Origin of the sequence: Stutzerimonas nitrititolerans (assembly GCF_003696285.1) — a bacterium.
GTDB classification, from domain to species: domain Bacteria; phylum Pseudomonadota; class Gammaproteobacteria; order Pseudomonadales; family Pseudomonadaceae; genus Stutzerimonas; species Stutzerimonas nitrititolerans.
Map to the genome: position 1 here is coordinate 344,995 of NZ_RFFL01000002.1, position 55,912 is coordinate 400,906.

Below are 55,912 nucleotides of genomic sequence, written 5' to 3' on the forward strand. Positions count from 1 at the left end.
TGTCGGAAAGAGGGCCCGCATTCTAGCCCGAAGCCGACAGCTGACCAAGGCGACAGCCGCCGCCATTCATCCTGTACCGGCGCGGGATCGCTTCAGCGACGAAACCCCCAGGCTGCCAAGCCCAGGCACAGCCAGCCGGCGAGAAAGGCCGTGCCGCCCAATGGCGTGATGATGCCGAGCTTGCCGATGCCGCTCAGGGTCAGCAGGTACAGGCTGCCGGAAAACAGCAGGATCCCGAGGGTGAACAGGCCGCCCGCCACTTTCAACAGCTTGCTCGGCAGGTGCAATGCGAGCAGCGCGACACCGAACAGAGCCAGGGCATGGATCAGTTGGTAGTGCACGCCGGTCTGGAACACCGCGAGATACTCGGCACTGAGGCTGCCACGCAGGCCGTGGGCGGCGAAGGCACCCAGCGCCACGCCGGTCAGCCCGAAGAACGCGGCCAGCAAAAGAAACGAACGGATCATCAGGGGGTTACCGATCAGCGCTGTACGAGGCCGCTATAATGCCCGCTCTCCTCGGCCTCGACCAAGCGACATGTTCCGATCCCTGCTGCGCCGTCTTTTCAAGTTGCTGCTCTGGCTCGTTGCGCTGTCGGCGCTGCTGGTGTTGTTGCTGCGCTGGGTTGCGCCGCCGTTCACCGCGCTGATGATCGAGCGCAAGGTACAATCCTGGTCCAGCGGCGAAAGCATCGACGTGCAGCGCAGCTGGCGCCCCTGGAGCGAGCTGCCGGACGACCTGAAGATGGCGGTGATCGCCGCTGAGGATCAGAAGTTCGCCGAACACTGGGGCTTCGACGTCGCCGCGATCCGTGCGGCCCTGGCGCACAACGAACAGGGCGGCTCGTTGCGTGGCGCCAGCACGCTGAGCCAGCAGGTGGCCAAGAACCTGTTCCTCTGGTCCGGCCGCAGCTGGCTGCGCAAGGGCGTCGAGGCCTGGTTCACGGCACTGATCGAACTGCTCTGGCCTAAGCAACGAATCCTCGAGGTGTACCTCAACAGCGTCGAATGGGGCGTCGGCATCTTTGGCGCCGAAGCGGCGGCGCAGCACCATTTCGGGGTTGGCGCGCCTTATCTGTCGGCCCGGCAGGCCAGCCTGCTCGCCGCCGTGTTGCCCAACCCGCGCGAGTGGAGCGCCGGCCGGCCCAGCGCCCGGATAAACAGTCGCGCCGCCTGGATTCGCCAGCAGGTACGCCAGCTCGGCGGCAGTCATTATCTGCGCCAGCTACGACCGGAGTATCCCGCCTGGTGGCCTGCGCGACTCTAGGGTCTGCTGACGTTTCGTCCGCGACCGCCTGACACCACTCATCGCGCGCCTCGGCATTTCCCACATAATCCACATGGCCAAATATGATAGCGTTGCGCCGCCATACCAGTAGCGCAGCATGCCCTCCTGTCCTTGCTCCTCGTTGTTGCTCTTCATGCATTACCTGACGGATTTGAAGAAATGAACCCGCCACTCCTGCGATTGTGTCTGTGCTACGCCGTACTCTCGCTGCTTTGGGTGCTGCTCGGCGAATCGCTGCTGCACAGGCTGATCGCTGACCCGAAACATTCGATTCTCTGGCAGCTCGCCAAGGGCGCCTTCTTCGTCATTCTGACCAGCGTCCTGATGTACAGGCTCGGCCAGCATTACCAGAACCGCCTGGCCGCCCAGCAGCTGGCGCGCCGCGCCGACGAAAGCAGCCTGCGGCAGGCCGCTGCCGTATTCGACAGCACCCAGGAAGGCGTTCTGGTCACCGACCCGCAGCAGCACATCGTGCATGTGAACCCGGCGTTCAGCCGCATCACCGGCTACGCTGCCGAGGAGGTGCTCGGGCAGACGCCGAAGCTCTTCGCCTCCGGCAAGCACGACGCGGCCTTCTACCAGACCATGTGGCACGACCTGCACAAGCATGGCATCTGGAGTGGCGAGATCTGGAACCGTCGCCGCAGTGGCGAGGTGTACCCGCAATGGCAGAACCTGCGCAGCATCCGGGACGAACAGGGCCAGGTCAGCCATTACGTCGCGGTGTTCTCCGATCTCTCGGCGCTCAAGCGCTCGCGCGATGAACTCGACCGCCTGGCGCACTACGACCCGCTCGTCGGCCTGCCCAACCGCCTGCTGTTCAGCGAGCGGGCCAAACAGGACCTTGACCGAGCCCGCAACGCCAAACGGACTGGCGCACTGCTGCTGATCGACCTCGATCATTTCAAGGACATCAACGAAAGCCTCGGACACAGCGTTGGCGACGCCCTGCTGCAGGCCGTGGCCACGCGGCTGGTCACCCACCTGCAGGATGGCATGACGCTGGCGCGGATCGGTGGCGACGAGTTCGCCATGCTCTGCGAGAACTACAGCGCCGACCAGGCCGCCGCGCTTGCCGTGCGGATTCTCGAGCATCTCAGCCAGCCCTATCACCTGAACGATAACGACCTGTTCTGCAGTGCCAGCATCGGCATCGTGCCCTACCCCGATCAAGTGCAGAACGTCGAGCAACTGATGCGGAATGCCGACTCGGCGCTGTTCAAGGCCAAGGGCAAGGGCCGTTCCACCTACGCCTTCTACAGCCATGAACTGACCAGCCAGGCGCAACAACGTGTCGAGCTCGGCGTAGCACTGCGACAGGCGCTGGAGCAGCAGGAACTGCGCGTGCACTACCAGTCGATCTACGACCTCGAGAGTGGCCGCATCGTCGGTTTCGAAGCGCTGGTGCGCTGGCAACACCCCGAGCAGGGACTGATTCCCCCCGGCACCTTCATTCCGGTCGCCGAGGAAAGCGGCCTGATCAGCGCCATCGATCACTGGGTGCTGGAGCAGAGCTGCCGGCAGATGCGCAAGTGGCTGAGCAGTGGTTTGTCATTGAGCTTCGTCGCTGTGAACATTTCCAGCCGCCTGTTCAGCAACGCGGCGCTGGACCGGGAAATCGCGCGAATCCTGTTCAATACCGGGCTGGAGGCGAAGTACCTGGAGCTAGAAATCACCGAAAGCGCGGTGATGCAGGATCCCGATGCCGCCGTCGAGCTCCTGCAGCGCCTGCGCGCGCTCGGCGTACAGCTGGCCATCGACGATTTCGGCACCGGCTATTCGTCGTTGCTGCGCCTCAAGCGCATGAACGTGCACAAACTGAAGATAGACCAGGGCTTCGTCAGCGGCCTTCCCGACGATCGCGACGATGCCGCCATCACCCGTTCGGTCATCGGCCTGGCGCATAACCTGGGCTTGCAGGTCGTCGCCGAGGGGGTCGAATCCTCCCGGCAGGCGGCGTTCCTTCTGGAACACGGTTGCGACTATGGCCAGGGCTACGGCTTCGCCCGGCCGCAACCCGTGGCCGACATCGACTGGCAGGCCACCGGGATGGACTATGGGCAGCATGCCCTGCGATTATCGCCCATGCATAGTTAGCGTCTGGAGCCGCCTTCAGGTCTTCGACGCTTGCCAGGAGATCTGCAGCCGTGCCCTTGGAACGCCGCCCCGGTCTCGATAGCCTTGATTTCCGATCTTGCCGAAGGGCGCTGTGAGTAGGATGAGCGAACCGTCCACCATCAAATCTGCCCGCGTAGACCTGCCGCAGTTGTTCAACTGGCGCAACGGCATCGCCTGGCTGGTGCTGGCGTTCACCCTGCTGGGCCAGTTGCTCATTCTTCAGCAGTTGCGCGCCAACAGCGATCGGGCGGCCGAGCAACAGTTCGAACTGCTGGTCGGCAAGGTCACCAACGCCATCGAGCAACGCCTGATCGATCATGAGCAGATTCTGTTCGGTGCCGCCGGCCTGTTCGCCGCGAGCGGAGAGGTATCGCGGGCGCAATGGCGCGCTTATGTCGAGCGCCAGCAACTGGCCGATCGTTACCCCGGCATCCAGGGCGTCGGGTTCAGCAAGGTGGTAAGGGCCTCCGAGCGGGACGCCCATGAGCAGAGTATCCGCGCCGAGGGCTTCACCGATTACCGCATCCAACCTGAAGGCGAGCGCCCGGTGTACATGCCGATCGTCTACCTCGAGCCGTTCAACGATCGCAACCGGGCCGCCTTCGGGTACGACATGTACGCCGAACCGGTTCGCCATCAGGCCATGCGCCAGGCGGCCTCGACCGGAAAGTCGCGCATCTCGGGCAAGGTGGTCCTGCGCCAGGAAACCCACGGCAAGGTGCAGGCGGGCGTGCTGATCTACGTGCCCCTGTATCACCCCGCGATGCCGCTCGAAACAGCTGAACAGCGGATGGACGCCTTGCTCGGCTTCGCCTACAGCCCCTATCGCATGGACGATCTGATGGAGGGAATCCTGGGCGCTGCCGATCTGAATCTCAGCCTGCGCATCTACTCCGGACCGACGCAGCAGGCCGAGCAACTGCTGTTCGCCAGCAAGGAACATGCGCCGGGCGACGCCGCCCACAGCCAGGACGTGCAACTGAGCATCTACGGCGGCACCTGGACGCTGCACATGGAAAGCCTTCCCGCGTTCGAGTCCGGCTTCAGCGCCAACGAGGGGCTGGTGGCCATTCTGGGCGCCGGCATCAGCCTGCTGTTGTTCTTCCTGATTTCGTCGCTGGCCTTCCGGCAGCGCCGTGCCGAAATCCTCGCCGGACAGATGACCGAACGCATCCGCGAGAACAAGCGGGCCCTGCAGCTCAGTGAAGAACGCCTGAGCCTGGCGCTCAAGGGCAGCAACGACGGCCTGTGGGACCTCAATCTGGCGGCCGATACCTTCTACGCATCGCCACGCACCTGGCACATGCTCGGCTACCAACCCGGCGAACTGCAGCTGAGCACCCGGCTGTGGGAACAGGTGCTGGTCGCCGAAGACCTGCCTCGAACCCGCGCGCAACTGGCGCAGACCATGCTGTCCCGGCTTGATCAGTTCACCAGCGAGCTGCGCTTCCGGCACAAGGACGGTCGCACGGTACCGGTGCTGGTGCGTGGCTACATACAGCGCGACGCCCAAGGCCAGCCGCTGCGCATCAGCGGCACCAGCATGGACCTCACCGAGCACAAGCGCATCGAGCAGATGAAGAACGAGTTCGTCTCCACCGTCAGCCACGAACTGCGCACACCCCTGACCTCCATCAGCGGCGCCCTCGGCCTGATCAACGGCGGCGCACTGGGTGAAGTGCCGCCCGCCATGCAGCAGATGCTGGAAATTGCCTACCGCAACAGCCAGCGCCTGGGCCATCTGATCAACGACCTGCTGGACATGGAGAAGATCGCCGCTGGCAAGATGTCGTTCGACATGCACGAGCATTCCCTGCGCCAGTTGCTGGAAGAGGCGCTGGCCAGCAACCAGGCCTTCGCCGCCCAGCTCGGCGTCAACTGCGTGCTGCGCGAAGCGGTGGACGTCCAGGTCTGGGTAGACGCCTCGCGCCTGCAGCAGGTCCTCGGCAATTTCCTTTCCAACGCCATCAAGTACACTCCCGAAGGCGGCGAAGTCAGCCTGCATTGCAGCGTGCCCGACGCCACGCACGTGCGCATCAGCGTCACGGATCAGGGGCCGGGCATCGCTGCGGAATTCCGGGCACGCGTCTTCGAGAAGTTTGCCCAGGCGGACGCCTCCGACAGCCGGCAGAAGGGCGGCACGGGTCTCGGATTAGCGATCACCAAGGAATTCATCGAGCGGATGGGCGGCAAGGTCGGCTTCGACACGGCCGAAGGACAGGGCACGACGTTCTGGTGCGAACTGCCGATACTCGAGACCTGCGCCTCGACGCCGGAGCCTGGCCGGGGGCACCTGCTGGTGGTCGAAGACGAACCCGATACTGGCCGCCTGCTGTATCTGATGCTGCATGACGCGGGCTATTCGGTGGAACGCGTGCAGAGCCTGCATGCGGCTCGGGAAAAGCTCGCCGACCATCGCTACGACGCCATCACGCTGGACCTGCACCTGCCCGACGGCAGCGGCGCGCAGCTGATCGAGGAAATCAGGCGCAACCCTCTGACGCGGCACCTGCCGATCGTCGTCATCTCCGCGGCGAGCCATTTCGATGAAAAAACGCGCGACCCGCGCGTCGTGTGGCTGCACAAGCCGATCAGCACCGCGCAACTGCTGGTCGCACTCGGCAAGGCGCTGAACGACTGAAGCGTTCATGAAACCGAGGCTGGACGAGCCCAGGATCATGAGCGCAGGACTTCACTGACGAATCGTTCGCCGGCCCGATTGCCGGCGAGAACCCGGCGAGCCGCCACGCACACAAAAAAGGCGCTGCAGGCAGAACCTGTAGCGCCTCCTGAGCCTGCAGAAAAAATCAGGCCTGGATGGAACCCTTGAGCTTGTTCATGGCGTTCTTTTCCAGCTGGCGAATACGCTCGGCAGAGACGCTGTACTTGGCCGCCAGGTCATGCAGGGTGGCCTTCTCTTCGCTCAGCCAGCGCTGTTGCAGAATGTCGCGGCTGCGCTCGTCCAGCGTTTCCAGCGCCTCGTGCAGACTGGAATTGGAACTGTCGCTCCAGTCGGCATCTTCCAGTTGGCGAGCCGGGTCGTAGCGGTGATCCTCAAGATAATGCGCCGGCGACTGGTAGGCGCTGTCGTCGTCGGCATCGGCTGCCGGATCGAACGCCATGTCGTGGCCGGTCAGCCGGCTTTCCATCTCGCGCACTTCGCGCGCCTCGACGCCGAGGCTGTCGGCCACGCGCTCGACTTCGTCGTTGTTCAGCCAGGCCAGACGCTTTTTCTGGCTGCGCAGATTGAAGAACAGCTTGCGCTGCGCCTTGGTGGTGGCGACCTTGACGATGCGCCAGTTGCGCAGGATGAATTCGTGAATCTCGGCCTTGATCCAGTGCACCGCGAAGGACACCAGGCGCACACCCATTTCCGGGTTGAAGCGTTTGACCGCCTTCATCAGGCCGACGTTGCCTTCCTGGATCAGGTCGGCCTGGGCCAGACCGTAGCCGGAATAGCTGCGGGCGATGTGGACGACGAATCGCAGGTGGGCAAGAACCATCTGACGAGCGGCTTCGAGGTCCTGATGGTAGAACAGGCGCTCGGCCAGATCGCGTTCCTGCTCGACCGTTAGCAGCGGAATGCTGTTGACCGTCTGCACATAGGCTTCGAGGTTGCCCCCGGGAACCAGTGCGTGAACAGGTTGCAGAGTAGATGTCATGCAGATCCTCCGATAGTGAAGCTGCAGCAGTTTAGCATTGCCCGATCAGACTGCAAACCTGTGGAAAAGTTCCACGACAACCTGGCAAAAGCCTTTTGTAACAATGACTTATCAACGCGGCGCCAGTTCGCTCAGATGCCGTGCGACGGCCAGCCAGGCTCCGATGTAACCCAGCAGCAGCGCCCCCAGCACCAGCGAGAAGCCATCTTCGGTGGGCACGCCGGCCAGGCCGAAATCGCTGCCGTAGAGCCCCGCCAGGTCGATCACCGCCTCGTTCAGCCAGCCCAGTCCGTAGGCCAGCAGCAGCCAGGCGATCAGTCCCGCGCCCAGGCCATAGAGCGCGCCCATGTAGAGGAAGGGTCGGCGCACGTAGCCATCGGTGCCACCGACCAGCTTGACCACCTCGATCTCGGTGCGCCGATTCTCGATGTGCAGGCGGATGGTGTTGCCGATCACCAGCAGCAGGGTGGCGATCAGCAGCAGCGTCAGGCCGAAGACGAAGCGGTCGCCCAGCTTGAGAATCGCCGCCAGTCGCTCGACCCAGAGCAGATCCAGCTGGGCCTGCTCGACGCCGGGCAGTTCAGCCAGGCGCTGGCGCAGCGCTTCCAGCTTGGCCTTGTCGACCTCATTGGGCGTGACCACGACTACACCGGGCAGCGGATTGTCCGGCAGTTCGCGCAACGCCTCGCCCAGGCCCGACAGCTGCTGGAATTCCTCCAGCGCCTGCTCGCGACTGATCCATTCGGCGTCAGCGACATCCGGCATTTCCAGAATCTGTTCGCGCAGCGCCTGGCCGGCGGCGGCATCGGTTTCCAGTTGCAGGTACAACGAGATCTGCGCCGCCCGCTGCCAGGAGCCGCCCAGGCGCTCGACATTGTCCAGCAGCAGCGCCAGGCCCATGGGCAGGCTCAGCGCGACGGCCATCACCAGGCAGGTGAAGAAGCTGCCGATCGGCTGCTTGACCAATCGCCCGACACTGTCGACCAGGCTCGCGCGATGGCTTTCCAGCCAGGCATGGAACAGGGTCTTGAAGTCCGGTTCGTCGGGGTTGTGTTGCGGCGCTTTCTTCACCGTGCCGCCCACGCGCTCGGCGGTACTCGGGTTGGATTTGCGTTCGGCGCTCATCGGGCGGCCTCCCCGTCGCCGATCAGGCGGCCACGCTGCAGGGTGAGCATGCGATGGCGCATGCGGGCGATCAGCGCCAGGTCGTGACTGGCGATCAGCACCGTGGTGCCGAGGCGGTTGATGTCCTCGAACACGCCCATGATCTCCGCCGCCAGGCGCGGGTCGAGGTTGCCGGTGGGTTCGTCGGCCAGCAGCAGCGCCGGACGGTGCACCACGGCGCGGGCGATGCCGACACGCTGTTGCTGCCCGGTGGACAGGTCCGAGGGATATTGCAGCGCCTTGTCCTTGAGGCTGACGCGCTCCAGCGCGGTCATCACCCGCTGGCCGATCTCGCGCTTGTTCAGACCGAGGATCTGCAGCGGCAGCGCGGCGTTGTCGAATACCGTGCGGTCGAACAGCAGCTGGTGATTCTGGAACACCACGCCGATCTGCCGACGCAGGAAGGGAATCTGCGCATTGCTGATGCGCGACAGGTCCTGCCCGGCCAGCAGCAACTTGCCGCTGGTGGGTCGTTCCATCGCCAGCAGCAGACGCAGCAGCGTGCTCTTGCCGGCGCCGGAATGGCCGGTGACGAAGAGGAACTCGCCGCGCTGCACCTGGAAGGACAGTTCATGCAATCCGACATGACCGTTGGGATAGCGCTTGCCGACCTGGTCGAAACGGATCATGACGGGGGGTTACCTGCGCTCGTGCCTTTTTCGGCGAACAACGCGCTGACGAAGGCATCCGCCTCGAAGGCGCGCAGATCGTCGATGCCCTCGCCCACGCCGATGTAGCGGATCGGCGTGCCGAACTGCTTGGCCAGGGCGAAGATCACCCCGCCCTTGGCGGTGCCGTCAAGCTTGGTCAGCACCAGTCCGGTGAGCTCTACCGCCTGGTTGAACTGCCTGGTCTGGTTGATGGCGTTCTGGCCGGTGCCGGCGTCGAGCACCAGCAGCACTTCGTGCGGCGCTGTCTCGTCCAGCTTGCCCATGACCCGGCGGACCTTCTTCAGCTCCTCCATCAAATTGTCCTTGGTGTGCAGGCGACCGGCGGTGTCGGCGATCAGCACGTCGACGCCACGCGCCTTGGCGGCCTGCACCGCATCGAAGATCACCGAGGCGGAATCGGCGCCGGTGTGCTGGGCGATCACCGCGATGTTGTTGCGCTCACCCCATACCTGCAGTTGCTCCACGGCGGCGGCCCGGAAGGTGTCGCCGGCGGCGAGCATGACCTTCTTGCCTTCGAGCTGCAGCTTCTTGGCCAGCTTGCCGATGGTGGTGGTCTTGCCAACGCCATTGACGCCAACCACCAGGATCACGAAGGGCTGCTTGCCGGCATCGATCCGCAGTGGTTGCTCCACCGGCTTGAGCAGGCCGGCCAGCTCTTCCTGCAGCGCCTTGTACAGCGCACCGCTGTCGGCAAGTTCCTTGCGCGAGACGCGACGGGAAAGGTTCTGCATGATCGCCGTGGTGGCCTCGACGCCGACGTCGGCGGTCAGCAGGCGGGTTTCCAGCTCGTCCAGCAGGTCGTCGTCGATGGCCTTCTTGCCGAGGAACAGGCTGGCCATGCCTTCGCCGATGCTGGCACTGGTCTTGGACAGGCCCTGCTTGAGGCGGGCAAAGAAGCCCAGCTTGGCAGGCTGCTCCTCTGCCACGGGAACCGGTGCCGGTTCGACCGCGATTTCCGCGAGCGCCGGAGCTTCCGGCACATTCATGGATTCGTCGATTTGTGCGACCGGCTCAGGCTCGGTTTCAGGCTCAGGCTGAGATGCGACTTCCGGCTCAACCTGCACTTCGGCGATGGGCTCGGGCTGCTCGGCCTCGACCTCGGCCAACTGCTCTCGGGCTTGCTCGTCGGGTTCGTCGGCGAACGGCTGGCTGTCTTCCAGCGGCTCGGATGGTGGCGGCTCGGCGGCCGGGGTCTGCGGCTTCTTGCGCAGCCAGCCGAACAGGCCTTTCTTCTCGCCGGCCTCGGCCGGCGCCTTCTTATCGTCGTTGGAACCAAACATGGAGAAGATTTTCTCAAGAGGGCGAAACGCCGGCGGCCATGCCACCGGCCAGACGGGGGCTATCCTAGCACCGTGCAACCGACTGCGCTAAACACCACTGTAGGGCCGAACTTGTTCGGCCAGGGACGCAGAGGCCGAGTAAATTCGGCCCTACGGTCGTCATGGGAGATTACGCTCCCGTCATATACCGATGCAGATCGATTCACGCGCCACTTTGCCCCGATCACGACGCGCCAGTACCATGCCCCCGCGTGTTTCCGCCGGCCAGCACCATACGGCGGGATTCATTTCTGAACGAGTCTTTCACTATGCCCCCGATGCTACGACGCGCCGCCGCCCTGTTGTTCGCCGCTCTATACCTGCCACTGGTGACCGCAGCCGACATTCAACCCACCCACGAATTCTTCCTGGACAACGGCCTCAAGGTGATCGTGCGCGAGGACCACCGCGCCCCCGTGGTGGTGTCCCAGCTCTGGTACAAGGTCGGCTCCAGCTACGAAACGCCCGGGCAGACCGGCCTTTCCCACGCGCTGGAACACATGATGTTCAAGGGCAGCCGCAAGCTCGGCGCCGGCGAGGCTTCGCGCATCCTGCGCGAGCTCGGCGCCGAGGAGAACGCCTTCACCAGCGACGACTACACCGCCTATTACCAGGTGCTGGCGCGCGATCGCCTGGCAGTGGCCTTCGAGCTGGAAGCCGACCGCCTGGCGAGCCTCAAGCTGCCGGCCGACGAATTCGCCCGCGAGATCGAAGTGATCAAGGAAGAGCGCCGGCTGCGCACCGACGACAAGCCCAGCTCGCTCGCCTACGAGCGCTTCAAGGCCATGGCCTACCCGGCCAGCGGCTACCACACGCCGACGATCGGCTGGATGGACGACCTCGATCGCATGACCATCGAGGAGCTGCGCGCCTGGTACCAGGCCTGGTACGCGCCCAACAACGCCACCCTGGTGGTGGTTGGCGACGTGACGGCCGAGGAAGTGCGCAGCCTGGCCGAACATTATTTCGGCCCGATCGAAAAGCGCGCGGTTCCCAGCGCCAAGCGTCCGCTGGAACTGGACGAACCCGGCGAGCGCCGCCTGACCCTGCACCTCAACACCCAGGTACCGAGCCTGATGATGGCGTTCAACACGGCCAGCCTGGCGACCGAGACGGACAACCCGCGGCAGATCCATGCACTGCGCCTGATCGCGGCACTGCTCGACGGCGGCTACAGCGCGCGCCTGCCGCAGCAGCTGGAACGCGGCGAGGAATTGGTGACCAGCGCCGCCGCCTGGTACAACGCCTATGCCCGCGGCGACAGCCTGTTCGTGCTCAGCGCGGCGCCCAATATGCAGAAGGGTCGTACCCTCGAAGAGGTGGAAGCCGGCCTCTGGAGTCAGCTCGAACAGCTCAAGCAGACCGCCCCCACCGCGGAAGAACTCGAGCGGGTTCGCGCCCAGGTCATCGCCGGGCTGGTCTACGAGCGCGACTCCATCACCCAGCAGGCCACCACCATCGGCATGCTGGAAACCGTGGGCCTGTCCTGGCGCCTGATGGACGAGGAGCTCGCCGCCCTCGAGGCCGTGACGCCGGAGGACATCCAGCAGGCCGCCCGCACCTATTTCACCCGCTCGCGCCTGAGCGTTGCCCATGTTCTGCCCGAGGAGTCCGGCGATGAGTGATCGCAACCTGCTGCGTCGCGGCCTGTACGGCCTGGCCCTGCTCTGCGCTTTCGGCCTGGCCGCCTGCGACAGCGAGACCGGCGAGACGGTCGCCTCCATCCCGCCCGCGAAGAATGTCGCCACACCGGCCGAATCCGGCCAGGCCATTGCCAAGGCGCAGGACGAAACCCGCCTGGAGTCGCTCGACGAGCTGGACGACCAGCCCCTGCCGCGGCGCAAGCTGGACATCCAGAGCTGGCAGACCGAAGGTGGCGCCAAGGTGCTCTTCGTCGAAGCCCATGAATTGCCGATGTTCGACTTGCGCCTGACCTTCGCCGCCGGCAGCAGCCAGGATGGCGGCACGCCCGGCCTGGCCATGCTGACTAACGCCATGCTCAACGAAGGCATCGAGGGCAAGGACGTCACCGCCATCGCCGAAGGCTTCGAAGGCCTGGGCGCCGATTTCGGCAACGGCTCCTACCGCGACATGGCCATCGCCAGCCTGCGCAGCCTGAGCGCGGCGGACAAGCGCGAACCGGCGCTGCAGCTGTTCAGCCAGGTGGTCGGCCAGCCGAGCTTTCCCGAAGATTCGCTGCAACGCATCAGGAACCAGGTGCTGACCGGCTTCGAGTTCCAGAAGCAGAACCCCGGCAAGCTGGCCAGCCTGGAGCTGTTCGAGCAGCTGTACCAGAACCACCCCTACGCCCACCCCAGCGAAGGCACGTCCGAATCCATTCCCGGCATCGGCATCGCCCAGCTGCGCGACTTCCATGCCAGGGCCTACACCGCCGGCAACGTGGTGATCGCGCTGGTCGGCGACCTCAGCCGCGAAGAGGCCGAGGCGATCGCTGCGCAGGTTTCCGCCGCACTGCCGCAAGGCGCGGCGCTACCGCCACCGCCCGTGCCACAAGCGCCCGCCGCGACGCACGAGCACATCGACTTTCCGTCCAACCAGACCCATCTGCTGCTGGCGCAGCTCGGCATTCCCCGAGGCCACCCGGACTATGCCGCGCTCTACCTGGGCAACCAGATTCTCGGCGGCGGCGGTTTCGGCACCCGGTTGATGGAAGAGGTGCGTGAAAAACGCGGGCTGACCTATGGCGTCTACTCCGGCTTCAGCCCCATGCAGACCAACGGCCCCTTCATGATCAACCTGCAGACCCGCGCCAACATGAGCGACGCCACCCTGCAACTGGTGCAGCAACTGGTGGGTGAGTTCCTCGAAAAAGGCCCGACCGAGGCCGAGCTGGAGCGCAGCAAGCGGCAGATCGCCGGCAGCTTCCCGCTGTCCACCGCCAGCAACGCCGATATCGTCGGCCAGCTGGGCAGCATCGGCTTCTACGACCTGCCGCTGACCTACCTGGAAGATTTCATGCAACAGGTCCAGGCGCTGTCGGTCGAAGACGTCAAGGTGGCGATGAACGAGCACCTGCGCGCGGACGGCTTCGTGATCGTCACCGCCGGCCCCGAGGTCGAGCAGAAGCCATTGCCGCCACCGAGCGAAAAGCCCCTCGAGCAACCCAGCAGCGTTCCGGAGCATTGATGGCCAACCCACCCATTCGCCCTTCCGCCCACGGCGGCCAGGGCCAGCTGCGCATCATCGGTGGCGAGTGGCGCAGCCGGCGCTTCGCCTTTCCCGACGCCGAAGGCCTGCGCCCGACGCCGGATCGCGTGCGCGAAACGCTGTTCAATTGGCTCGCACCCTATATGTCCGGGGCGCGGGTGCTGGATGCCTTCACCGGCAGCGGCGCGCTCTATCTGGAAGCGCTGTCGCGCGGCGCCAGCATGGCGCTGGCGCTGGACCTGAACGCCAACGCCATCGCCAGCCTGCGCAAGCACCTGGATACGCTCAAGTGTGGCCAGGGCCAGCTGTTGCAGAGCGACGCCCTGCGCTACTTGGACACCCAGACACCGACGCCTTTCGACCTGGTGTTCCTCGACCCGCCATTCAACAAGAACCTGCTGCAACCGGCCTGCGAACTGCTGGAAAGCAAGGGCTGGCTGGCCGACCACGCCTGGGTCTACACCGAAAGCGAGGCCGTGCCATCGAGCCTCGACCTGCCCGGCAACTGGCGACTGCACCGGGAAAAGAAGGCCGGCAACGTCCATTACGCGCTATGGGAGCGCAACGCCTGATCAGACTGACCGTCACTATTACCTGCTGCGCCCGCGCATGACCGCCACGCATCCCCCTACTCGTCCCGGTACCGCCGCCGACGGAGCTTTCGCACCGGCCTGGTGGCTGCCGGGCGGTCATCTGCAGACGCTGTGGAATCCCTTCTGCCGGCGGACCACTCCGCTGGCGCGCCGGCGTGAACGCCTGTGGCTGGCCGATGGCGACTTCATCGACCTCGACTGGCATGGCCCGCACGACCCGACGGCGCCGCTGGTGCTGATCCTGCACGGCCTGACCGGTTCCTCCCACTCGCATTACGTACTCGGCCTGCAGGCGCAGCTGGCCGCGCGCGCGCAGGCCAGCGTCGCGATCAACTGGCGCGGCTGCTCCGGCGAGCCGAACCTGCTACCGCGCGCCTATCACTCCGGCGCCAGCGACGACCTGGCCGAAGTCATCGCCCATCTGCAGGCCACACGACCAATGGCTCCGCTGCAGGCGGTGGGTTATTCGCTGGGCGGCAACGTGCTGCTCAAGTACCTGGGCGAAGCCGGCGGCACGACGCCGCTGCACAAGGCCGTGGCGGTCTCCGTGCCGTTCCGCCTGGACCAGTGCGCCGACCGCATCGGCATCGGCTTCTCGCGCGTCTATCAGGCGCACTTCATGCGCGAGATGGTGGCCTATGTGAAGGACAAGCAGCAGTCGTTCACCCGCCAAGGCGCCACCGAACACCTCTCGGCGCTGCAGCGCCTGGGGCCATTGACGGGCCTGCGCACCTTCTGGGATTTCGACGGTCGCTTCACCGCACCGCTGCATGGCTACAGCGATGCCAGCGACTATTATCGGCGCGCCTCCAGCCGCTACTTCCTGCCGGACATCCGCATCCCGACCCTGCTGATCCAGGCCGAGGACGATCCCTTCGTGTTCCGCCACAGCGTGCCCGAAACGGCCGAGCTCTCGGCGACCACGACGCTGGAGCTGCACCGCAGCGGCGGCCATGTCGGATTCGTCGAAGGCTCCCCGACCCGCCCGCGCTACTACCTGGAGCGGCGCATACCGCAGTGGCTGTCGCAGGGCAGCTGACGAAACTACCCCAGCGCCAGCGGCACGTGCAGCCGCTCGAGCAGGCGCTGCACTTCTGGTCGCGCGGCCGGCGCAACGAAACCCTGCTCCAGCGCCAGCACCTGGAAGATGCCGCGCCGCAGCAGGTCCTGGCTGAGCGGTGCCGGGGCAGCGCCGCCCACGGTGCCGAGAAACTGCACCCAGGACGTCAGGATGATCCAGGCATTGATGGCCAGCGCCTCGATCTGCGCGGGGCTCATCCGTAGCACGCCCGCCTCGACGAAGCCCCGGTAGATCGTCTGGGCGCTGTCCAGGCTGCGACGGGCGAACTGCCCATAGCGCTCGGCCAGCTGTGCGTCGGCCGCCAGCAGATGTTCCAGGTCCCGATGCAGGAAACGGAACTGCCACATGGCCGCCAGCAACGCCTCGAGATAGAGGGCCTTGTCCTCGACGGTCAGCGGGCGCGCCGGCGGCAGACGCAGGAAGTCATCCACCTGTGCCTCGTACGTGGCGAACAGCTCGGCGATGATCATCTGCTTGTTGCGGAAGTGGTAGTAGAGGTTGCCCGGCGAGATGCCCAGGTGCGCGGCGATGTGGTTGGTGGTCACGCTGCGCTCGCCCTGGCTGTTGAACAGCTCCAGGCTGGCCTGAAGGATGCGTTCGCGGGTCTTGGGTTTCGCAGTCATCGGGAATCCGTGATGGTGGATCTCAAGCGCAAAGATACCCCTGGCGGCCTCTCGATTGACAGACTAGAGCAAAGACTCTAAAACCATCCAACCACTCGCCCTCACCGGAACATCGCCATGCAAGCCACCGCCGCCCAACTGGACCCGATGAACTCCGAGATCGAACGCCTGCAGCCGCTGCTAGAGCGCCAGCGCCGCGCCTTCCAGGCCGCTCCCTATCCGGATGCCGCAGCACGCCTGCAATGGCTCGACGCCCTGCAGCGTCTGCTCGCTAGTAATCAACAGGCGATCATCGAGGCCATCAGCTCGGATTTCGGCAATCGCTCGGCGGACGAGACCCGGCTGGCGGAAATCATGCCCAGCCTGCACGGCATCCACTACGCCAGGCGCCGCCTGCGCAAATGGATGAAGCCATCGCGGCGCAGTGTCGGGCTGGCCTTCCAGCCGGCCAGTGCGAAGGTGGTGTACCAGCCGCTGGGCGTGGTCGGCATCATCGTGCCCTGGAACTACCCGCTCTATCTCTCCATCGGCCCGCTGATCGGTGCGTTGGCAGCGGGCAACCGGGTGATGCTGAAGATGAGCGAATCCACACCTGCCACCGGGCAGTTGCTGAAGGATCTGCTGGCACAGGTATTCACCGAGGATCAGGTCGCCGTCGTGCTGGGCGAAGCGGACGTGGGTATCGCCTTCTCGCGGCTGCCCTTCGATCACCTGTTATTCACCGGCAGCACCAGCATCGGCCGCCAGGTGATGCGCGCCGCAGCGGACAACCTGACGCCGGTGACCCTGGAGTTGGGCGGCAAGTCGCCGGCCATCGTCTCGGCCGGCGTGCCTCTGGAGGATGCCGCCGAGCGCATCGCCTTCGGCAAGACGCTCAATGCCGGCCAGACCTGCGTCGCGCCCGACTACGTGCTGGTGCCCAAGGATCGCCTGGAAGGCTTCGTCGAGGCCTACCGCCAGGTCATCCAGCGCTTCTATCCGCAGCTGGCCGACAATCCGGACTACACCTCGATCATCAACCCGCGCCAGTACGCCCGTCTGCAGGACTATCTGGGCGATGCCCAGGCCCGAGGCGCGCGTCTGCTGCCGCTGTTCGAGAAGGGCCAGGCACGGCGCATGCCGCACCACCTGCTGCTGAACGTGACCGACGAGATGCGGGTGATGCAGGACGAGATCTTCGGCCCGCTGCTGCCCGTCGTGCCCTATGACGACCTGCAGCAGGCCCTGGCCTACGTCAACGCCCGCCCGCGACCGCTGGCGCTCTACTATTTCGGCTACGACAAGGCCGAGCAGCAGGCCGTACTGGAAAACACCCATTCCGGCGGCGTCTGCCTCAACGACACTCTGCTGCACGTCGCCCAGGATGACCTGCCCTTCGGCGGCGTCGGTCCCTCCGGCATGGGGCATTACCACGGCCACGAGGGTTTCCTGACCTTCAGCAAGGCCAAGGGCGTGTTCGTCAAGCAACGCTTCAATGCCGCGCGGATGATCTACCCGCCCTACGGCAAAGCGCTGCAGAAGCTGGTCTACAGGCTGTTCGTGCGCTGAGATGAACGCCTTCTCCCGCCGCGACCTGCTCAGGGTCGGCCTGTTCGGCAGCGCCACCCTGGCCACCGCGGGCCTGCTCGGCAGCCTCTCCGGGTGCAGCGCCGAAGGGCCGGCCAACGGCTTCACCATGCTGCGCGACAGCGACCTGCCGCTGCTGCGCCGCGTGACGCAGGTGGTGCTGCAAGGCGCCGTGCCCGAGGCGAAGATGCCCGCCGCCGTGCAAGACACCCTGCACAATCTCGATCAGGGCCTGACCCACGTCTCGCCGGCGCTGTACCGCCAGGTGTCGCAGCTGTTCCACCTGCTCGCCCTGCCCGTCACGCGCGGTCCGCTGACAGGCATCTGGGGCAGTTGGGAACAAGCCGACGACGAAGCCGTCGAGGCCTTCCTGCGGCGCTGGGAGAACAGCGCTCTCGCGCTGCTGCGCCAAGGCCATGCAGCACTGTTGCAGATGATCCAGATGGCCTGGTACGGCTGCCCCGAAGCCTGGGGCCACTGTGGTTACCCCGGCCCGCCGCCCATCTAGCAAGCCGTTAAAAACCACCTGCCAGGAAGAATCCGATGCCTGTAATCGACCCCATTGCCGAAGGCCTGGCGCGCTGGACGACCTATGACGGCTCGCGGCTCGACCGGGACATCTCCCTGGAAGCCGATATCGCCATCGTCGGCAGCGGTGCCGGAGGCGCCACCAGCGCGGAAATCCTCAGCGCGGCAGGCTTCAAGGTGCTGCTGATCGAGGAAGGTCCGCTGCGCAGCAGCCGCGACTTCGACATGCAGGAATCGCGCGCCTACGCCTCGCTCTATCAGGAAGGCATCGGCCGCACCAGCAAGGACGGCGCCATCACCATCCTCCAGGGCCGTGCGGTGGGCGGCTCGCCCCTGGTGAACTGGACATCCAGCTTCCGCACGCCCGTACCGACGCTGGAACACTGGGCGCGGGAACATGCAGTGGCTGGCCACGACGAAGCGGACCTGGCGCCCTGGTTCGAACGCATCGAGCAACGCCTGGGCATCGAGCCTTGGGCCATGGCGCCCAACGCCAACAATCAGGTGATCCGCGACGGCTGCGCAAGGCTCGGTTACAGCTGGGCGGTGATTCCGCGCAACGTGCGCGGCTGCTGGAACCTCGGCTACTGCGGCATGGGCTGCCCGACCAACGCCAAGCAGTCGATGCTGGTGACCAGCATTCCCGCCACACTGGAAAATGGCGGCGAACTGCTCTACCTGGCCCGTGCCGAGCGCCTGGAAATCGCCAACGGCCGAGTGACCGAACTGCAGTGCCTGGGGATGGATTCGCGCTGCGTCGCGCCCAACGGGCGGAAAATTCGCGTGCGTGCCCGCCACTACATCCTCGCGGGTGGCGGCATCAATACGCCGGCGATCCTGCTGCGCTCGGAGGCGCCGGACCCGCACCAGCGCCTGGGCAAGCGCACCTTCCTGCACCTGGTGAACTTCTCCGCCGCGCAGTTCGACGAGGTGATCAACCCTTTCTACGGCGCGCCGCAGTCGATCTATTCCGACCAGTTCCAGTGGAACGACGGCATTTGCGGGCGCATGTCCTACAAGCTGGAGGTGCCGCCCATCCACCCGGCACTGGCGGCCACCCTGCTGGGCGGTTTCGGCGCCGAGAGCGCGCTGCGCATGGAGCAATTGCCCCATACCAACGCCATGCTGGCGCTGATGCGCGACGGCTTCCACCCCGACAGTGCCGAGGGCCGGGTGCAGTTGCGCGGCGACGGCACACCGGTGCTGGACTACCGCATGACCGCCTACACCTGGGACGGCATCCGCCGCGCCTACCACAGCATGGCCGAGATCCAGTTCGCCGCCGGCGCCAGGGCCGTGCTGCCGCTGCACAGCGATGCCGACTACGTGAAAACCCCCGCCGCCGCGCGGCGGATGATCGACACGCTGAGCCTGGAACTGTATCGCGCACGCCTCGGCAGCGCCCACGTGATGGGCGGTTGCGCCATGGGCGAGGACCCGCGCGGGGCGGTCGTCGACAGCCTGGGCCGGCACCATCAGCTGAAGAACCTGTCGATCCACGACGGTTCGCTGTTCCCCACCAGCATCGGCGCCAATCCGCAGCTGTCGATCTATGCCCTTGCGGCGAAACTCGCCAGCCTGTTGGCCGAGCGCCTGTAGCGGGCGGAAATCACTTGCTTGCCACGACTCGGCTCGCGGGGCATTGTCGCTTTACGCTGCCGATACCGAGCCGCTACCATCCACACCCCCACGCCTGCGTCAGGACGCCGCGATGAATCGAGTGTTGTATCCGGGAACCTTCGACCCGATCACCATGGGCCACACCGACCTGGTCGAGCGCGCGTCGCGCCTGTTCGACGAGGTGATCATTGCCGTCGCGGCCAGTCCCAACAAGAATCCGTTGTTCCCGCTCGAACAGCGCGTGGCGCTGGCACAGGAAGTCACGGCGCACCTGCCCAACGTCAAGGTGCTGGGCTTTTCCACCCTGCTGGCGCATTTCGTCACCGAACAGAAGGCCAACGTGCTGCTGCGCGGGCTGCGCGCCGTATCCGATTTCGAATACGAGTTCCAGCTGGCCAACATGAACCGCCAGCTGGTTCCTGACGTGGAGAGTCTGTTCCTCACCCCGTCGGAGAAGTTCTCCTATATTTCCTCGACGCTGGTGCGCGAGATCGCCCGACTCGGTGGCGACGTCAGCAAGTTCGTTCACCCCTCGGTGATGCGCGCGCTGAACGAACGCTACGCCGCCAAGGGCTGACCCACCTACCTGCTGGCGGCAACCGCGTGCACCGACCGGGCCAATGCGGCAAAATTGGCCCGTCGTTTTACCTGCGCTGCGGTAGACACCGCAGCTGGAGCTAGCTGGATGTCCCTGATAATCACCGATGACTGCATCAACTGCGACGTTTGCGAGCCCGAGTGCCCGAACAGCGCCATTTCCCAAGGCGAGGAAATCTACGTCATCGACCCCAACCTCTGCACCGAATGCGTCGGCCACTACGACGAACCCCAGTGCCAGCAGGTCTGCCCGGTGGACTGCATCCCGCTCGACACCAACAATGTCGAGAGCAAGGACGAACTGATGCAGAAGTACCTGATCATCACCGGTAAAGCCTGACCATCCCTGCCAGGCCGTCGAGTACCTCGACGGCCTTCCTCGCTACAGGATCAGAGGTTCGTCGCGCACGTCCGTCTGCCGCAGCTGACGTGTCAGTTCCTGGCCCTCGCCCAGCAGCAACGCGTTGCGCAGGCTCTGAATGATGCGGCTGGCATAGCCCAGATCATTCATCAACGAACTGGTCTGCAGCCCATCGAGCTGCCGATTACGCACGGCCTCGAACAGCTGCTTGCGAAATGCCGCGTCGAAATCCGCCGCACGCGAATCCAGCCAGCACAAGCGGTCACGCCAGAGTTCGCCCGGCAGTTCCGACTGGTTCAGCGCTCGCATTTCGCGCAGGGCCTCGAGCAGGTGCCGCCGCAGCTGGACGTAGGCGTCGCGTACCGGCGATGCCTCCTTGCGAAGATAACGACCGAGATTCTTCTGCAGGTGCTTGGCGTCCTTCACCGCGTCCACCAGTTGCAGCGCCGCCACCTGGCAACTCAGCCAGAAACTCTGCTGGCCCTCGTCCAGCGGTGTGTCCAGGCGCCCCATGAAACTCAGCAGATCACCGTAGACCCCCTTGATATGGCGCTGGTACAGCTGCTCGGCATCCAGCGACTGCGGGCTCGGCTGCGCCTGCAGGATGGCCTCGTCCAGCTTGCCCTGCTGCAACAGCTGCTCCACGGGAATGAAAAGGGCGTGGCAGATCACTTCGAGGCTCAGCCGCTCGAGGTGCAGCAGTTCCTGCGCCACGGCGCTGGCCGCCGAGTCCGCCGAATCCAGCGCGCGCTCGCTGAGATAGCGCGCATGGGCGCGGGGCTCCGGCTGCTCGGCGGTCGCCAGCTCGGTGATCAGCACCAGAGGTTCGGCGCGATCCGGCAACCAGCGCTCCAGTTGCCGCACCAGTTGTGGCTGCCAGGGCCAGAACAGCAGCACGCCCATGCCGTTGAACAGCGTATGGAACAGCGCCAGCTGGATCAGCGCGTTGTCGCCCAGGCCGAAGGGTGTCACCAGCCATTGCACCAGCCAGCCCAGTGGCAGCAGCAGGACCAGCGCCACCAGCGCCGTCAGCACGTTGAACAACACATGCGCCAGCGCCAGCCGCTGACCGCCGCGGTTGCCACCCAGCGAGCCGACGAAGGCAGTGGTAACGCTCGAGCCGACATTCGCGCCGATGGCGATGGCCAGGCTCTGGCTCAGTTCGAGCTGCCCACCGGCCAGCGCTGCCAGCGTCAGCATCAGGGTGGCGTGGCTGGACTGCAGCACGACGGTGGCGAGCATGCCGATGGCGACGAAGGTCAATTGGCCAAGCACGCCTTCCGCCTGCCAGGCGGTCATGTTCAGGCCGTCATCGAAGCTGGAAAAGCCCGCCTTGATCTGATCGATGCCGAGAAAGATGAAGGCGATGCCCAGCACCACGCGCCCGGCGGCCTTGCCCTTGTCGCCCGTGAAGCTGGCGAGCACGCCGAACACCAGCAGCGGCAGCGCCAGGGGGCTCAGGCTGAGATTCTGTCCGGCCATGGCCAGCAGCCAGATGCCGCTGGTGGCGCCGAGGTTGGCGCCGAGGAGAATGGCCACGCCACCGGCCAGCTTGATCAGCCCGGTACTGATGAAGGCGATGGTCAGCAGCGAAACCAGCGTGCTCGATTGCAGCAGCACGGTGCCGCCCATGCCGAACAGCAGGCCCTTGAACGGCGTCGCGGTGCTGCGCGCCAGGAGCTGTTCCAGGTGGCTGCCGGCCAGGTCGCGCAGCCCCTCCTCCAGGCACTGCATGCCGAACAGGAACAGCGCCAGGCCGGCGCATAGCTGCAGCCAGCCCTCGTTCGACCAGAATGACCAGGACAGCGCGACGACGACGAGCGCCGGCAGGAGGAGCTTTACGAGAGGTTTGTTCAAGGCGCGGACTTCGCATCGACAATCGAGTCGCGAAGCCTACGCCAACGGGTTCGGCCCCGGAAGAGCCAGGGTTTCGACCATCAGTCCTGGCGGTTGTAACCGACCCTGGTGCAACCCAGGCAACGGGCGAAAGCGGCAGCGCCAGGCTCGACCACCAGGGCCTGGCCAGCTTCCTTGATGCCACCGCCCATGGCGCTGAACGGCAGGCTGACGACGAATACACCGGCGCCAATGACAGTCGCCGCGATCAGCAGCGGCCGCGCGATCAGCAGGTCGCCTACCATCGAGAAGGCTTTCGGCGCTTCGACGGTATACATCGGATCACCGCTGGTGTTCTGCTGCACCGACTGCGCCTGTGCCGGCATCGCCAGCAGGCCAGTGGTCAGGGCCAAGACAACGGCAGTAGAGCGAAACAGTTTCATGGTGTGGTCCTTCAGCTGGGCGAAACGAAGCCGATGATTGTTGTGGCGGCCACTATAGCAGTGCCCGCCCGCTCGCGAGCGTGAACGCCGTCAATGCCTGCGGTGTTGCTCAGCGCTGACAGCCACCACAGAACACGCTCGCCCGCTGCCCCAGGCGAACCTCGCGCAGACCTGCCCCGCAACGCTTGCAGAACTCCCCACCACGACCATAGACGAACAGTTCCTGCTGGAAGTAGCCCGGCTTGCCGTCGCCGCCGACGAAATCGCGCAGGGTGGTGCCTCCGCACTCGATGGCCTGGGCAAGAATCTGCCGGATCGCCTCGGCGAGCTTCAGGTAGCGTGCCCGGGAAACGGTCCCGGCGGCACGACGCGGATCGATGCCGGCGGCGAACAGGGCTTCGCTGGCGTAGATGTTGCCGACGCCCACCACCACGGCGTTGTCCATGATGAACGGCTTGATCGCCATGCTGCGCCCGCGCGACAGGCGAAACAGCCGCTCACCATCGAAATCGTCGCCCAGCGGCTCCGGACCCAGGCTGGCGAGCAGCACATGATTGAGCGGATCCTCGCTCCAGAGCAGCGCACCGAAGCGGCGTGGGTCGGTGTAGCGCAGGGCCATGCCCGTTTCCAGCAGGATATCGACGTGCTCGTGCTTTTCCGCCGGCAGCTCGCCATCCACCAGCCGCAGGCTGCCGGACATGCCCAGATGCGCGATCAGCGTGCCGGCCTGCGCCTTGATCAACAGGTACTTGGCGCGCCGCTCGACCGCCTCGATACGCTGGCCTGACAGGCGCACGTCCAGGTCTTCCGGAATCGGCCAGCGCAGGCGCCGCTCACGCACGATCACACGGCTGACACGCTGGCCGATGAGATGCGGCTCGATACCGCGGCGAGTGGTTTCGACTTCGGGAAGTTCAGGCATGGGGAATCAGAGGTACGACGGAAAGAGCGGAAATCCTAGCATGGGCTGAAAGCCGGAGAGAGGTTACGGCTGCAGGCTACCCCACCCCCATCTCCCGGATGCTCTCCTTGAGCGAGACGAAGTCGTACTCCGACAGCCCGACGTATTCGAGCACCAGTTGGGCAATCGCCTGCCATTCGTGATCTTCGGCCTGGTCACCGATGACTCTATGGCTGGCGCAGATGTGCTCGGCCATCTTGAGAATGGCCAGTAGCGTCTTGAGTGAGGCGTCGCGCCCGGAATCGTCGCTGAACAGCGAGAGCGCGTTGTGGTGATTGGCGATGGCCTCGCACAGGTGCAACGGCAGGTTCCATGACTTGGCGGTGAAGTAGCCGACCACGGCATGGTTGGTATTGAGCGCGCGGTTCTCGATATCGGTGACGCGGGTCTCGGCGCTCGCGCTGCCATAGGCTTCCTCCAGCACGCTCATGTAGCCGGGGAAACGCTTGACCATCAGCGGGATGCCGCAGTTGTGGAACAGCCCGAGCGTATAGGCCTCGTCCGGCGCCGGGTAACCGATGCGCTTGGCCAGGGTCAGGCTGGCCATGGCGACGTCCTGGGCGGTATCCCAGAAGCGATTGAGGGTGACGATCGCGTCATCGCTCAGCTCACCCTTGATCGACTGGGCATTGATCAGATTGATCACCGAATTGCAGCCCAGCAGGTTCACCGCCTGCCGGATGGAAGCGATGCGGTTGGCCAGGCCGAAGAACGACGAGTTGACGGTTTTCAGCAAGGCGCCGGACAGCCCCGGGTCCTGACTGATCAGACGCGCGATGTTGCGCAGATCGGGCTCCGGCATGACCTGTTCCATCTGCAGATCGACCATGATCTGCGGTTGCGGCGGCACGCTGATCCCTTGCAGTACGCGGCGGATCTGTTCGTCGGTCAGTTCAACGGGCATGGCGGACTCGGCTTGAAATGGCATGGCGCCACTACGAAGAAGATCGAACTTTGGCCGAGATCAGGGTCGGATTTCAAGTAACGCCCCATTCTTCAGCTCACCTCGGAGGCCCCAGATGGCAAATTCCCTACAAGGCAAGCGCGTGGCAATCCTGCTGACCGATGGCTTCGAGCAGGTCGAGATGACCGGTCCCCGGGAAGCCCTGGAAAAAGCCGGCGCCAGGACCGAACTCGTTTCGACCAGATCGGGCAAGGTGCGCGGCTGGAACCACACCACACCGGCCGACGAATTCCAGGTCGACCGCACCTTCGACAGCACCCGCATGGACGACTACGACGCCCTGCTGCTGCCCGGCGGGGTGGTGAATGCCGACACCATCCGCACCGACGAGATGGCCCAGGAGCTGGTGCGCGACGCCGCCCGCGCGAACAAGACCATCGCCGTGATCTGCCACGGCGGCTGGCTGCTGGTCTCGGCCGATCTGGTCAAGGGCAAGCGCATGACCAGCTGGCCTTCGCTGGTCGACGACCTGAAGAATGCCGGCGCCGAATGGGTCGACGAACAGGTGGTAGTCGACGGTCACCTGATCAGCAGCCGCAAGCCCGACGATATTCCGGCGTTCAGCGAGGCGCTGATCAAGGCATTGGCAGTATAAGAGCCGCTTGAGGCTTGAGGCTTGAGGCTTGACGAATATCTGCACGGTGCTCGTCCAGCTTTCCAGCCTCCAGCGCTTTTATCGGCCGCTGCCCCTATAATCGCGCCCTTTGCCGGAGCCCACCGATGACCCTGCCCAGCCTGCGCCTCAAAGCCAATGCCGATCGCCGCCTGCGCGCCGGTCATCTGTGGGTCTACAGCAACGAGGTGGACACCGCCGCCACGCCACTTTCCGGCTTCGCCGCTGGCGACCAGGCCATCCTCGAAGCGGCCGGCGGTAAGCCGCTGGGCATCGTCGGCGTGTCGCCGAACAACCTGATCTGCGCCCGCCTGCTGTCGCGCGACCTCAAGCACAGCCTGGACAAGTCGCTGCTGGTGCATCGCATCCAGGTCGCGCTATCGCTGCGCGAGCGCCTCTTCGAGCAACCCTGCTACCGCCTGATCTACGGTGACTCCGACCTGCTGCCGGGCCTGGTGGTGGATCGCTTCCACGACCATCTGGTGGTGCAGCTGGCCTCGGCGACCATGGAGCGCAACAAGGAAGCCGTGCTCGAAGCCCTGGTGCAGGTGCTCAAGCCACGCGGCGTGCTGTGGAAGAACGACTCCAGCGCCCGCGATGCCGAGGGCCTGGAACGTTACGTCGACACCGCCTTCGGCGTGGTGCCCGAGTGGGTGGCGCTGGAGGAGAACGGCGTGAAGTTCGAAGCGCCGGTGCTGGAAGGCCAGAAAACCGGCTGGTTCTATGACCACCGCATGAATCGCGCGCGCCTGGCACCCTACGTCAAGGGCAAGCGCGTACTGGATCTGTTCAGTTACATCGGCGGCTGGGGTGTGCAGGCCGCCGTGTTCGGCGCCAGCGAAGTGATGTGCGTGGACGCCTCCGGCTTCGCCCTCGACGGCGTCGAACGCAATGCCGCCCTGAACGGCGTGGCGGAGAAGGTGGCCTGCGTGGAGGGCGACGTGTTCGCTGCGTTGAAGGAGCTGAAGAACGCCGAAGAGCGCTTCGACGTGGTGCTGGTCGATCCGCCGGCGTTCATCAAGCGCAAGAAGGACCTCAAGAACGGCGAGGCCGCCTACCGCCGTCTCAACGAGATGGCCATGCGCATGCTCACCAAGGACGGCATCCTGGTCAGTGCCAGCTGTTCGATGCACCTGCCCGAGGACGACCTGCAGAACATCCTGCTGCAAAGCGCGCGGCATCTGGACCGCAACATCCTGCTGCTCGAGCGCGGCGGCCAGGGTCCCGACCATCCGGTGCATCCGGCCATCCCCGAGACCCGCTACATCAAGAACCTGACCTGCCGGGTGCTGCCCAACGCCTGACCCGGCGGTCGCACTACCAGCGCGCCAGATGGCCATACTTTCGCCGGCGCGCCGCCGGCATTAGAATCAGCCGTTCCTGCCCCACCCCAGGCGGATTCAAGAGCCCGGCCGAAGCAGCGGCGATCCCGCCTGACATCCGGCCCGCCCCGACAGACATTCACTCCGTTTGCCTCGGGCGTGCAGCACGCTCACCATACGCACAACCTGACCAGCCTTAGCAGGACCGATTGCCATGCCTGATTACCGCTCGAAAACCTCCACCCACGGCCGCAACATGGCCGGCGCCCGCGCCCTGTGGCGCGCCACCGGGATGAAGGACGAAGACTTCAAGAAGCCGATCATCGCCATCGCCAACTCCTTCACCCAGTTCGTGCCCGGCCACGTGCACCTCAAGGACATGGGCCAGCTGGTGGCGCGCGAGATCGAGAAGGCCGGCGGCGTGGCCAAGGAATTCAACACCATCGCGGTGGACGATGGCATCGCCATGGGCCACGACGGCATGCTCTATTCGCTGCCTTCGCGCGAGATCATCGCCGACTCGGTGGAATACATGGTCAACGCGCACTGCGCCGACGCCATCGTCTGCATCAGCAACTGCGACAAGATCACCCCCGGCATGCTGATGGCCGCCCTGCGCCTGAACATCCCGGTGGTGTTCGTTTCCGGCGGCCCGATGGAAGCCGGCAAGACCAAGCTGGCCTCCCATGGCCTGGACCTGGTGGACGCCATGGTCGCCGCCGCCGACGACAGCTGCTCCGACGAGACCGTCGCCGAGTACGAGCGCAGCGCCTGCCCCACCTGCGGCAGCTGCTCGGGCATGTTCACCGCCAACTCGATGAACTGCCTGGCCGAAGCCCTGGGCCTGGCCCTGCCGGGCAATGGCTCGACCCTGGCCACCCACGCCGACCGCGAGCAGCTGTTCCTGCGTGCCGGACGCATCGCCGTCGAGCTCTGTCAGCGCTACTACGCCGAAGGCGACGAGTCCGTGCTGCCGCGCAACATCGCCAGCCGCAAGGCCTTCGAGAACGCCATGACCCTGGACATCGCCATGGGCGGCTCGACCAACACCATCCTGCACCTGCTGGCCGCCGCTCAGGAAGCCGAGGTGGACTTCGACCTGCGCGCCATCGACGCGCTGTCGCGCAAGGTGCCGCAATTGTGCAAGGTGGCGCCGAACATCCAGAAGTACCACATGGAAGACGTGCACCGCGCCGGCGGCATCTTCTCCATCCTCGGCGAGCTGGCCCGTGGCGGCCTGCTGCACACCGACGTCTCCACCGTCCACAGCCGGACCATGGCCGAGGCCATCGCCCAGTGGGACATCACCCAGACCCAGGACGAGGCGGTACACACCTTCTTCAAGGCCGGTCCGGCCGGCATCCCGACGCAGACGGCCTTCAGCCAGAGCACCCGCTGGGACAGCCTGGACGACGATCGCGAGAACGGCTGCATCCGCTCGGTCGCGCACGCCTACTCCCAGGAAGGCGGCCTGGCCGTGCTCTACGGCAACATCGCGCTGGACGGCTGCGTGGTGAAGACCGCCGGTGTGGATGAGTCCATCCTCGTCTTCGAGGGTACGGCGAAGATCTACGAAAGCCAGGACAGCGCCGTGAAGGGCATCCTCGCCGACGAGGTGAAGGCCGGCGACATCGTCATCATCCGCTACGAAGGCCCGAAAGGCGGCCCGGGCATGCAGGAGATGCTCTATCCCACCAGCTACCTGAAATCCAAGGGTCTGGGCAAGGAATGCGCCCTGCTCACCGACGGCCGCTTCTCCGGCGGCACCTCGGGCCTGTCCATCGGCCACGCCTCGCCGGAGGCCGCGGCCGGCGGCGCCATCGGCCTGGTACGCGACGGCGACAAAGTGCTGATCGACATCCCCAACCGCAGCATCCAGCTGCAGGTCTCGGACGAAGAGCTGGCCCACCGCCGCATCGAGCAGGACAAGCTCGGCTGGAAGCCCGCCCAGCCGCGTGCACGCAAGGTGACCACGGCGCTCAAGGCCTACGCCCTGCTGGCCACCAGCGCCGACAAGGGCGCGGTACGCAACAAGGCGCTGCTGGAGGACTGAGCCGGCAAACAAGCCTTTCTCCATCGAGCCCGGCCCTGTGCCGGGCTCGTCGTTTCAGCGCCAAGCTGCCCTTTACGCGGCTCGCCCAGCCCAGTCTGAAGCTGAAAAGTCCCCTCCGGCGTCTTCTCGCCATACGCCCGCCACACGGCCACTCAAATCGATTCATCGGCGGCTGCCATTCGTCGATTCGCCAAACACCCGCTGCCGTGAAAAAGGCGGATACCGCCCATAGGCATCACGTTGGCCGTCGATAGCCGCACATAGTCGTCAATTTCTCGAAATCACAAATGTATACAAAAGGCTGGCAATTTCAGTAATTAATTGTCTACATTAGGGGCACAAGAACAACAGCGAGAAAGGGATCATCACCATGACAGCCTCATCCGCAAGAACATCTCCCGAAAAACGTCCGGAAGATGAGAACCTCGGCATCGGTGCCAACCTGGCCTACGGCCTGCAACACGTGCTGACCATGTATGGAGGCATCGTTGCGGTGCCACTGATCGTCGGTCAGGCAGCCGGTTTGTCCGCTGCGGAAATCGGCCTGCTGATCGCCGCCTCGCTGTTCGCCGGAGGTGCGGCTACCTTGCTGCAAACCCTCGGCCTGCCGTTCTTCGGCTGTCAGCTGCCGCTGGTACAGGGCGTATCCTTCGCCGGCGTGGCGACCATGATCGCCATCATCGGCAACGACGGCTCCGGCGGTCTTCCAGTAGTGTTCGGCGCGGTGATAGCCGCCTCGTTGATCGGCTTGCTGATCACACCAGTGTTCTCCCGCATCACCAAGTTCTTCCCACCCCTGGTCACCGGCATCGTCATCACCACCATCGGCCTGACGCTGATGCCGGTCGCGGCGCGCTGGGCCATGGGCGGCAACAGCCAGGCGCCGGACTTCGGCAGCATGGCCAACGTCGGCCTGGCGGCCTTCACCCTGGCGTGCGTGCTGCTGCTGAGCAAACTCGGCAGCGCCACCATTTCCCGCCTGTCCATTCTCCTGGCGATGGTGATCGGCACCGTGGCGGCGGTATTCTTCGGCATGGCCGACTTCTCCGGCGTACTGGACGGCCCGGTGGTGGCCTTGCCGTCACCGCTGCATTTCGGAGCGCCTGAATTCCAGGTGGCAGCCATCCTGTCGATGCTGATCGTGGTCATCGTCACGCTGGTGGAAACCAGCGCCGACATCCTCGCCGTCGGCGAGATCATCGACACCAAGGTCGACTCCAAGCGCCTGGGCAATGGCCTGCGGGCGGACATGATTTCCAGCAGCCTGGCACCGATCTTCGGCTCCTTCACCCAGAGCGCCTTCGCCCAGAACGTGGGCTTGGTGGCCGTCACCGGCATCAAGAGCCGCTACGTGGTGGCTTTCGCCGGCCTGATCCTGGTGACGCTCGGCCTGCTGCCGGTGATGGGTCGCCTGATCGCCGCGGTACCCACCGCCGTGCTCGGCGGCGCCGGCGTCGTGCTGTTCGGCACCGTGGCGGCCGCCGGTATCCGCACCCTGGCGCAGGTCGAGTACCGCAACAACATGAACCTGATCATCGTTGCCACCTCGATCGGCTTCGGCATGATCCCGATCGCCGCGCCGAGCTTCTACCATCACTTCCCGGCCTGGTTCGAGACCATCTTCCACTCGGGCATCAGCTCGGCGGCGATTATGGCGATCCTGCTGAACCTGCTGTTCAACCACCTGACCGTCGGCAACTCGGACCAGCAGTCGGTATTCGTCGCGGCCAGCGAACGCACCCTGCGCTATCGGGATATCGCCGCGCTGCACGACGGCGACCACTTCCGCGACGGCAAGCTGTATGACGTGGACGGCAACGAGGTTCCCGTGGTCGGCGCCGAAGACCACGGTGCGGCCACGCAGCCACCGCAAGCCAAGGTGGCGGAAGCGGTTCCGACCAGCGGCTAGGGACCGAACCACAACACGATCCGACTAGAACCAGTACCCGCCTCTATGAGCGGGTACTGTTTTTTATACGATTCGCACTGGCGGTAAGTTCCGTAGGGCCGAATTCATTCGGCCAGCGATTTGAGAAGGCCGAACAAGTTCGGCCCTACGGTAATGCCGTTCAAAAGGTGGCTTTCGTCGAGACGCAGCAAACGGGACCAGACACCTAATCCTCCAGTATCTCGCGCAACTCTTCCCTGGCTTCGTCCAGCTTGCGCTCACGCTTCTCGATCTTCTTCCGATCGCCATCACGCAACGCCTCCTGCAGCTCGGCTTCACGCTCGCGGACCTCTTCCCGCGCCTCGTCGATATCTTCCTGCCGTTCGGCCTGCAACCCCGGGTCGGTACAGTGCGCCCGGACCTTGCTCAGCGCGGTTTCCAGACCCTCGATGCGCCCGGCGTTGCCCTGCTCGCGGGCATGTTCCAACTGGCGGCGGATGTCCGCCTCCTTGCTGGCACAGCTTTCCTGTGCATGGGCCAAGCCGGTGGCGAACGACAGCAGGGTCATTGCGACGACGATTTTCATTCGGGGCACTCCTCGATTGGGTTTAGCTGATTGTAGATGCCGCGGGTTGCGCAACGAGTAGCTGGAAGGCACTGGCACTGTCCGTAGCGCATCCCGGTCAGTAGAATCGCGCTCTTTTCGCCTGGAAGGACGGCCATGAGCGCTCCCGACAACAAAACCGACCGCGAAACGCCGGACGAGCTGGTCTACGGACTCAACGACCGCCCACGTCCCTGGGTCGCCTTTCTCGCCGCATTGCAGCATCTGCTGGCGATCATCGTGCCGATCGTCACGCCAGGTCTGTTGATCTGCCAGGCCATCGGCGTGTCGCCGCGCGACACCAACATCATCGTGTCCATGTCGCTGGTGATTTCCGGCATCGCCACCTTCGTCCAGTGCAAGCGCTTCGGTCCGTTCGGCGCGGGGCTGCTGATCGTCCAGGGCACCAGCTTCAATTTCGTCGGACCACTGATCGCCGGCGGCGTGCTGATGGTCCAGCAGGGCACGCCGGTCGAGGCGGTGATGGCGGCGATCTTCGGCGTGGTGATCGCCGGCTCCTTCATCGAGATGGGCGTGTCGCGCGTCCTGCCGTTCGTCAAACGCCTGATCACCCCGCTGGTGACCGGCATCGTGGTGCTGATGATCGGCCTGACGCTGATCAAGGTCGGCCTGATCAGCATGGGCGGCGGTTACGCAGCCATGGGCAACGGCACCTTCGCCAATGGCGAGAACCTGTTGCTGTCCGGCGTGGTGCTCGGCGCCATCGTCATCCTCAACCGCCTGCCGGTGGTGTGGATGCGCAGCTGCGCCATCGTCATCGCCCTGGTCATCGGCTATGCGCTGGCCGCATACCTGGGCCGCCTGGACTTCACCGGCATGCGCGAGGCGGACCTGTTCGAAGTGCCGATGCCGCTGCACTTCGGCCTGGGCTTCTCCTGGAGCCTGTTCATCCCCATGGTGGTGATCTACCTGGTGACCTCGCTGGAAGCCATCGGCGACATCACCGCCACCAGCAACATTTCCCGCGAGCCGGTACAGGGCCCGCGGTGGATGCAGCGGATCAAGGGCGGCGTGCTGGTCAACGGCGCCAACTCGCTGCTGGCCGGCTTCTTCAACACCTTCCCCAGCTCGGTGTTCGCGCAGAACAACGGCATCATCCAGCTCACCGGCATCGCCAGCCGCTACGTCGGCCTGTGGATCGCCGCCATGCTGGTCATCCTCGGGCTGTTCCCGGTGGTGGCCGGCGTGCTGCAGGCGGTGCCCGAGCCGGTGCTCGGCGGCGCGGCCCTGGTGATGTTCGGCGCAGTGGCCGCGGCCGGCATCAACATCCTCGCCGGCATCGAGCTGGACCGCCGCGCCCTGCTGATCATCTCGGTATCGCTGGCGCTCGGCCTGGGCTTCTCGCAGGTACCGGAATTCCTCGCGCACATGCCCGATGCCCTGCGCAGCGTGCTGGAGTCGGGCGTGGCGACCGGTGGCATCTGTGCCCTGCTGATGAACTGGTTCCTGCCGGAAACACAGCCGAAGCGCTGAGCGGCGCTGTGCGGTGCCGGCCTCGAGCCGCCGGCACCGCCTCCGCATCCTGATCGGGCGACACCGCTTCGCGCTCGGCTTGAGTGAACAAGCACCGGGGCGCATGATGGCAAAAAGCCTCTAGCTACAATGCAGACCCACTTCCTCACAAGAAGGAACCTGCCATGCGAACGCCCCTTCGATGGCTGATGTTGAGCCTGTGCCTGCAAGCCGGTGCCTCGATGGCCACCGAGCTGCACTTCGTCACCGAAGACTTCCCACCCTTCACCTACGCCCTCGGCGAGCCTTCCAGCACCGACGAAGCTACCCGCGCGGCCGGCCCGCTGGCGGAGATCGTGCAAGCGGTATGCACGCGCCTGCAGTACCGTTGCCGGATCGATATCCACCCTTGGCGTCGTGCCCTGGCCCTGGCGGAACGCGGCGAAGCGGACGGTATCTTCACGGTGGTGCGTTCGCCCAGGCGCGAGACCTTCCTGCGCATCACGCGCATGCTGGTGACCTCGCGCTACAGCGTGTTTGCCCGCGACGGCCATTACGTGTTCTCCCAGCCGAAGGACCTCGCCGGGCGCACAGTCGGTGTCTATGGTCCCTCGGGCACGTCCTATGTCCTGTCGGAGCGACTGCGGCAGGTCGGTGACGTGCAGGTGCAGATGGTGCCTGACAACCGCCAGCTGTTGCGCATGCTGGCAAGCGGACGCTTCGGCGAAGAGGGCCTGGCGGTGATCAACCAGGACGTCGCCTGGCACCTGATCGAGGACGAAGGCCTCGGCGGGCTCCGCGAGGCCGGCCAGCTGGAACCCGTTTCCTACGGCATCGGGCTGTCGCGCAAGAGCATAGGACCTGCACAGTTTCAGCTCTTCGAACAGGCGCTCGACGCGCTCATCCTCGACGGCACGGTGCCCACCATCCTGCGTCGCCACCAGCTCGAGCCGGCCTATCGAAGCGCTCCCCCTGAGCACGTGGATTGAGCAATCGGCGCGGTATGGGCGTCTATCTTTGAAGAACGCATATGCCAACCTGCCTTACGCCCCCTCCGACCGCAGAGGCCAGACGCCCCATGGAATCATCGAGCAAACTGCCCAGAGCTATCATTCTCTTCCCTGTCTTCATCCCCGCCGTAGTGGTCACGCTGCTGCTGGTGATCGGCACCATCAGCAATCCCGAGCTGGCCGGCGAACTGTTCAGCGACACCCTGGCGTTCATCACGCGCTCGTTCGGCTGGTTCTACATGCTGGCGGTGGCCTTCTTCCTGGTCTTCATCGTCGGCATCGCGCTGACCAAGTGGGGCAACATCAAGCTCGGGCCGGACCATGCCGAGCCGCAGTACAGCTTTCCGGCCTGGTTCGCCATGCTGTTTTCCGCCGGCTACGGCATCGCGCTGTTGTTCTTCGGCGTAGCCGAGCCGGTGCTGCACTATTCGACGCCCCCGGTCGGCGCGCCGGAAACCGTGGATGCCGCCAAGCAGGCGATGCAGATCGCCTTTTTCCACTGGGGTTTTCATATCTGGGCGATCTACGGCCTGACCGGCCTGGCGCTGGCTTACTTTTCCTTCCGCCATGGCTTGCCACTGTCGATGCGCTCGGCGCTGTATCCGATCATCGGCGAGCGCATCCACGGCCCCATCGGACATGTGGTGGACATATTCGCCATCCTCGGGACGCTGTTCGGCATCGCCACTACCCTGGGCCTGTCGGTCACCCAGATCAACGCCGGCCTGAACTACCTGTGGCCGCAGATTCCCGTCAGCACCACGGTGCAGATCATTTCCATCGTGGTGATCACCGCCCTGGCGACCTGCTCGGTGGTGGCCGGCATGGACAAGGGCATCAAGAACCTGTCGCTGCTGAACATGGCCCTGGCCATCACGCTGATGCTGTTCGTGTTCGCCGTGGGGCCGACCATCTTCATTCTGGAAACCTTTCTGCAGAACACCGGCAGCTACCTGAACAACATCATCGAGCGCACCTTCAACCTGCAGGCCTATACGCGCAGCGACTGGATCGGCAACTGGACGCTGTTCATCTTCGGCTGGACCATCGCCTGGTCGCCGTTCGTGGGTCTGTTCATCGCCAAGATCAGCCGCGGCCGGACCATCCGCCAGTTCGTCTTCGGCGTGATGTTCGTGCCGACGATCTTCACCTTCCTCTGGTTCTCCATCTTCGGCGACACGGCGCTGCACCTGATCATGGTCGAGGGCTATACGGAGCTGATCGGCGAGGTGCAGAGCGACCATGCCATCGCACTGTTCAAGCTCTTCGAGCACCTGCCGCTGTCCTCCATCACCTCGTTCGTCGCAGTGGTGCTGATCGCCACCTTCTTCGTCACCTCGGCCGACTCCGGTGCGCTGGTGATCGACTCGCTGGCCGCTGGCGGCGTGGCGCAGACGCCCGTCTGGCAGCGGGTGTTCTGGGCGACCACGGCGGGCTTCGTCGCCATCGCCCTGCTGGTGGCCGGAGGCCTGAGCGCTTTGCAGACCATGGCGATCACCAGCGCGCTGCCGTTCGCCGTCGTCATGATCGTCGCGGCGCTGGGCATGTGGCGGGCACTGGTGATCGAGGGCCATCACGAAGTCAGCCTGCAGACCCACATGCACGGCAGCCGACTGGCCAGCAATGCCGGGCCGGGCCTGTGGAAAAAGCGTCTGGCCGGGCTGGTCAACTTCCCCAGCCGCGAAGAGGCGGAAAACTTCATCGCCACCAGCGTCATCAAGGGCATGCGCCGGGTGCAGCGCGCGCTGGCCGAACAGGGCTGGCCAGCCGAGGTGCATAGCGATGAGCACAATGCACGGGTCTACCTGGAGGTGATCAAGGACGATCAGGTCGATTTCGTCTACGAGGTTCGCCTGGTCGGCTATGCCATGCCGTCCTTCGTCCTTACCGAAGACCCGGACACCAACGAGCAGTACTACCGCGCCGAAGTGTTCCTGCGCCGCGGCGGACAGCACTACGACGTCTACGGTTACGACCAGCAGGACATCATCAGCGACATCCTCGACCAGTTCGAGAAATACCTGAACTTCCTGCACATCTCGCCCGGCAGCCTGCCGTGGAAGATGGAGGAACACGACGAGATGCTCAGCAGCGAGCCGGAGGCGCCGAGGCCCGACGCATAGGGTCCGCTCCCGCCTCGCTGCGCACGACGACAAAAAAACCGGTACGAAGCGGGGCGGCCAAAAGTTGCAAACTCATCTATATAGATAGAGGCGATCCGACTGCCGCGACAGCCCTCGGCCCTTTGCAGTGACTGACCGGTCACGCGCGTGACGAGGGCGTCGTGCTTGGCGCATGCCCTCGCCCATGCTAGGTTTGCGCCCCGCCAGGAAGGCGAGCAGTCAGCCGGAGCGCAATCAATACAGAATCAGGCCCGGCAAAGCACAGGCCTGAGAAGAGGAAGTTCAATGGCCGAGGCCATACCTGCACTGGAAATCCGCAACCTGCACAAGCGCTACGGCGACCTGGAGGTTCTCAAGGGTATCTCGCTGACGGCGCGCGACGGTGACGTCATTTCCATTCTCGGTTCGTCCGGCTCGGGAAAATCCACCTTCCTGCGCTGCATCAACCTGCTGGAAAATCCCCACGAGGGTGAGATTCTTGTCGGCGGCGAACAGCTCAAGCTCAAGCGCGCCAAAGATGGCGACCTGGTCGCCGCGGACGCCAGGCAGATCAACCGGATGCGCAGCAAACTCGGCTTCGTGTTCCAGAATTTCAACCTCTGGCCGCACATGAGCGTGCTCGACAACATCATCGAGGCACCGCGCCGGGTGCTCGGCCAGAGCAAGGCCGAAGCCACGGAAATCGCCGAAGCGCTGCTGGCCAAGGTCGGCATCGCCGACAAGCGCCACGTCTACCCCAACCAGCTTTCCGGCGGCCAGCAGCAACGCGCGGCCATCGCCCGCACCCTGGCGATGCAGCCTAAGGTGATCCTGTTCGACGAGCCCACCTCGGCACTGGACCCGGAAATGGTACAGGAAGTGCTAGCAGTGATTCGCTCGCTCGCCGAAGAAGGGCGCACCATGCTGCTGGTCACCCACGAGATGAATTTCGCCAAGCAGGTCTCCAGCGAAGTGGTTTTCCTCCACCAGGGTCTGGTCGAGGAGCAAGGAACGCCCGAGCAGGTATTTGACAACCCGCAATCGGCGCGCTGTAAACAGTTCATGTCCAGCCATCGTTAATGGAGCAACACCGCATGAAAAGCTATAAGAAGATTCTGCTGACCGCTGCTGCATCTCTGATCATCGGCACCCAGGCATTCGCTGCGGAGAAACTGCGCATCGGCACCGAAGGCGCCTACCCGCCCTTCAACCTGATCGATGCCAGCGGCACGGCCGTCGGTTTCGACCTGGATATCGCCCACGCGCTGTGCGCCAAGATGGAAGTGGAATGCGAAGTGGTGACCTCCGACTGGGATGGCATCATTCCCGCGCTGAACGCCGGCAAGTTCGACTTCCTCGCCGCCTCCATGTCGATCACCGAAGAGCGCAAGAACGCCGTCGACTTCACCGACCACTACTACACCAACAAGCTGCAGTTCGTGGCACCCAAGTCGGTGGACTTCAAGACCGACAAGGACTACCTGGACGGCAAGGTGATCGGCGCCCAGCGCGCGACCATCGCCGGCACCTGGCTGGAAGACAACATGGATGGCGTGGTCGACATCAACCTCTACGACACCCAGGAAAACGCCTATCTGGACCTGGCCTCCGGTCGCGTCGACGGCATCCTCGCCGACACCTTCGTGCAGTGGGAATGGCTCAAGAGCGACGCCGGCAAGGACTTCGAGTTCAAGGGCGAGCCGGTGTTCAACGATGACAAGATCGCCATCGCCGTGCGCAAGGGCAATGACGAACTGCGTGAGCGGCTGAACAAGGCGCTGGCGGAAATCATCGCCGACGGCACCTACAAGCAGATCAACGACAAGTACTTCCCGTTCAACATCTACTGATCCAACCGAACCGAAGCCCGGTCGCCACCTTTTCTGGCGGACCGGGCTTCGGTGTTTGAGCTTCTATGATTCCCGACCTTCACGGATTCGGTCCGGCGCTGATCGCCGGCACCTGGATGACAATCCAACTGGCCCTGGCGTCGCTGGCCCTGGGCCTGGTGCTCGGCCTGCTCGGCGCCCTCGCCAAGACCTCGCCCTACAGCGCCCTGCGCTGGCTCGGCGGCACCTACTCGACCATCGTGCGCGGCGTACCCGAGCTGATCTGGGTACTGCTGATCTACTTCGGCACCATCAACCTGGTGCGCTGGCTCGGCAACCTGGTGGGCATCGACAACCTCGCGCTGAGCCCCTTCGTCGCCGGCACCATCGCCCTGGGCCTGTGCTTCGGCGCCTATGCCACGGAAGTCTTCCGCGGCGCGCTGCTGGCGATTCCCAAGGGCCACCGCGAAGCCGGCCTGGCACTGGGCCTGGGCAAGCGGCGGATCTTCCTGCGCCTGATCATGCCGCAGATGTGGCGCCTCGCCCTGCCGGGGCTGGGTAACCTGTTCATGATTCTGATGAAGGACACCGCGCTGGTCTCGGTGATCGGCCTGGAAGAGATCATGCGCCGCTCGCAGATCGCCGTGACCGCCAGCAAGGAGCCCTTCACCTTCTTCATCGTGGCCGCCTTCATCTACCTGGGGCTGACGGTGATCGCCATGATCGGCATGCATTTCCTCGAAAAACGCGCCGGCCGCGGCTTCAGCAGGAGCGCCGCATGAGCTGGGAGACCTTCATCAAATGGCTTCCGAGCTTCCTCGACGGCGCCTGGCTGACCCTGCAACTGGTCGGGGTATCCGTCATCGCCGGGCTGATTCTCGCCCTGCCGCTGGGCATCGCCCGCTCCTCGCGCCATTTTCCGGTGCGCGCGCTGCCCTATGCCTACATCTTCTTCTTCCGTGGCACGCCGCTGCTGGTGCAGCTGTTCCTGGTCTACTACGGCCTGGCGCAGTTCGATGTGGTGCGCCAGGGGCCACTGTGGCCCTACCTGCGCGATCCCTACTGGTGCGCCATCATCACCATGACCCTGCACACGGCCGCCTATATCGCGGAGATCATCCGCGGCGCGATCCAGAACGTGCCGGCCGGCGAAGTGGAAGCGGCGCGCGCACTGGGCATGTCGCGCCGCCAGACGCTATGGCACATCATCCTGCCGCGCGCCACGCGCATCGGCCTGCCGGCCTACAGCAACGAAGTGATCCTGATGCTCAAGGCCAGCGCCCTGGCCAGCACCATCACCCTGCTGGAGCTGACCGGCATGGCGCGCAAGATCGCCGCGCGCACCTACCTGCACGAGGAAATGTTCCTCACCGCCGGCCTGATCTACCTGGTCATCGCCTTCGTCCTGATGCAAGGCTTCAAGCTGCTGGAGCGCTGGCTGCGGGTGGATGCCTGCCAGGGCCGCTAACCGTGGACCTGTGGGTGGATCGCGCTTCACCGATCCACCGGGTGGCGATCCACCAGATGGCGCCCCACCGAACGGAGCCACGGTGGATGTGAAAGGCGACATCCACCCTACGAGGAAATCCCGTCCTGCGGCTGTTGTCAGAGACACATCCGAGCCATCCACGAGACCACCCATGCCCATTGATATCCAGCGCATCGAAATAGACCAGCTTGCCTGCTGGCGCATCCGCCGCGGTGACAACGAACTGCTGGTCGCCGAACAGGGCGCGCAGGTGCTCAGCTACCGTCAGGGCGATGCGCCGCCGATCATCTGGCTCAGCGAAGAAGCGGCCTTCCAGCAGGGCCAGTCGGTGCGCGGCGGCGTACCGATCTGCTGGCCCTGGTTCGGTGATCTGAAGCGCAATCCCGAAAACGTGCAGGCAGCGTACCGGGGCGAGACCGAAGCGCCCTTCCACGGCCTGGTACGAGGCCTGGACTGGCAGCTGGCACAACAGCGCTGCGAGGGAGACACCGGCATATTGGAGTTCAGCTGTCCGCAGGCGCTGGGTGCGCTGCCGGGCTGGCCACATCGGGTGGAACTGAAACTTCAGATTCGCCTGGACGAGCGCCTGCACATCAGCCTCACCAGCCGCAACCTGGGCGATCAGCCCGTGGCCATCAGCCAGGCGCTGCACAGCTATTTCGCCATCGGCGATATTCATCAGGTCTCGGTGGAAGGGCTGGACGGCTGCCGCTATATCGACACCCTGGAGAACTGGCAGCAGCGCCAGCAACAAGGTGACCTGAGGTTCACAGGCGAGACCGACCGCATCTACCTGGACCTGCCGCCGACGCTGCACCTGCGCGACCCGCAGCTGAACCGGCGGATCACCCTGCAAACCCGGGGTTCGCGTTCGGCGATCCTGTGGAATCCCTGGATCGACAAGGCCCAGCGCCTGTCGCAGTTCGCCGATGATGCCTGGCAGCGCATGGCCTGCATCGAAACCGCCAACACCATGGACGACCGGGTGCTGCTGAACGCGGGCGCCAGCCATACCCTCGCCGTCTCCATCGGCAGCGAATCTATCTAGGACCTGTTTCAGACTCTGTAGGGCCGAATTTATTCGGCCACCGGCGCGCGCAGATATACGCAAGGCCGAACAAGTTCGGCCCTACGGTACTTTTCAAACTCTCTTCCGGTACGAAAAGATGGGCTCCGTAAACGGCGCCCGTTCTAAGCGCCCAGCAGTTTCAGCCGCTCTTCGAGCAACGCCGGAAACCGCTTGAACCAGGTCTGGTTCAGCGGCGACGGATGCGGCAACGGATAGAGCCGGAAGCTGCGCGCCGCGCCGTCCTCGGCCTGCAGCTCGACCTCGATGGAGGCGCTGAAACGGTCCTCGCGCTGCCAGAACTGCTCGAGCCGCTGCCGCGCTGCCGCGGGCTGGTCGATACCGAACCAGAGAAAGGCTTCGCGCCCCAACGTGACGATCGCCTCGCCATGCCAGCTTTCGACCAGCAACTGGCGCATCAGCGGATGAAAGCGGCGCTTGACCTTCATCGACCAGGCCTTGTTGCCGATGGGCTTGTACGGCACGGTGTTGATCCAGAAGAAGCGCTTGCCCAGCTCACGTCCTGCCTCGAAGTCGGGCATCGGCTCGCCGTGCAGGTAGCGATAGAGCACCTTGCGCACGATCTGCCCACCACTGCCGATGAAGGGTTCGCCATGGCGAACCTCCTCGCGCCCCGGATCGCGGCCGAAGAAGGCAATCGGCGCATCGGCGTCGCCCAGACCGATGATCGGCTCCAGCGGATCCTTGTCGAAGTGCTGGTACACCTCGAGATCGATGCCTTCGGTTTGCGCGGCAAGCGTGCGAAAGGCCTGGCGTTGCTCCTCGTCGATCGGCATGGAATCTACTCCGGCAAGTCGTTACAGGTCGTCTTCCTCGACCCGCTCCACCCGTTCGGCCGAAAAGGCATAGGCCGCATCCGCCAGATCGTTGCTGACCGGTTCGACACGCAAGGTACCGTCGACCCACAGTGGCGCGTAGATATCTTCCAGCGTGATTCCCTGGGGGTAGCGCACCAGCACGATCTGGTTCGGCGGCGGTGGCGGCACGTGAATGCAGGCGCCTGGATAGGGCACCAAGAAGAACTCGGTGCTGCGCCCGCGCGCGTCGCTTTCCAGGGGTACCGGATAGCCGCCGAGGCGGATGCCCTTGCCGTCGAGCGCCGCTACGGTTTTCGCCGAGTACATCACCGCCGGCAGGCCCTCGCCCTGCTTCAGGCCGCCCTGGTCGCTGAAGCCATTGGCTTCGGGCGAGTCGTGCTCGATCTCCGGCATGGCTTCCAGCGCCTGGCGGTCCTCTTCCGGCATCAGCTCGAGCCAGTCCAGTTCGGCGGGCGCGGCCAGCGCGCTCAGCGGCAGGGCAATCAGCAGGGACAGGCAGAAACGACGCATGAAGCAGCACTCGATACGTAGGGCCGAATTCATTCGGCCATTGATTCACCAAGGCCGAACAAGTTCGGCCCTACAGTCACCGGGCAGGTTAATGCTTGCGGCTGGTCACCATGCCATAGATCACCAGCAGAATGATCGCGCCGATCACCGCCCCGATGAAACCGGCGCCTTCCCCCGCCTCGTACAGGCCCAGCGCCTGGCCGCCATAGGAGGCCAGCAGGGAGCCGCCGATACCCAGCAGGATGGTCATGATCCAGCCCATGCTGTCATTGCCGGGTTTCAGGAAGCGTGCGACCAGCCCCACGATCAGGCCGATGATGATGGTTCCGATGATGCCCATAGGCGCTACTCCTCAGGTCCGAAGGATGGCTATCGATACCTGTATTCGGACCCGAGGCGCGCCGCACAGTTCGCTGCGCTGTCGGCGCTCAGTCCCGAACGATCAGCGACTCCACGGCGGTGATCTGGCGATCCAGGGTGGCGCGGTCCGGGCAACGCAGCGTGGCGTGGCCGACCTTGCGCCCGGCCTTGAACGCCTTGCCGTAGTGATGCAGGTGGCAATCCTCGATGGCGATGACCTTCGCCACTGGCGGCACTTCGCCGATGAAGTTGAGCATGGCGCTTTCGCCCAGCTTGGCGGTCGAGCCCAGCGGCAGGCCGGTGATGGCCCGCAGATGGTTCTCGAACTGGCTGCACTCGGCACCTTCGATGGTCCAGTGCCCGGAGTTGTGCACGCGCGGCGCGATTTCGTTGGCCTTGAGCCCGCCGTCGATCTCGAAGAACTCGAAGGCCAGCACGCCGACATAATCCAGGTGCTGGAGCACGCGGCCGGCGTAATCCTCGGCCAGCGCCTGCAACGGATGGTTGCTGCTGGCCACCGAGAGCCGCAGGATGCCCGCTTCGTGGGTGTTGTGCACCAGCGGGTAGAAGCAGGTCTGGCCGTCGCGACCACGCACGGCGATCAGCGAAACCTCGCCGGTGAAGGGCACGAAGCCCTCGAGAATGCAGGGCACGCTGCCCAGCTCGGCGAAGGCATCGACCACGTCGCCCAGCTTGCGCAGCACCTTTTGGCCCTTGCCGTCGTAACCCAGGGTACGGGTCTTCAGCACCGCCGGCAGACCGATGCGCGCCACGGCGACATCGAGATCGTCCTGCGACAGGACGTCGGCGAACTCGGGTGTCGGGATGCCCAGATCCTTGAGCATGGATTTCTCGAACCAGCGATCACGGGCGATGCGCAGCGCCTCGGCACCGGGATAGACCGGCACGAACTGCGACAGGAAGGCCACCGTCTCGGCCGGCACGCTTTCGAACTCGAAGGTGACCAGATCCACCTCGTCGGCCAGTTGCCGCAGGTGATCCTGGTCGCCATAGCCGGCACGCAGATGTTCGCCCAGCGCCGCGGCGCAGGCATCCGGCGCCGGGTCGAGGAAGGCGAAATTCATTCCCAGCGGAGTCCCCGCCAGGGCCAGCATGCGACCCAGCTGGCCGCCACCGATCACGCCGATCTTCATTTACGGATTCCTCGGATCGGGGTTGTCCAGCACCGTCTGCGTCTGCTCGTCGCGGAATTTCTTCAGCGCCGCATGATATTTGGGGAATTCATGGCCGATGATGCTGGCCGACAACAGCGCCGCGTTGACCGCGCCCGCCTTGCCGATGGCCAGTGTCGCGACCGGCACGCCAGCGGGCATCTGCACGATGGACAACAGCGAATCGACGCCCGAGAGCATCGACGACTGCACCGGCACACCCAGCACCGGCAAGTGCGTCTTGGCCGCGCACATGCCCGGCAGATGCGCGGCGCCACCGGCACCGGCGATGATCACGCGCAACCCGCGCGCCTCGGCCTGCTCGGCGTACTGGAACAGCAGATCCGGTGTGCGATGCGCGGACACCACCGTGACCTCATGGGGAATCCCGAGCTTTTCCAGCATCTCGGCGGTGTGGCTGAGGGTGGACCAGTCGGACTTGGAGCCCATGATCACGCCTACCAGTGCGGTCATCGTTGTGCCTCTTGTCGTGCGCGCGCAGCGCTACAAAAACCAACGAGCCACACGATGAAAGCCTGGCTCGTCACAGGGTAAACCAGCGGGCTCGCTGGTTCGAAGGCGCCGAATTATACCGGAAAGCCATGCGTGTCGCGCCTGCGACTCGGCATCCGACCTGGCTCGTTCCGAGCGCTCGAAAGTATCGCGTCCGGTGGCTCGTGCGACTGTCTGGTTAGCTCAAGTTCGGTGGCGATACAAAGGCGCTGCGAAAAGCGATAACCGGCCCACGGCAAGGAGTAGTAGCGCAGTGCGCCGAAATCGACCAACCGAACTGATCGAGCAGGCCACTAACCTGCATCGGCTTCGCCCAGCCTACGCCACAGCAGCCGCACCGACGCCTTGCGCACCAGGGCGCAGCGGTACAGGCGGATTTCCAGCGGCAGACGCCAGCTGTCGTCGGCGCATTCCACCAGCTCTCCGCGCTGCAGCTCGGCAGCGATGCTCAGGCGCGGCACCCAGGCCACGCCGAGACCTTGCAGCGCCATGCTTTTCAGGCTGTCGGCCATGGCGGTTTCATACACCGTGGTGTAGCGCAGCCGACGCTGTCGCAGCAGGGCGTTGACCGAGCGGCCGAGAAAGGCGCCAGCGCTATAGGCCAGCAGCGGCACGCTCTGGCCGCCGTTCAGGTCGAACAGCGCACGGCCCCGATCATCCACGGCGCAGACCGGCAGCATCTCGCTGTCGGCCAGGTGCAGAGATGGAAAGATATCCGCATCCAGCTGCAGCGCGGCATCGGGATCGTGATAGGCCAGCATCAGGTCGCAGGCGCCTTCACGCAGGGCGTGCACCGCGTCGCCCACGTTGGTCGCCATCAGCCGCGTGCTGGGGGTCAGGCCCAGTTCGCGCAGGCTGGCGATCCATTGCGGAAAGAAACCCAGCGCCAGCGAATGCGCGGCGGATATCTGCAGAACCTCGCCCTGTTGCCCTTCCAGATGATGCAGATGGCGCAGCACCTCGCCCAGTTGCTCCACCAGACTGCGCGCGGTGATGAGGAACAACTGGCCGGCCTCGGTCAGCTCCACCGGCGTACGCGAACGATTCACCAGGGTCAGCCCCAGGGTGTTTTCCAGGCTGCGGATGCGCCGGCTGAACGCCGGCTGGGTGACGAAGCGGCGCTCGGCCGCCTGGGAAAAGCTGCGAGTCGCGGCCAGGGCGACGAAATCTTCCAGCCATTTGGTCTCGATGTTCATTCCGGCTCCAGCGATAGCGCTCGTCTGCCCTCGAGCGTCACGGCAACATTATGCCGATCGTGCATGGATCAGCGATTAACGGCATTGGCCGGCCCGGCCGCGAAAGGCCTATGGTAGCGGGCATCGCGGCCACGACCGCTTTTCTTCGGATAATGGAACATCATGTCCTCCGCTGCATCCTTCCGCATCGAAAAAGACCTGCTTGGCACCCTCGAAGTACCCGCCGACGCCTACTACGGGATTCAGACGCTGCGCGCGGTCAACAACTTCCGTCTCTGCGGCGTGCCGCTCGCGCACTATCCGAAACTGGTGGTCGCGCTGGCCATGGTCAAGCAGGCCGCCGCCGACGCCAACCGCGAGCTGGGGCACCTGAGCGACGCCAAGCACCTGGCGATCAGCCAGGCCTGCGCGCAGCTGATCCGCGGCGATTACCACGACCAGTTCGTAGTGGACATGATCCAGGGCGGCGCCGGCACCTCGACCAACATGAACGCCAACGAGGTGATCGCCAACCTGGCGCTCGAATCCATGGGCCATGCCAAGGGCGAGTATCGCCACCTGCACCCAAACAACGACGTGAACATGGCGCAGTCCACCAACGACGCCTACCCCACGGCGATCCGCCTGGGCCTGCTGCTCGGCCATGACACCCTGCTCGCCAGCCTCGACAGCCTGGTCGCGGCCTTCGCCGACAAAGGCACAGAATTCACCCACGTGCTCAAGATGGGCCGCACACAGTTGCAGGACGCGGTGCCGATGACCCTCGGCCAGGAGTTCCGCGCCTTCGCCACCACCCTCGGCGAGGACCTCGAGCACCTGCGCCTGATCGCGCCGCAACTGCTGGTGGAAGTGAACCTCGGCGGCACCGCCATCGGCACCGGCATCAACGCCGACCCCAACTACCAGGCGCTGGCCGTGCAGCGCCTGGCGACCATCAGCGGGCACCCGCTGAAGCCCGCCGCCGACCTGATCGAAGCCACCTCCGACATGGGCGCCTTCGTCACCTTCTCCAGCATGCTCAAGCGCCTGGCGGTGAAGCTGTCGAAGATCTGCAACGACTTGCGCCTGCTCTCCAGCGGGCCGCGCACCGGCATCAACGAGATCAACCTGCCGCCGCGCCAGCCGGGTAGCTCGATCATGCCGGGCAAGGTCAACCCGGTGATTCCGGAGGCGGTCAACCAGGTGGCGTTCGAGGTGATCGGCAACGACCTGGCGCTGACCATGGCCGCCGAGGCCGGCCAGTTGCAGCTCAACGTGATGGAGCCGCTGATCGCCTACAAGCTGTTCGACTCCATCGGCCTGCTGCAGCGCGCCATGGACATGCTGCGCGAGCACTGCATCGTCGGCATCACCGCCAACGAGGATCGTTGCCGTCAGCTGATGGAAAGCTCCATCGGCCTGATCACCGCGCTAAATCCCTACATCGGCTACGAGAACGCCACCCGCATCGCCGGCCAGGCGCTGCTCAGCGGCCGCGGCGTGCTGGAGCTGGTGCGCGAGGAACAGTTGCTGGACGATGCCACCCTGGACGACATCCTGCGCCCGGAAAACATGATCGCTCCGCGCCTGGTGCCGCTGAAGGGCTGATCCGCTTCGCCGACCGACAGGTTCTTCAGGCTGGTTCTCCCGGGATGGCTTCGGCCATCCCGCTTTCGTTCGCGTCGCCAAGCCCGGTTTCATCATCGACTCGCTGGAAATGGCGCCGACAACGGCTCAATATCCTCCAGCCTGGAGCCATTTCGCTCGGAGAAACCGCCATGTACTTGCCCACCGCCTTCCGCCAGGACGACCTCGCCGAGCTGCACGCGCAGATCCGCGCCAACCCCTTCGCCCTGCTCGCCAGTGCCGGCAGCGAGGGCGTGCAGGCCAATCACCTGCCCTTGCTGCTGGAGCCTGAAGAAGGCGAGTTCGGCACGCTCTACGGCCACTTCGCCCGGGCCAATCCGCATTGGCGTGAGCTGCAGGGCGGCGGCGAGGCGCTGGCGGTATTCTCCGGCCCGGACGCCTACGTCAGCCCCGGCTGGTATCCGGCCAAGGTCGAGCATGGCAAGGTGGTGCCGACCTGGAACTACATCGCCGTGCACGCCCGCGGCCCGGTCGAGCTGATCGAGGACCCCGAGCGCCTGCTGCAGATCGTCAGCCGTCTCAGCGATCACCACGAGACGGGGCGCCCGCAACCCTGGGCGGTGAGCGATGCGCCACGCGAGTACCTCGACACGATGCTGCGCGCCATCGTCGGCTTCGCCCTGCCGATCCGCCGTCTTGAAGGCAAGTGGAAGCTGAGCCAGAACCGCTCCGCCGCCGACCAGGCCGGCGTGCGCGATGGCTTGACCGCCTCGCCCCATCCGCGCGAACAGACCCTGGCCGCGCACATGGCTCAAGAAGGATGACTCCTATGGCCGACATCCGCCCGCTGACCGCTGACGACCACGCCGCCTGGTTGCCGCTCTGGCAGGATTACCAGCGCTTCTACAACAGCCGGATTCCGGAGGCCGCCAGCGCCCTGACCTGGCAGCGCTTCCTCGACCCGACCGAGCCGATGCACGCGGCGCTGGCCTGGCGCGACGGCGAGGCCGTGGGCCTGGTGCACTGGATTTTCCACCGCAGCTGCTGGACCACCGGTGACTACTGCTACCTGCAGGATCTTTTCGTCGCGCAGAGCATTCGCGGCGGCGGTATCGGCCGGGCGCTGATCGAGCACGTCTACGTCGAGGCAGAGGCGGCCGGCGCTGCGCGGGTGCACTGGCTGACGCAGGAAACCAACTACCCGGGCCGCATGCTCTACGATCGCATCGCCGAGCGCTCCGGCTTTATCCAGTACCGAAAGCTGCTCGGCTGAGGCCTCACTCGATCTCGAACAGGCCGTCGCGAATGCGCGCAGCGGCCAGCCGCTGGCGGATATCGTCGTCGATGCGCGGATCGTCCGGCTCGTAGAGCATCACCTGCCGATAGGCCATGACCCGGTTGATCTCGGTGCCCAGGTATTCCCAGACCACCCGAGTGCAGGCCGGGGTGCGCCTGTCGCCGCTGGAGACACCGGCCTTCAGGCCATTCAGCCGGCTGATGCGGCTCTTGAAACTGGGAATCAGGATGGTCTGGCTCATCTCGTTGCCGGTCAGCGATTCGTAGTCGACCAGAAACAGCCGGTCCTGCAGATAGAAGGCGGCGCCCAGATAACGGCAACGCACCACGCCCTCCTCGGCCCCGCCACTGTCCGCGCGCGAGGCCTCCTGACGTTCCTGACGCTCGAAGAGGAAGTTGCCGCGCTCCTCGCGCAGGTGCACCAGCGACTGCAGCACGTAGCCCGGCACCGACAGGCAGTTGGCGTATTCGAAGTAGTAGCCGCAATAGCGCGACAGACTGCCGGCGCTTTCGCGCAGCGGCTGCAGCATCTCCAGCAAGGGATCGTTGGCCACCGGCTGGTCGGGGCCGTGGTTGCGCATCCCGATCAGCTGCGCGAACTGCTCGCTGGGCAGGCCCAGCTCATAGGCCTCGACGCCGAAGAAGTCGCAGATACGCTTGAGATTGTGCGCCGTGGGCCGGCTCTGCCCGCTGAGGTATTTGTTGAACTGGCCGCGATTGATCGCCAGCTTGCGGCACACCTCGGCGATGGAGCGGTAGTGGCTGCAGAGCAGCTTGAGATTGGCGCCCAGGTAGTGGGACATGGGGTTGTTCTCGGTGATGCGAGTGACGCGATTCTAGCATCAGTTCGCGTCAGTTCGCCGCGACCTGCGCAATTGAATGCGCGACTTCGCTACCGGACCATTTGCCGATCGCCCTTGCGCGACCCTTTTCCAAGAACAAGAGAGACTCCCCGCCATGCTCGATATTCTCAACGACCTCATCTGGAGCAAGCTGCTGATCGTGATGCTGGTCGGCCTGGGCCTGTACTTCACGATCCGCTCCGGCTTCGTCCAGTTCCGCTATTTCGGCAGCATGTTTCGCATCTTCGGCCAGGCCTTCAAACGCAAACCCGGGCAGCTCAGCTCGTTCCAGGCGCTGATGCTCAGCGTTGCTGGCCGCGTCGGTGCGGGCAACATCGCCGGCGTCGCCGTTGCCATCATGCTCGGCGGGCCGGGCGCGGTGTTCTGGATGTGGGTGGTGGCGCTGGTCGGCATGGCCACCAGCTATTTCGAATGCTCGCTGGCGCAACTCTACAAACGCCGCGAGGCCGACGGCAGCTACCGTGGCGGCCCCGCGTTTTACATCCTGCACGGGCTCCGCCAGCGCTGGATGGCAGTACTGTTCTCGGTGCTGCTGCTGGTGACCTTCGGCTTCGGCTTCAACGCGCTGCAGTCCTTCACCGTGGCCAGCTCGCTGCACGACACCTTCGGCGTGCCGACCTACATCAGCGGCGTGGCGCTGGCGGTGATCATGGGCGTGATCATCTTCGGCGGCATCCGCCGTATCGCCAGCATCGCCGACGTCCTCGTGCCGATCATGGCCTTCACCTACATCGGCATGGCGCTGGTGGTGATCGGCCTCAACATCGAGCGGGTGCCGGGAACCCTGACGCTCATCGTGCGCAGCGCCTTCGGCCTCGAGTCGGCATTCGCCGGCGGCATCGGCGCGGCGATCATCATGGGCGTCAAGCGCGGCCTGTTCTCCAACGAGGCGGGTCTGGGCAGCGCGCCGAACGTCGCGGCCGTCGCCGAGGTGAAGCATCCTTCGGCCCAGGGCATCGTACAGTCGCTCAGCGTGTTCATCGACACCCTGCTGGTGTGCACCAGCACCGCGCTGATCATCCTGCTCTCGGGCGTCTACAGCCCCGAAACCGCGGAAGTCGCCGGCGTGGTTCTGACGCAAACGGCGCTGGCTGCAGTCGTCGGCGAGTGGGGCCGGGTGTTCATCAGCATCGCGCTGATGCTCTTCGTGTTCACTACCCTGATCTACAACTACTACCTGGGCGAGAACGCGCTGGGCTTCTTCAGCACCCGGCGCGCCCTGATCCAGGGTTACCGCGCGCTGGTGATCGCGCTGGTGCTCTGGGGCTCGCTGCAAGACCTGGGTACCGTGTTCGCCTTCGCCGACCTGACCATGGGCCTGCTGGCGATCGTCAACCTGGTTGCCCTGGCGCTGCTGTTCAAGACCGGTCTGCGCCTGATGCGCGACTACGATGCGCAGGTTCGCGCCGGCATCGAACAACCGGTGCTGGACGCCAGGGATTATGCCGACCTGGATATCGACCACAGCGCCTGGCCGGCCGCGCCCACGCAGGCCAGCGAGATACCCGCCACCGGCACCGCGCTGCAGAACTAGGCGCCGGACCGTTGCGTTACGGTGTGGCTGGCCGGACGATCGGCCAGCCGCTAGGATCGGACACCAGCGCACATCGCCGAACCGCGCCAGGCAAGAGCGCCCGGCCAGCCAGACCGACAAGGGAACAACCGTGACTAGACCTGCACAGTGCCTGCTGGTGCTCTATACCGGCGGCACCATCGGCATGCAGCTGGGTGACCAGGGGCTGATGCCGGCGACCGGTTTCGAGGCGCGCATGCGCGACCGCCAGGCGCGGGACGGCCAGAAGCTGCCGAGCTGGTATTTCCGCGAACTGCTACCGCCCATCGACAGCGCCTCCATGAATCAGCGCAACTGGCTGGAAATGGCGGCCAGCATCCGCGAGGAAGTGGACGCCGGACGCTGCGACGGGGTCTTGCTACTGCACGGCACCGATACCCTCGCCTACAGTGCCGCGGCCTTGAGCTTCCTGCTCCTCGGCTTGCCGGTGCCGGTGCTGCTGACCGGTTCGATGCGGCCGGCGGGCACGCCGGACAGCGACGCCTGGGCCAACCTGTTCGGCGCCATGCAGGCGCTGCACCAGGGCCTCGAGCCCGGCGTGCAGGTCTATTTCCACGGCAAGCTGATGCATGGTGCGCGCCTGACCAAGCTGGGCGCCGCCGAACTCGATGCCTTCGCCGTATTGCCGCGCCCGCGCACGGGGCCGCGCGCGCCGGCCATCGCCTCGGCGCTGGATTATCACCAACCGCGCCGGCCGGTCAGCCTGGCGGTGCTACCGCTCTATCCCGGCATCCAGGCCGCCCAGGTGCAGGCGTTGCTCGACAGCGGCGTGCGCGGCCTGGTGCTCGAGTGCTACGGCAGCGGCACCGGGCCGGCCGACGATGCCGCGCTGCTGGCGACGCTGACCGCCGCCCGCCAGCGCGGCGTGGTGCTGGTCGCCATCAGCCAGTGCCCGCAGGGTCATGTGGAGTTCGGCATCTATGCCGCGGGCAGCCAGCTGGCCGCTACCGGGCTGGTCTCGGCGGGCGGCATGACCCGCGAAGCCGCGCTCGGCAAGCTGTTCGCCCTGCTCGGCGCGGGGCTCGATCAGGCGCAGGTGGAACACTGGTTCGCCCTGGATCTGTGCGGCGAGCGGGCCGACTGAGCGCGGGCCTTCAGTCCTGGTCCGGGTGGTAGCGTGGCTTGGGCGTCGCCATCGGCACGGGGCCATCACCGATCGGGCGGAACTCCCCGCGGTCGGCGTCATAGGCGAGGATCTCGCTGGTCTCGATGTCGTACACCCAGCCGTGGATGAACAGCTGCCCTGCCGCCAGGCGTGCCGCCACCGAGGGGTGCGTACGCAGGTGGTCTAACTGCGCCACCACGTTCTCCTTGGTCAGGATGCCCAGGGTGTTGTGATCGGCGCAGCCGCAATTGCGCTCGACCACGGTCTTCGCCACTTCCGAATGCAGCAGCCAGGCCTTGACGGTCGGCATGCGGCGAAGCTCGGCGGGGTTGAGCACGGCCTTCATCGCGCCGCAATCGGAATGGCCGCAGATGATGATGTGCTGCACGCCGAGCGCCATCACGGCGAACTCGATGGCCGTCGACACGCCGCCGTTCATCTGGCCATAGGGCGGCACGACGTTGCCGACGTTACGGGTGACGAACAGATCGCCCGGCGAGCTCTGGGTGATCAGCTCGGGAATGATCCGCGAATCGGCACAGGTGATAAACATGGCCCGGGGTTTCTGCTCGTGGGCCAGTTTCTTGAACAGCTCGCGCTGGTCGGGGTAGACCTCCTCGCGAAAGCGTCTGATGCCGCCGATGATCTGGTCGAGCGCCTCCTGCGCGGTTTCCGTGGGCTTCGCTGGTTCGCTCATATGGGTTCTCTTCGACTGTACTGCTGGCCATGAAGGCCGGAAAAAAAGGGAGCCTTGCGGCTCCCAGGGGACAAACTCATGCCTCTATTTCGATCAACACTTCACCCGGGTTGACCCGGTCGCCCTTGGCCACGTGCACCGCCTTGACGGTGCCGGCGATGGGCGCCTGGATCTCGGTTTCCATCTTCATCGCCTCGCTGACCAGCAGCGGCTGGCCGGCCTTGACGGTATCGCCTTCCTTGACCAGCACGTCGACGACATTGCCCGGCATGCTGGTGCTGACGTCGCCCGGCGCACTGGCCTGCTTGCGCTGGCCGCCGCTGGCGCCACCGATGAAATTGTTCAGCGGCTCGAACACCACCTCTTCGGGCATGCCGTCGATGGAGAGGAAGAAGTGGCGCTTGCTCTCGCCCTTCACGCCAACGCCGGTGATGTCGATGCGGTAGCTTTCACCGTGCACGTCGATGACGAACTCGGTCGGCACGCCCTCACCACCCACCGCGGCACCAGAGTTGCCATTCGGGATCGGCAGCAGCACTTCGGGCGTCAGGGTGCCGGCTTCGCGTTCCTCGAGGAACTTGCGGCCGATGTCAGGGAACATCGCGTAGGTCAGCACGTCCTCTTCGCTCTTGGCCAATTCGCCGATTTCCTTGCGCAGCCGGTCCAGCTCGGGCGGGATCAGGTCGGCGGGGCGCACTTCGACGATCTCCTCGCCACCGATGGCCTGACGCTGCAGCTTGGCGTTGATGGTGCCCTGCGCCTTGCCGTAGCGGCCCTGCAGGTAGAGCTTCACCTCGTTGGTGATGCTCTTGTAGCGCTCGCCGGCGAGCACGTTGAACACGGCCTGGGTGCCGACGATCTGCGAGGTCGGGGTGACCAGCGGCGGGAAACCGAGGTCTTCGCGCACCCGCGGGATTTCGGCGAAGACTTCGTCGATGCGGTTCAGCGCCCCTTGATCCTTGAGCTGGTTGGCCAGGTTGGACATCATCCCGCCCGGCACCTGGTTGATCTGCACACGGGTATCGACCGAGGTGAATTCGCTCTCGAACTGGTGGTACTTCTTGCGCACGGCATAGAAGTACAGGCCGATTTCCTGCAGCAGCTCCAGGTCCAGACCGGTGTCGTAGGGCGTGCCGCGCAGCGCCGCCACCATCGATTCGGTGCCGGGATGGCTGGTACCCCAGGCAAAGCTGGAGATGGCCGTGTCGATATGGTCGGCGCCGCACTCGATGGCCTTGAGCTGACACATGGCGGCCAGGCCGGCGGTGTCGTGGGAGTGAATGAAAAGCGGCAGGTCGATTTCCGCCTTCAGCGCGGTGACCAGCTCACCCGTGGCGAAAGGGGTCAGCAGGCCGGCCATGTCCTTGATGGCGATGGAGTCGACGCCCATGTCACGCATGGCCTTGGCCTGCTCGACGAACAGCTCGACGGTATGCACCGGGCTGGTGGTGTAACAGAGCGTGCCCTGGGCATGCTTGCCGGACTTCTTCACCGCGCGGATGGCGGTTTCCAGGTTACGCACGTCGTTCATCGCATCGAAGATGCGGAACACATCGATGCCGTTCTCCGCCGCCTTGGCCACAAAGGCCTCGACCACGTCGTCGCTGTAGTGGCGGTAGCCGAGCAGGTTCTGCCCGCGCAGGAGCATCTGCAGGCGCGTGTTAGGCAGCGCGGCCTTGAGCTGGCGCAGGCGCTCCCAGGGATCTTCCTTGAGGAAGCGCACACAGGCATCGAACGTCGCGCCGCCCCAGACTTCCAGCGACCAGTAGCCGACCCGGTCGAGCTTGTCGCAGATCGGCAACATGTCTTCCAGGCGCATGCGGGTGGCGATCAGCGACTGATGGGCGTCACGCAGGATGGTGTCGGTAACCGTGATCTTCTTGGTATTCATGTTCTTCTCCCTTCGCTGGAGGCTAGAGCCCGGCATGGGCCGCGATGGCGGCGGCGATGGCGATGGCCAGTTCGCTGGGCTTGCGTTTGATCGAGTAGTTCAGCAGCTCGGGATGGTTGTCGACGAAGCTGGTGTTGAACTGGCCGCTGCGAAAATCGGGGTTGGCCAGGATCTGCTGGTAATAGAAGCTGGTGGTCTTGACCCCCTGGACGCGCATGTCGTCCAGCGCCCGCGAGCCACGGGCCAGCACTTCTTCCCAGGTCAGCGCCCAGACGATCAGTTTCAGGCACATCGAGTCGTAGTACGGCGGAATGGTGTAGCCGGTGTAGATCGCCGTATCGGTGCGCACGCCGGGACCGCCGGGCGCGTAGTAGCGGGTGATCTTGCCGAAGCTGGGCAGGAAGTTGTTGCGTGGCTCCTCGGCGTTGATGCGGAACTGCAGGGCGAAGCCGCGATACTGGATATCTTCCTGCTTGACCGACAGCGGCAGCCCCGAGGCAATGCGGATCTGCTCGCGGACGATGTCGATGCCGGTGATTTCCTCGGTGATGGTGTGCTCGACCTGCACCCGGGTGTTCATCTCCATGAAGTACACCTCGCCATCGGCGAGCAGGAACTCCACGGTGCCGGCGTTCTCGTAGCCCACCGCCTTGGCCGCCTTCACCGCCAGATCGCCGACGTAGGCGCGCTGCTCGGGGGTCAGCTGTGGGCTGGGGGCGATCTCGATGAGCTTCTGGTTGCGTCGCTGGATGGAACAGTCGCGCTCGAACAGGTGCACGGTATTGCCGAAGCTGTCGGCCAGAATCTGCGCCTCGATGTGCTTGGGCTCGACGATGCACTTCTCGAGAAAGACGTCCGCCGAACCGAAGGCCTTGGTCGCCTCGGAAATCACCCGCGGGTAGGCCTGTTCCAACTCCTGGCGCGAGTTGCAGCGGCGAATGCCACGGCCACCGCCGCCGGAAGTCGCCTTGAGCATGATCGGATAGCCGATGCGCTCGGCCTCGCTCAGCGCTTCCTGGACGTCCTTCACGTTGCCTTCGGTGCCTGGCGTGACCGGCACGCCGGCCTTGATCATGCTGCGTCGAGCTTCGGTCTTGTCACCCATGCGGCGGATGACTTCGGCGCTGGGGCCAACGAAACGGATGCCGCTCTCGGCACAGATTTCGGCCAGTTCGTGGTTCTCCGAGAGAAAACCATAGCCCGGGTGCAAGGCGTCGCAACCGGTCTCGACGGCCAGGTTGACCAGTTTGCGCGGGTTCAGGTAACCCGCCAGCGGGTCGTCGCCGATGAAATGCGCTTCGTCGGCACGCTTGACGTGCAACGCATGGCGATCGGGCTCGGTGAACACCGCCACCGAACGTACGCCCATTTCGGCGCAGGCCCGCACGATACGGACGGCGATTTCCCCGCGGTTGGCGATCAGTAGCTTCTTGATCACGCTGCTTTTCCTCGGATCAGTGAGCAGGCGGCCATCAGGGCCGAGAATCACTCGCCTTCAGACGAGTGGTTTTTAAGCTACGCCCGCTTCGCTGATTAGAGAAAATGAATAATTATTTGCCTAAGGATAAGTAATAACTTATACAAAGCCGCAGCCCGCGTGCCAAAGAGGTTGAATACCGGCGGCGCGATAACCGATCCCGACAAAAAGGGGGCTTCATGCGAAAGTCGTTGATGCGCCTGACGTTGCGCCAGCTGCAGATCTTCCGTGCCGTTTGCGAGCACCGTTCCTACAGTCGCGCCGCCGAGGAAATGGCGTTGACCCAGCCGGCGGTGAGCCTGCAGATCCGCCAGCTGGAAGAGCTGCTCGGCCAGCCGCTGTTCGAATACATCGGCAAGAAGCTCTACCTCACCGATGCCGCGCAGGCGCTGAAACAGGCCGGCGAGGACATCCTCGACCGCCTGGGCAGCCTGGACATGCAGCTATCCGACCTGCAGGGCTCGCTGCAGGGCCAGCTGACCCTCGCGGTGGAATCCAGCGCCCAGTACTTCATGCCGCACCTGTTCGCGGCCTTCAAGCGTCAGCACCCCGAGGTCGGCCTGCAGCTGACGGTGGTCAACCGCGCCCAGGTGATCAAGCGCCTGAACGACAACCGCGACGACCTGGTGATCATGGCGCTGGTCCCGCAGGACATGGCGCTGGAGTTCCTGCCCTTTCTCAACAACCCCATCGTCGCGGTGGCACCGCCGGAGCATCCGCTGTGTCGCGCGGCGAAGCTTTCGCTACAGGACCTGCAACCCTATCCGCTGCTGGTTCGCGAGCCAGGCTCGGGCACGCGCAAGGCCTGCGAGGAATACTTCCAGCAGAAGCGCGCGCATTTCG

At 65.0% G+C, this 55,912-nt stretch carries 51 protein-coding genes (1 of these 51 cut by a window edge); 30 read left to right on the top strand and 21 right to left on the bottom strand.

Annotated elements, in window-relative coordinates; translation table 11 throughout:
- Nucleotides 1-92: 92 nt before the first annotated feature.
- Nucleotides 93-467, bottom strand: a complete 375-nt coding sequence (locus EA795_RS03690; protein ID WP_122075620.1) for a DUF423 domain-containing protein — start codon at nucleotides 465-467, stop codon at nucleotides 93-95.
- A 70-nt stretch (nucleotides 468-537) separates the two neighbouring features.
- On the opposite strand from EA795_RS03690, the gene mtgA reads away from it, so the two are divergent.
- The 3 genes from mtgA (at nucleotide 538) to EA795_RS03705 (ending at nucleotide 6,046) form a co-directional block, all read left to right on the top strand.
- Nucleotides 538-1,266, top strand: a complete 729-nt coding sequence (mtgA, locus tag EA795_RS03695; protein ID WP_122075622.1) for a monofunctional biosynthetic peptidoglycan transglycosylase — start codon at nucleotides 538-540, stop codon at nucleotides 1,264-1,266.
- Nucleotides 1,267-1,446: 180 nt separating this feature from the next.
- A complete protein-coding gene (gene dibA, locus EA795_RS03700; protein WP_122075624.1) occupies nucleotides 1,447-3,384 on the top strand; it encodes a phosphodiesterase DibA in 1,938 nt (645 codons plus the stop codon).
- Nucleotides 3,385-3,505: 121 nt separating this feature from the next.
- On the top strand, nucleotides 3,506-6,046 hold the full coding sequence (locus EA795_RS03705; RefSeq protein ID WP_014851198.1) for a CHASE domain-containing protein: 2,541 nt from the start codon (nucleotides 3,506-3,508) through the stop codon (nucleotides 6,044-6,046).
- A 166-nt stretch (nucleotides 6,047-6,212) separates the two neighbouring features.
- On the opposite strand, the gene rpoH is transcribed toward EA795_RS03705, so the two are convergent.
- From rpoH to ftsY, 4 genes are all read right to left on the bottom strand, one after another.
- Nucleotides 6,213-7,067: an RNA polymerase sigma factor RpoH gene (gene rpoH / locus EA795_RS03710; RefSeq protein WP_058078363.1), complete on the bottom strand. Its 855-nt coding sequence runs from the start codon at nucleotides 7,065-7,067 to the stop codon at nucleotides 6,213-6,215.
- Nucleotides 7,068-7,178: 111 nt separating this feature from the next.
- Nucleotides 7,179-8,192: a permease-like cell division protein FtsX gene (ftsX, locus tag EA795_RS03715; protein ID WP_122075626.1), complete on the bottom strand. Its 1,014-nt coding sequence runs from the start codon at nucleotides 8,190-8,192 to the stop codon at nucleotides 7,179-7,181.
- The gene (gene ftsE / locus EA795_RS03720) at nucleotides 8,189-8,860 is read right to left on the bottom strand and encodes a cell division ATP-binding protein FtsE (protein WP_014851195.1); all 672 of its coding nucleotides are present in this window, start codon (nucleotides 8,858-8,860) and stop codon (nucleotides 8,189-8,191) included. The genes ftsX and ftsE overlap by 4 nt, the downstream gene beginning before the upstream one ends.
- Nucleotides 8,857-10,182: a signal recognition particle-docking protein FtsY gene (gene ftsY / locus EA795_RS03725; RefSeq protein WP_014851194.1), complete on the bottom strand. Its 1,326-nt coding sequence runs from the start codon at nucleotides 10,180-10,182 to the stop codon at nucleotides 8,857-8,859. Before ftsY ends, ftsE begins: the two co-directional genes overlap by 4 nt.
- 308 nt (nucleotides 10,183-10,490) lie before the next feature.
- On the opposite strand from ftsY, the gene EA795_RS03730 reads away from it, so the two are divergent.
- Genes EA795_RS03730 through EA795_RS03745 form a run of 4 tightly spaced genes read left to right on the top strand, consistent with a single transcriptional unit; the run spans nucleotide 10,491 to nucleotide 15,021 of the window.
- A complete protein-coding gene (locus EA795_RS03730) occupies nucleotides 10,491-11,846 on the top strand; it encodes a M16 family metallopeptidase (protein WP_122075628.1) in 1,356 nt (451 codons plus the stop codon).
- Nucleotides 11,839-13,368, top strand: a complete 1,530-nt coding sequence (locus EA795_RS03735) for a M16 family metallopeptidase (RefSeq protein ID WP_058078367.1) — start codon at nucleotides 11,839-11,841, stop codon at nucleotides 13,366-13,368. The genes EA795_RS03730 and EA795_RS03735 overlap by 8 nt, the downstream gene beginning before the upstream one ends.
- Nucleotides 13,368-13,961 (top strand): 16S rRNA (guanine(966)-N(2))-methyltransferase RsmD, encoded by a 594-nt coding sequence (gene rsmD / locus EA795_RS03740; protein WP_058078368.1) that lies wholly within the window; start codon nucleotides 13,368-13,370, stop codon nucleotides 13,959-13,961. Before EA795_RS03735 ends, rsmD begins: the two co-directional genes overlap by 1 nt.
- A 37-nt stretch (nucleotides 13,962-13,998) precedes the next feature.
- Nucleotides 13,999-15,021, top strand: a complete 1,023-nt coding sequence (locus tag EA795_RS03745) for a hydrolase (RefSeq protein WP_122075631.1) — start codon at nucleotides 13,999-14,001, stop codon at nucleotides 15,019-15,021.
- Nucleotides 15,022-15,026: 5 nt separating this feature from the next.
- On the opposite strand, the gene EA795_RS03750 is transcribed toward EA795_RS03745, so the two are convergent.
- Nucleotides 15,027-15,686, bottom strand: coding sequence for a TetR/AcrR family transcriptional regulator (locus EA795_RS03750; protein WP_122075633.1), 660 nt, complete (start codon nucleotides 15,684-15,686; stop codon nucleotides 15,027-15,029).
- Between the two features lie 117 nt (nucleotides 15,687-15,803).
- Here EA795_RS03750 and EA795_RS03755 point away from each other — a divergent pair, with 117 nt between their 5' ends.
- The 5 genes from EA795_RS03755 to EA795_RS03775 all read left to right on the top strand — a co-directional run bounded on the left by EA795_RS03755 (nucleotide 15,804) and on the right by EA795_RS03775 (nucleotide 20,337).
- Nucleotides 15,804-17,234: a coniferyl aldehyde dehydrogenase gene (locus EA795_RS03755; protein WP_205891465.1), complete on the top strand. Its 1,431-nt coding sequence runs from the start codon at nucleotides 15,804-15,806 to the stop codon at nucleotides 17,232-17,234.
- 1 nt (nucleotide 17,235) lies between these two features.
- A complete protein-coding gene (locus tag EA795_RS03760) occupies nucleotides 17,236-17,760 on the top strand; it encodes a twin-arginine translocation pathway signal protein (protein WP_122075635.1) in 525 nt (174 codons plus the stop codon).
- A 35-nt stretch (nucleotides 17,761-17,795) separates the two neighbouring features.
- A complete protein-coding gene (locus EA795_RS03765) occupies nucleotides 17,796-19,379 on the top strand; it encodes a GMC family oxidoreductase (protein ID WP_122075637.1) in 1,584 nt (527 codons plus the stop codon).
- Between the two features lie 112 nt (nucleotides 19,380-19,491).
- Nucleotides 19,492-19,977, top strand: coding sequence for a pantetheine-phosphate adenylyltransferase (gene coaD / locus EA795_RS03770; RefSeq protein WP_014851185.1), 486 nt, complete (start codon nucleotides 19,492-19,494; stop codon nucleotides 19,975-19,977).
- A gap of 108 nt (nucleotides 19,978-20,085) precedes the next feature.
- Nucleotides 20,086-20,337, top strand: coding sequence for a YfhL family 4Fe-4S dicluster ferredoxin (locus EA795_RS03775; protein ID WP_014851184.1), 252 nt, complete (start codon nucleotides 20,086-20,088; stop codon nucleotides 20,335-20,337).
- A gap of 42 nt (nucleotides 20,338-20,379) precedes the next feature.
- On the opposite strand, the gene EA795_RS03780 is transcribed toward EA795_RS03775, so the two are convergent.
- The 4 genes from EA795_RS03780 to EA795_RS03795 form a co-directional block, all read right to left on the bottom strand.
- Nucleotides 20,380-22,215 carry a Na/Pi cotransporter family protein gene (locus tag EA795_RS03780; RefSeq protein WP_122075640.1) on the bottom strand — a complete coding sequence of 612 codons (1,836 nt, stop codon included), beginning with the start codon at nucleotides 22,213-22,215 and terminating at the stop codon, nucleotides 20,380-20,382.
- An 80-nt stretch (nucleotides 22,216-22,295) separates the two neighbouring features.
- Nucleotides 22,296-22,637 carry a hypothetical protein gene (locus tag EA795_RS03785; RefSeq protein ID WP_014851182.1) on the bottom strand — a complete coding sequence of 114 codons (342 nt, stop codon included), beginning with the start codon at nucleotides 22,635-22,637 and terminating at the stop codon, nucleotides 22,296-22,298.
- Between the two features lie 109 nt (nucleotides 22,638-22,746).
- Nucleotides 22,747-23,559, bottom strand: coding sequence for a bifunctional DNA-formamidopyrimidine glycosylase/DNA-(apurinic or apyrimidinic site) lyase (mutM, locus tag EA795_RS03790; protein ID WP_122075642.1), 813 nt, complete (start codon nucleotides 23,557-23,559; stop codon nucleotides 22,747-22,749).
- A gap of 76 nt (nucleotides 23,560-23,635) precedes the next feature.
- Nucleotides 23,636-24,502 carry an HDOD domain-containing protein gene (locus EA795_RS03795; RefSeq protein WP_014851180.1) on the bottom strand — a complete coding sequence of 289 codons (867 nt, stop codon included), beginning with the start codon at nucleotides 24,500-24,502 and terminating at the stop codon, nucleotides 23,636-23,638.
- Between the two features lie 115 nt (nucleotides 24,503-24,617).
- Here EA795_RS03795 and EA795_RS03800 point away from each other — a divergent pair, with 115 nt between their 5' ends.
- The 4 genes from EA795_RS03800 (at nucleotide 24,618) to EA795_RS03815 (ending at nucleotide 30,459) form a co-directional block, all read left to right on the top strand.
- On the top strand, nucleotides 24,618-25,157 hold the full coding sequence (locus tag EA795_RS03800) for a type 1 glutamine amidotransferase domain-containing protein (RefSeq protein ID WP_014851179.1): 540 nt from the start codon (nucleotides 24,618-24,620) through the stop codon (nucleotides 25,155-25,157).
- A 125-nt stretch (nucleotides 25,158-25,282) separates the two neighbouring features.
- Nucleotides 25,283-26,479: a class I SAM-dependent rRNA methyltransferase gene (locus EA795_RS03805; protein WP_122075645.1), complete on the top strand. Its 1,197-nt coding sequence runs from the start codon at nucleotides 25,283-25,285 to the stop codon at nucleotides 26,477-26,479.
- A 232-nt stretch (nucleotides 26,480-26,711) separates the two neighbouring features.
- Complete coding sequence (gene ilvD, locus EA795_RS03810) at nucleotides 26,712-28,550, top strand: dihydroxy-acid dehydratase (RefSeq protein ID WP_065985774.1); 1,839 nt, start codon at nucleotides 26,712-26,714, stop codon at nucleotides 28,548-28,550.
- Nucleotides 28,551-28,920: 370 nt separating this feature from the next.
- Nucleotides 28,921-30,459, top strand: a complete 1,539-nt coding sequence (locus EA795_RS03815) for a nucleobase:cation symporter-2 family protein (RefSeq protein WP_122075647.1) — start codon at nucleotides 28,921-28,923, stop codon at nucleotides 30,457-30,459.
- Between the two features lie 205 nt (nucleotides 30,460-30,664).
- Here the strand turns inward: EA795_RS03815 and EA795_RS03820 are convergent, their stop codons facing one another.
- Nucleotides 30,665-31,024, bottom strand: coding sequence for a DUF1090 domain-containing protein (locus EA795_RS03820; protein ID WP_122075649.1), 360 nt, complete (start codon nucleotides 31,022-31,024; stop codon nucleotides 30,665-30,667).
- 135 nt (nucleotides 31,025-31,159) lie between these two features.
- On the opposite strand from EA795_RS03820, the gene EA795_RS03825 reads away from it, so the two are divergent.
- The 8 genes from EA795_RS03825 to EA795_RS03860 all read left to right on the top strand — a co-directional run bounded on the left by EA795_RS03825 (nucleotide 31,160) and on the right by EA795_RS03860 (nucleotide 39,993).
- Nucleotides 31,160-32,536, top strand: a complete 1,377-nt coding sequence (locus tag EA795_RS03825) for a uracil-xanthine permease family protein (RefSeq protein ID WP_058078380.1) — start codon at nucleotides 31,160-31,162, stop codon at nucleotides 32,534-32,536.
- 164 nt (nucleotides 32,537-32,700) lie between these two features.
- On the top strand, nucleotides 32,701-33,504 hold the full coding sequence (locus tag EA795_RS03830) for a substrate-binding periplasmic protein (RefSeq protein ID WP_082636307.1): 804 nt from the start codon (nucleotides 32,701-32,703) through the stop codon (nucleotides 33,502-33,504).
- An 89-nt stretch (nucleotides 33,505-33,593) separates the two neighbouring features.
- Complete coding sequence (locus EA795_RS03835; RefSeq protein ID WP_014851173.1) at nucleotides 33,594-35,648, top strand: BCCT family transporter; 2,055 nt, start codon at nucleotides 33,594-33,596, stop codon at nucleotides 35,646-35,648.
- Nucleotides 35,649-35,933: 285 nt separating this feature from the next.
- A complete protein-coding gene (locus EA795_RS03840) occupies nucleotides 35,934-36,707 on the top strand; it encodes an ABC transporter ATP-binding protein (RefSeq protein WP_014851172.1) in 774 nt (257 codons plus the stop codon).
- A gap of 14 nt (nucleotides 36,708-36,721) precedes the next feature.
- Nucleotides 36,722-37,477: an ABC transporter substrate-binding protein gene (locus EA795_RS03845; protein WP_014851171.1), complete on the top strand. Its 756-nt coding sequence runs from the start codon at nucleotides 36,722-36,724 to the stop codon at nucleotides 37,475-37,477.
- Between the two features lie 65 nt (nucleotides 37,478-37,542).
- Nucleotides 37,543-38,238, top strand: coding sequence for an ABC transporter permease (locus tag EA795_RS03850; RefSeq protein WP_014851170.1), 696 nt, complete (start codon nucleotides 37,543-37,545; stop codon nucleotides 38,236-38,238).
- A complete protein-coding gene (locus EA795_RS03855; protein WP_014851169.1) occupies nucleotides 38,235-38,924 on the top strand; it encodes an ABC transporter permease in 690 nt (229 codons plus the stop codon). Before EA795_RS03850 ends, EA795_RS03855 begins: the two co-directional genes overlap by 4 nt.
- Nucleotides 38,925-39,096: 172 nt before the next feature.
- Nucleotides 39,097-39,993: a D-hexose-6-phosphate mutarotase gene (locus EA795_RS03860; protein WP_122075651.1), complete on the top strand. Its 897-nt coding sequence runs from the start codon at nucleotides 39,097-39,099 to the stop codon at nucleotides 39,991-39,993.
- 143 nt (nucleotides 39,994-40,136) lie between these two features.
- Here the strand turns inward: EA795_RS03860 and EA795_RS03865 are convergent, their stop codons facing one another.
- The 6 genes from EA795_RS03865 to EA795_RS03890 all read right to left on the bottom strand — a co-directional run bounded on the left by EA795_RS03865 (nucleotide 40,137) and on the right by EA795_RS03890 (nucleotide 44,601).
- A complete protein-coding gene (locus tag EA795_RS03865) occupies nucleotides 40,137-40,808 on the bottom strand; it encodes a uracil-DNA glycosylase family protein (RefSeq protein ID WP_122075653.1) in 672 nt (223 codons plus the stop codon).
- Nucleotides 40,809-40,829: 21 nt separating this feature from the next.
- On the bottom strand, nucleotides 40,830-41,360 hold the full coding sequence (locus tag EA795_RS03870; protein ID WP_122075655.1) for a DUF3299 domain-containing protein: 531 nt from the start codon (nucleotides 41,358-41,360) through the stop codon (nucleotides 40,830-40,832).
- 88 nt (nucleotides 41,361-41,448) lie between these two features.
- Nucleotides 41,449-41,700, bottom strand: a complete 252-nt coding sequence (locus tag EA795_RS03875) for a GlsB/YeaQ/YmgE family stress response membrane protein (RefSeq protein WP_014851165.1) — start codon at nucleotides 41,698-41,700, stop codon at nucleotides 41,449-41,451.
- An 88-nt stretch (nucleotides 41,701-41,788) separates the two neighbouring features.
- A complete protein-coding gene (locus EA795_RS03880; protein ID WP_065985782.1) occupies nucleotides 41,789-42,874 on the bottom strand; it encodes a 5-(carboxyamino)imidazole ribonucleotide synthase in 1,086 nt (361 codons plus the stop codon).
- Entirely contained in the window at nucleotides 42,875-43,366 is a 492-nt protein-coding gene (purE, locus tag EA795_RS03885) for a 5-(carboxyamino)imidazole ribonucleotide mutase (protein ID WP_122075657.1), read from the bottom strand. It lies immediately after the preceding gene.
- Between the two features lie 332 nt (nucleotides 43,367-43,698).
- The gene (locus EA795_RS03890) at nucleotides 43,699-44,601 is read right to left on the bottom strand and encodes a LysR substrate-binding domain-containing protein (protein ID WP_014851162.1); all 903 of its coding nucleotides are present in this window, start codon (nucleotides 44,599-44,601) and stop codon (nucleotides 43,699-43,701) included.
- Nucleotides 44,602-44,763: 162 nt separating this feature from the next.
- On the opposite strand from EA795_RS03890, the gene EA795_RS03895 reads away from it, so the two are divergent.
- The 3 genes from EA795_RS03895 (at nucleotide 44,764) to EA795_RS03905 (ending at nucleotide 47,440) form a co-directional block, all read left to right on the top strand.
- Nucleotides 44,764-46,188: an aspartate ammonia-lyase gene (locus tag EA795_RS03895; RefSeq protein WP_122075659.1), complete on the top strand. Its 1,425-nt coding sequence runs from the start codon at nucleotides 44,764-44,766 to the stop codon at nucleotides 46,186-46,188.
- Between the two features lie 170 nt (nucleotides 46,189-46,358).
- Nucleotides 46,359-46,991: an FMN-binding negative transcriptional regulator gene (locus tag EA795_RS03900; protein ID WP_122075661.1), complete on the top strand. Its 633-nt coding sequence runs from the start codon at nucleotides 46,359-46,361 to the stop codon at nucleotides 46,989-46,991.
- Nucleotides 46,992-46,996: 5 nt separating this feature from the next.
- Nucleotides 46,997-47,440, top strand: coding sequence for a GNAT family N-acetyltransferase (locus EA795_RS03905; RefSeq protein WP_122075663.1), 444 nt, complete (start codon nucleotides 46,997-46,999; stop codon nucleotides 47,438-47,440).
- A gap of 4 nt (nucleotides 47,441-47,444) precedes the next feature.
- Here EA795_RS03905 and EA795_RS03910 read toward each other — a convergent pair whose 3' ends face one another.
- Nucleotides 47,445-48,266: a helix-turn-helix domain-containing protein gene (locus EA795_RS03910; protein ID WP_014851158.1), complete on the bottom strand. Its 822-nt coding sequence runs from the start codon at nucleotides 48,264-48,266 to the stop codon at nucleotides 47,445-47,447.
- Between the two features lie 154 nt (nucleotides 48,267-48,420).
- On the opposite strand from EA795_RS03910, the gene EA795_RS03915 reads away from it, so the two are divergent.
- Together EA795_RS03915 and EA795_RS03920 are read left to right on the top strand one after the other, a co-directional pair.
- The gene (locus EA795_RS03915; RefSeq protein ID WP_122075665.1) at nucleotides 48,421-49,860 is read left to right on the top strand and encodes an alanine/glycine:cation symporter family protein; all 1,440 of its coding nucleotides are present in this window, start codon (nucleotides 48,421-48,423) and stop codon (nucleotides 49,858-49,860) included.
- A 157-nt stretch (nucleotides 49,861-50,017) separates the two neighbouring features.
- Nucleotides 50,018-50,983, top strand: coding sequence for an asparaginase (locus tag EA795_RS03920; protein WP_432813937.1), 966 nt, complete (start codon nucleotides 50,018-50,020; stop codon nucleotides 50,981-50,983).
- Between the two features lie 10 nt (nucleotides 50,984-50,993).
- Here the strand turns inward: EA795_RS03920 and EA795_RS03925 are convergent, their stop codons facing one another.
- From EA795_RS03925 to EA795_RS03935, 3 genes are all read right to left on the bottom strand, one after another.
- Nucleotides 50,994-51,701 carry a carbonic anhydrase gene (locus EA795_RS03925; RefSeq protein ID WP_014851155.1) on the bottom strand — a complete coding sequence of 236 codons (708 nt, stop codon included), beginning with the start codon at nucleotides 51,699-51,701 and terminating at the stop codon, nucleotides 50,994-50,996.
- Between the two features lie 76 nt (nucleotides 51,702-51,777).
- Nucleotides 51,778-53,592: a sodium-extruding oxaloacetate decarboxylase subunit alpha gene (oadA, locus tag EA795_RS03930; RefSeq protein WP_122075670.1), complete on the bottom strand. Its 1,815-nt coding sequence runs from the start codon at nucleotides 53,590-53,592 to the stop codon at nucleotides 51,778-51,780.
- 22 nt (nucleotides 53,593-53,614) lie between these two features.
- Nucleotides 53,615-55,030: an acetyl-CoA carboxylase biotin carboxylase subunit gene (locus tag EA795_RS03935; protein WP_065985790.1), complete on the bottom strand. Its 1,416-nt coding sequence runs from the start codon at nucleotides 55,028-55,030 to the stop codon at nucleotides 53,615-53,617.
- 218 nt (nucleotides 55,031-55,248) lie between these two features.
- Here EA795_RS03935 and EA795_RS03940 point away from each other — a divergent pair, with 218 nt between their 5' ends.
- Nucleotides 55,249-55,912 carry the 5' portion of a LysR family transcriptional regulator gene (locus EA795_RS03940; protein ID WP_058074769.1) on the top strand. It continues 293 nt past the right edge of the window, so only the first 664 of its 957 coding nucleotides appear in the window; its start codon is at nucleotides 55,249-55,251; its stop codon lies off the right edge, out of view.

Excerpts from the sequence above, each read along its gene's own strand:
- EA795_RS03815 (WP_122075647.1), top strand. The coding sequence starts at position 28,921 with ATGACAGCCTCATCCGCAAGAACATCTCCCGAAAAACGTCCGGAAGAT.
- rpoH (WP_058078363.1), bottom strand. The coding sequence starts at position 7,067 with ATGACATCTACTCTGCAACCTGTTCACGCACTGGTTCCCGGGGGCAAC.
- rsmD (WP_058078368.1), top strand. The coding sequence starts at position 13,368 with ATGGCCAACCCACCCATTCGCCCTTCCGCCCACGGCGGCCAGGGCCAG.
- mtgA (WP_122075622.1), top strand. The coding sequence starts at position 538 with ATGTTCCGATCCCTGCTGCGCCGTCTTTTCAAGTTGCTGCTCTGGCTC.
- EA795_RS03915 (WP_122075665.1), top strand. The coding sequence starts at position 48,421 with ATGCTCGATATTCTCAACGACCTCATCTGGAGCAAGCTGCTGATCGTG.
- EA795_RS03895 (WP_122075659.1), top strand. The coding sequence starts at position 44,764 with ATGTCCTCCGCTGCATCCTTCCGCATCGAAAAAGACCTGCTTGGCACC.
- EA795_RS03855 (WP_014851169.1), top strand. The coding sequence starts at position 38,235 with ATGAGCTGGGAGACCTTCATCAAATGGCTTCCGAGCTTCCTCGACGGC.
- dibA (WP_122075624.1), top strand. The coding sequence starts at position 1,447 with ATGAACCCGCCACTCCTGCGATTGTGTCTGTGCTACGCCGTACTCTCG.
- EA795_RS03795 (WP_014851180.1), bottom strand. The coding sequence starts at position 24,502 with ATGCCCGTTGAACTGACCGACGAACAGATCCGCCGCGTACTGCAAGGG.
- EA795_RS03875 (WP_014851165.1), bottom strand. The coding sequence starts at position 41,700 with ATGGGCATCATCGGAACCATCATCATCGGCCTGATCGTGGGGCTGGTC.
- EA795_RS03785 (WP_014851182.1), bottom strand. The coding sequence starts at position 22,637 with ATGAAACTGTTTCGCTCTACTGCCGTTGTCTTGGCCCTGACCACTGGC.
- EA795_RS03860 (WP_122075651.1), top strand. The coding sequence starts at position 39,097 with ATGCCCATTGATATCCAGCGCATCGAAATAGACCAGCTTGCCTGCTGG.
- EA795_RS03835 (WP_014851173.1), top strand. The coding sequence starts at position 33,594 with ATGGAATCATCGAGCAAACTGCCCAGAGCTATCATTCTCTTCCCTGTC.
- EA795_RS03925 (WP_014851155.1), bottom strand. The coding sequence starts at position 51,701 with ATGAGCGAACCAGCGAAGCCCACGGAAACCGCGCAGGAGGCGCTCGAC.
- EA795_RS03905 (WP_122075663.1), top strand. The coding sequence starts at position 46,997 with ATGGCCGACATCCGCCCGCTGACCGCTGACGACCACGCCGCCTGGTTG.
- EA795_RS03690 (WP_122075620.1), bottom strand. The coding sequence starts at position 467 with ATGATCCGTTCGTTTCTTTTGCTGGCCGCGTTCTTCGGGCTGACCGGC.
- EA795_RS03900 (WP_122075661.1), top strand. The coding sequence starts at position 46,359 with ATGTACTTGCCCACCGCCTTCCGCCAGGACGACCTCGCCGAGCTGCAC.
- EA795_RS03830 (WP_082636307.1), top strand. The coding sequence starts at position 32,701 with ATGCGAACGCCCCTTCGATGGCTGATGTTGAGCCTGTGCCTGCAAGCC.
- EA795_RS03840 (WP_014851172.1), top strand. The coding sequence starts at position 35,934 with ATGGCCGAGGCCATACCTGCACTGGAAATCCGCAACCTGCACAAGCGC.
- EA795_RS03805 (WP_122075645.1), top strand. The coding sequence starts at position 25,283 with ATGACCCTGCCCAGCCTGCGCCTCAAAGCCAATGCCGATCGCCGCCTG.
- EA795_RS03850 (WP_014851170.1), top strand. The coding sequence starts at position 37,543 with ATGATTCCCGACCTTCACGGATTCGGTCCGGCGCTGATCGCCGGCACC.
- EA795_RS03820 (WP_122075649.1), bottom strand. The coding sequence starts at position 31,024 with ATGAAAATCGTCGTCGCAATGACCCTGCTGTCGTTCGCCACCGGCTTG.
- EA795_RS03730 (WP_122075628.1), top strand. The coding sequence starts at position 10,491 with ATGCCCCCGATGCTACGACGCGCCGCCGCCCTGTTGTTCGCCGCTCTA.
- EA795_RS03775 (WP_014851184.1), top strand. The coding sequence starts at position 20,086 with ATGTCCCTGATAATCACCGATGACTGCATCAACTGCGACGTTTGCGAG.
- mutM (WP_122075642.1), bottom strand. The coding sequence starts at position 23,559 with ATGCCTGAACTTCCCGAAGTCGAAACCACTCGCCGCGGTATCGAGCCG.
- EA795_RS03910 (WP_014851158.1), bottom strand. The coding sequence starts at position 48,266 with ATGTCCCACTACCTGGGCGCCAATCTCAAGCTGCTCTGCAGCCACTAC.
- EA795_RS03865 (WP_122075653.1), bottom strand. The coding sequence starts at position 40,808 with ATGCCGATCGACGAGGAGCAACGCCAGGCCTTTCGCACGCTTGCCGCG.
- coaD (WP_014851185.1), top strand. The coding sequence starts at position 19,492 with ATGAATCGAGTGTTGTATCCGGGAACCTTCGACCCGATCACCATGGGC.
- oadA (WP_122075670.1), bottom strand. The coding sequence starts at position 53,592 with ATGAATACCAAGAAGATCACGGTTACCGACACCATCCTGCGTGACGCC.
- EA795_RS03755 (WP_205891465.1), top strand. The coding sequence starts at position 15,804 with ATGCAAGCCACCGCCGCCCAACTGGACCCGATGAACTCCGAGATCGAA.
- ilvD (WP_065985774.1), top strand. The coding sequence starts at position 26,712 with ATGCCTGATTACCGCTCGAAAACCTCCACCCACGGCCGCAACATGGCC.
- EA795_RS03880 (WP_065985782.1), bottom strand. The coding sequence starts at position 42,874 with ATGAAGATCGGCGTGATCGGTGGCGGCCAGCTGGGTCGCATGCTGGCC.
- EA795_RS03845 (WP_014851171.1), top strand. The coding sequence starts at position 36,722 with ATGAAAAGCTATAAGAAGATTCTGCTGACCGCTGCTGCATCTCTGATC.
- EA795_RS03800 (WP_014851179.1), top strand. The coding sequence starts at position 24,618 with ATGGCAAATTCCCTACAAGGCAAGCGCGTGGCAATCCTGCTGACCGAT.
- EA795_RS03765 (WP_122075637.1), top strand. The coding sequence starts at position 17,796 with ATGCCTGTAATCGACCCCATTGCCGAAGGCCTGGCGCGCTGGACGACC.
- EA795_RS03825 (WP_058078380.1), top strand. The coding sequence starts at position 31,160 with ATGAGCGCTCCCGACAACAAAACCGACCGCGAAACGCCGGACGAGCTG.
- purE (WP_122075657.1), bottom strand. The coding sequence starts at position 43,366 with ATGACCGCACTGGTAGGCGTGATCATGGGCTCCAAGTCCGACTGGTCC.
- EA795_RS03705 (WP_014851198.1), top strand. The coding sequence starts at position 3,506 with ATGAGCGAACCGTCCACCATCAAATCTGCCCGCGTAGACCTGCCGCAG.
- ftsE (WP_014851195.1), bottom strand. The coding sequence starts at position 8,860 with ATGATCCGTTTCGACCAGGTCGGCAAGCGCTATCCCAACGGTCATGTC.
- EA795_RS03745 (WP_122075631.1), top strand. The coding sequence starts at position 13,999 with ATGACCGCCACGCATCCCCCTACTCGTCCCGGTACCGCCGCCGACGGA.
- ftsY (WP_014851194.1), bottom strand. The coding sequence starts at position 10,182 with ATGTTTGGTTCCAACGACGATAAGAAGGCGCCGGCCGAGGCCGGCGAG.
- EA795_RS03735 (WP_058078367.1), top strand. The coding sequence starts at position 11,839 with ATGAGTGATCGCAACCTGCTGCGTCGCGGCCTGTACGGCCTGGCCCTG.
- EA795_RS03890 (WP_014851162.1), bottom strand. The coding sequence starts at position 44,601 with ATGAACATCGAGACCAAATGGCTGGAAGATTTCGTCGCCCTGGCCGCG.
- EA795_RS03870 (WP_122075655.1), bottom strand. The coding sequence starts at position 41,360 with ATGCGTCGTTTCTGCCTGTCCCTGCTGATTGCCCTGCCGCTGAGCGCG.
- EA795_RS03750 (WP_122075633.1), bottom strand. The coding sequence starts at position 15,686 with ATGACTGCGAAACCCAAGACCCGCGAACGCATCCTTCAGGCCAGCCTG.
- ftsX (WP_122075626.1), bottom strand. The coding sequence starts at position 8,192 with ATGAGCGCCGAACGCAAATCCAACCCGAGTACCGCCGAGCGCGTGGGC.
- EA795_RS03760 (WP_122075635.1), top strand. The coding sequence starts at position 17,236 with ATGAACGCCTTCTCCCGCCGCGACCTGCTCAGGGTCGGCCTGTTCGGC.